Genomic DNA, 57,671 nt, shown 5'->3' with positions numbered 1-57,671 from the left:
GCGAGGCGCTCAGACACTTAGGGGAGACACAGGACGACGAGGACCTGCGGAAGACCCACTCCGTCGCGCTCGAAGAGGTCGAGAACACCGTCTCGACGGTCCTGCGGGAGTACGAGCAAGACGAGTGACCGAGCCGAGGGTCGCCCGTCACCTGACTGCTCGGTGGCCGCCGATCACAGACAAGGCGTTCACGGGCCCGCGCAGAATCCGCTCCCCGTTCGCGAAACAGTTATTTTGTTCACCCAACAATCACAGCGAACAATGGCATTCGAAGACCGTCGCGTCGGTTTACACCGATCCGCAGGCCGGAGGGGGAGACAGCCGTGACGAATCGAGACGACGAGGCCGTCAAAGAGCGCGTCCAGCAGTACTGGAACGACCGCGCGGAATCGTACGACGGAGACAGCCACCACGCCGTACATGGCGACGAGCAGCGCGACGCCTGGCTGTCGATTCTCCGGGACTGGTTCGGTGACGGTGACTCACCCCAGCGGGTTCTCGACGTCGGCTGTGGAACGGGCGTCATCTCGCTGTTGCTGGCCGAACTCGGTCACGACGTCTCCGGCGTCGACCTCTCGACGGACATGCTCGAGCGCGCTCGAGCGAAAGCCCGCGAGCGCGACCGGTCGATCGAGTTCCGAAACGGGGACGCGGAATCGATCTCGGATCCCGAGAACGCGTACGACATGCTGACCGCTCGGCACCTCGTCTGGACGCTGCCGAACCCGTCGGCGGCGCTTCGGGAGTGGCAACGGGTCGTCCGTCCGGGCGGCCGGATCGTCCTGATCGAGGGCCACTGGGACTTCGAGGAACCGTTCGACGGCTATGAAGAGATCCACGACGAGTTGCCGCTGTACGACGGACGCCCGCCCGAAGCGTTGGTCGACGTACTCGAAGAACACGGGCTCGAGCGGGTCGAATACGAGCCGCTGATGGAGTCGGTACTCTGGGGCGAAGAGCCGAACTACGAGCAGTACGTCGTCGCCGGCGACGTTCCGGAGTGAGACGGTAGCGAGATCGAACGGAGACGACGACGGAGAGATCGCCTGCGATACCCGCGACCGATCCGTTCTACCGTTCGGCTACGGAACCGGTTGCCGAACCGCGAGTACGACCAGATCCGAGAACGGCGTGTCGTCCGATCCGGTTCCACCAGCGTGCTCGGACAACTCGGCCAGCGTAAACCGATGAATTTGCTCGTCGTCGTGGGTTAACTTCTCGAGGACCAGCGCCTCGAGATCCGGATCAGCGCCCTCCTCGAGCAGGAACTGCGCGATATCACCGGGCATCCGGTCGTAGGGCCGCGGGAGCGCGAGCAGGTGCCGGTCGTCGTCCGTCACTGCGCTCGCGAGTCGGTCCATGTCGGGCTCGAGGTCGCCGCTCTTGTGGAGGGTGACGAACTCCGTGTCCTCCATCGGCGTCCGGGCGCGGCTCGCGGCCAGTTGGATCGAGGAGATGCCGGGGATCACGCGGACCGGAATTTCGGAATCGTGGCGTTCCACTGTATCCTGCACCTTTCCGACGAACTGGTACCCCGAGTGGTTCGGGTCGCCCATCGCGACGGCGGTTCCCGATTCGCCGGCCGCGACGCGCTCGCCGAACGTCTCGAGCGCTTCGGCCTCGTCCTTGTAGCCGCAGGTCAGCAGGTCCGCGTCGGTCAGGTCCGCGACGAACTCCACGACGGTGGTGAAGCCGACGACGACATCGGCCTCCCGGATCGCCCGCCGACCCCGCGGAGTCAGATACTCTTGGTTGCCCGGTCCGACGCCGACGGCGTAGACGGGGTCGACAGCGCGCTCGTCACTATCGGGCTCCGCCGCTCCCGCGGCGAACGTCGCCGGGTCCGGGCCCGACTCGAGGTCGTACTCGCCGCTCATCGGTTCCGGCCGTCCGCAGCCCGCGTCTCGGCGTCGAGCTCGAGGTCGATCTCGTCGGTTCGCACATCCTTCGCGACGTGGATTAGTTCGTTGGTCAGCGCCGCTGCGAGGCCACTCCCGCCGCGCCGACCGACGTTCGTGATCGCGGGTACGTCGTACTCCTCGCTCACCTCGCGGATCCGCTGGCGGCTCTCCTCGGCCTTGACGAAGCCGACCGGCGTCGCGACGATAGCGGCCGGTCGGGTGCCGTCCTCGATGCAGTCCGCCAGCGCGAAGGCGGCCGTCGGCGCGTTGCCGATCGTCGCGATCGCGCCGTCGTAGACGCCTTGCTTGTCGAGTTCAAGCACGGAGGCCGCGGTCCGGGTCATCCCCGTCTCCTCGGCCAGTTCGGCACCGTTTCCGATTGCCTTGCGCTTCTCGCAGTTGTGGCCGCGGCCGGTGATCCCCGCTTTGGACATCGTGATGTCCGTAACGATGGTCGCCTCGTCGAGGACGGCTCGAACCCCCGCGCGAACGGGTGCGTCCTCGTCGTCGCCGAGGTCGTCGCTGCCGGTAAACTCGATCAGGTGCTGGAACTCGATATCGCCCATCGAGTGGACCGATTTCTGTCGGACGCGGTCGGCCAGCGTCTCGTCGGGCACGAACTGGCGGACGATGTCCATGCTCGTCTCCGCGATGTCCATCGCGTTCTGTGTCGTCGCGCCTAAATCGGCGTACTCCTTCTCGAACTCCTGACTGTCGCTCATTTGGTATCACACTCCGCGCTCCGCATATCGACTGTCGGCCGAACCCGTTCGCTCCCGTCGTCAGTCATCGGTCGATACCTCCGCGCCCACCGCATCGTTAGTCGTCCGCGCTTCGAGGTCGCCCTCGACCTCGAGATTGAGATCGCGCAGTCGGTCGACCGTCTCGTCGTCGGCGTCCCAGAGGTCGCGATCAACGGCCTCGAGCAGGGTATCCGTAATCGACTCGAGCGCCCACGGGTTCACGTTGCGCATCCAGTCCTGGCGCTCCTCGTCGAAGGCGAACTTCTCGGCGACTTCCGCCCAGAGCGTGTCCGAGACGACGCCGGTGGTCGCGTCCCAGCCGAGGGTTACGTCGACCGTTGTCGAGAGATCACCCGCGCCCTTGTAGCCGTGGTCCTCCATGGACTCGAGCCAGTCGGGATTCAACACGCGCGAGCGCATCGCCTTGCGGACCTTCTCCTCGTTCGTGTAGACATCGACGTTGTCCGGGTCCGAGGAGTCGCCGACGTAGGAGGCCGGCTCCGCGCCCGAGATCTCGGACACGGCGGAGATGAAGCCACCGTGGAAGGCGTACCAGTCCGAGGAGTCGAACTCGTCCTGCTCCATCGTGTCCTCGATCTTGACCGTCGCGTCGACGCTCGAGAGGCGGCGCTCGAAGGCGTCGTGGGCGTCCGAGACACGGCCCCGCGATCCCATCGCGTAGCCGCCCCACTGGACGTAGACCTCGGCGAGGTCCGAGCGGTCGTCCCAGTTGCCCTCGTCGACGGCCTTGTTCGTCCCGGCACCGTACCCGCCGGGGCGGGTCGTGAACACGCGGTGTTTCGCGGCCTTGCGGGCGTCGGATTTGTCGAGGCCTGCTTCGGCCTCGAGTTCCGCCTGCTCCTCCTCGACGTGTTTCTTCACGTAGTTCATCTCGTGCGGTTCGTCGAGGTCGACGACCGCGTCGACGGCGTCGTGGATGACCCCTGCCGCGGCCGGGAAGGCGTCCCGGAAGAGGCCGGAGACGCGCGTCGTCACGTCGACCCGCGGCCGATCGAGTTCCTCGAGCGGGATCGGTTCGACGTCGTCGATCCGGCCGGCGTCGGTCCACTGCGGTTCGACGCCCATCATCGCCAGCACCTGTGCGATGGTCTCGCCGCGGGTGCGCACCGTCGGGGTCCCCCACGCGACCACGCCGATCTCTTCTGGGTACTCGTCGTTTTCGGCGTGGTGGCGCTCGAGGACGCCCTCCGCGACCTCGCTGCCGACCTGCCACGCGGCCTTTGCGGGTACCTTCCGCGGGTCCAGCGTGTAGAAGTTCCGCGCGGTCGGCAGCAGGTCGACGCCGCCACGGGTCGGCGCACCCGAGCCGCCCGGCGGTACGTACTCGCCCGAGAGGGCGTCCGCGGTCCGGGGGATCTCGTCTTCGGCCCCCTGCACGCGGGGCTGGGCCTCCTCGCAGATGTAGGCCAGGGCCTTCCGCAGGTCGTTGTGAGCACCCGACTTCGCGCGCCCGTCGCCGATCGTCTCGAGGTCGACCACGAGCAGATTCATGTTCACCTCATCGTCGGGGCCGGCCTCGCGCTCCGAGACCGGGATGTCGAAGTCGTGTTCGGCGAGCGTCTCGATCAGGGCGACGCTGGTCTCGTAGACCTCGTCGGCCGCCTCGGCGTAGGTCATCCCGAGGTCCTCGGCGTACTCGCCGGGCGACTCGAGCATTTTCTCGTAATCCACACCCAGCGCGCCCGCCACGCTCTCGCGCAGGCTCGGCGCGCCGGGATTCTCGAGTCGGGTGAGCGCGACCAGATACTCGGTCAGGCGCTCGCCCTCCGGCGGCTCGGACATGGTGTGCAGCCCGAGCCGGATCTGGGTCGTCTTCACGTCCGTGAGATACTCGTGGATTCGTTCGACCAGTTCATCGATGTCGACCTCGTCGCCAGCTACGTCGCCCTCAGCGAGGGTCGAACCGGCCTCGTCGGGACCGCGAACATCGGCCTTCTCGTCGATTGTGCCGGTGATACCGAGCTCGACGGCGAGATCGAGTTCCGCGACTTTCTCGCGCATAAGGTCCGCGAGGTGCTGCCCATCGTCGGCGCGGGCGTCTTCCATCCCGGCCTCTCGGTACTGGTTCGCGAGTTCCTCGAGTTCGGATAACTCGTCGTAGGTGCCCGCGTTCCGCATGACGGGGGTCAGGTAGTCGACGATCGCCGCATACGAGCGGCGCTTGGCCTGCGTCCCCTCGCCGGGGTTGTTGACGATGTAGGGGTAGACGTTCGGGATGTCGTCGATCAGCTGATCCGGCGCGCTCTCGCCGTTCAGCCCGACGGTCTTCCCGGGGAGCCACTCGAGGCTTCCGTGAGTTCCCAGATGGACGACAGCGTCGGTCTCGAACGCGTTCCGGAGCCAGCCGTAGAAGGCGAAGTAGTCGTGTGGCGGCTGGAGGTTCGAGTCGTGGTAGACCTTCGAAGGGTCCATCCCGAATCCACGCGGAGGCTGGACGGTGACGAGCACGTTGCCGAACTCGACGCCCGGAATCGCGAACGGGCGGTCGGGGACCTCGCCCCACTCCTCGATGATGTTCTCCTGGAACCGCTCGTCGGCGTCGGCGAACCACTCCTCGTAGGTATCCGGTGAGACGACGTCGACCGAGAGATCGCGAACGTCCTCCGGCGCGACCCAGCGGTCCTCGAGGGTGAGTTGAGCAGTGAGTTTCTCGACCAGCGTCTGGCCGTCCTCGGGCATCTCGTCACCCAGATCGTAGCCGCGAGCCTCGAGTTCCTCGAGCAGATTCACGGTCGATTCGGGCGAATCGAGGCCGAACGCAGTGCCGATCCCGTCGTCGCTCGGCGGGTAGTTGTGGAGGACGACGGCGACCTGCTTGTCCTCGTTGGGCGTGTGGCGCAGTTCGGCCCAGTTGACCGCGAGCCGCGTGGCGTGGTCGATCCGGTCCTCGATCGGGAAGTGGTGTTTCGGCGCGGAGCCGATGCCGGCCTTGTCGTCGGTGCGTTCCTTGCCCGAGATCGGGTGGGTGATGACGTTGCCGTCGAACTCCGGCAGCGCGACCGAGAGAGCCAGTTCGAAGCCCATGACGCCCGTGTCGCTGGACTCGTACCGGGATCGGGAACGCATCGTCGTGACCGTCTGCAGGACCGGCACCCCGAGGCGGTCGAGGAAGACGTCTTCGGCGGAACTGCCCTCGTCGTCGGCGCTGCGGCCGCGCTCGTCCATCGAGAGAGAGAACATAAACGAAGAGAGCACGGCGTCGACGATCGGTTCGCCCGCCTCGTCCAAGAGCCAGTTGTCAGTGACCCATTCGGCGTCTTCCTGTTCGTCCGTATCCGTTGCCGGGTTACAGAAGATCGGCAGGGCGTTCGCCCCCTGTTCCTCGAGCGCACGGACCTGCGCGTCGACGTACCGGGTGTTCTCGTGGGTCCAGTGGGACTCGTAGAACCAGACCGCGACCGTCGGCTTGTCCGGGTCGTGGGTCGCGAGTAAGTCCTCGTACTCGATGCCCGGATGGTCGGGATGGTAGACGCCCTCAGTGGGGAGTTCGGTCGGCTCGTCGTAGTCGATATCGCGGCCCTCGTACTCGGCCGCGAGGAAGCGACACAGGTTCGCGACGTTGATCGTCCCGCCCTTCTCCAGATAGTCGTAGGTCAGATCGCGGTGCTCGGTCGAGACCGTCGTATCCTCGAACGCAAATGCGTCGCCGGTCGCCTTGACGACCAGCGGGACGCCGGCCTCCTCGAGTGCGCCCGTCGCGTAGTCGTAGCCCGGCATGCTGTCTTCGGCCCCGTGCAGCCAGAAGATCGCCGCCGCGGCGTCGTGCAATTCCTCGACGAACTCCTCGACGTCGGCCTCGTCCTCGAGGTCGCTCTCCGAGCGGACGACCAGCTCGACGCCCTCGAGGCGCTGTGCGGCCCGGCCGATCGAGCCGAGTTCGTTCTCCGTCGCGGTGTAGATCCCGATCCGTGTCATCGTACTTTTAAACCTCTGTTGTATTAGCTCAAATATGGTTGCAAACGCCGGGGGCAAAAAGCTATCGTCACTCCCCTTTCCGGCGATCGTCGGACAGGACGAGTTAAAGCGCGTGTTGCTCGCCGTCGCGGCCGACGACGGCCTCGACGGGGCCCTGATCGTCGGCGAGAAAGGAACCGCGAAGTCGACCGCCGTTCGGGCGCTCGTCGATCTCCTGCCCGAGCAGCGAGCCGTCGCGGACTGCCCGTACGGCTGTTCGCCCGACGACCCCGACCTGCAGTGTGACGACTGTCGCGACCGCGATTCAGACGATCTACCGGTCGAGACGAGACCGGTTCCCCTCGTCACGCTCCCGCTCGGTGCGACCCGCGATCGGGTCGTCGGCACCCTCTCGGTCGAGGACGCCTTAGCCGGCGAGGCCGACTTCGATCCCGGCCTGCTGGCTCGGGCCAATCGCGGTATCCTCTACGTCGACGAGGTCAACCTGCTTGACGACCACCTTGTCGACATCATCCTCGATTCGGCTGCGAGCGGCGTCAACACCGTCGAACGGGACGGCGTCAGCGTCTCCCACCCCGCCGACTTCACCCTGATCGGGACGATGAACCCTGAAGAGGGCGATCTGCGACCCCAACTGCGGGACCGCTTCGCCCTGCAGGCCAGCGTCGAGGGCTGCCGGGAGATCGACGACCGCGTGGAGATCATCGACCGCGCACTCGAGGCCGATGGCGGCGCTGGCGATGACGGCACAGCCGATCCGCGAACGGAGTACGCCCAGGAGGTCGACACCCTTCGCGACGATCTGGCCGCCGCTCGAGACCGTCGCTCGAGCGTCTCGCTCCCCGCCGAGTTCAAAGAAGAGATCGCCGAACTCTGTCTCGAGGCCGGCGTCGACGGTCATCGCGGTGACGTGGCGACGGCGCGGACCGCCATGACGCTGGCCGCGCTCGAGGGCCGCGAGACGGTCATCGAGTCCGATATCCACGAGGCCGCGACCTACGCCCTTCCCCATCGCCTCCGGAGCACGCCCTTCGAGGACGAACCGGATCTGGACGACCTGCTCGAGGACCGGTTCGACGAGGAGTCGCCCGACGAGGGAAACGGAGACGGTGAGAGCGACGCGGATGACGGTGAGGACGGTACGGACGAGGAAGCCGAACCGGAACCCGGCGACGGGAACGAACACGATGACGGCAGCGAGGATGATGGGAGCGCGGATGGTGACGGCTCAAGTGACGCGGAGAATTCCGAAAGCGACGAGTCCGAACCGGGTGACAACTCGAGTCCCGAACGCCGACCCGACGACGGCGAGCGACCGGCGTCGGCGAACCAGTCGCCCGCCGAGACCGGCGACGGCGGGCCGGACGACGACTCGAGCGAGCGGGAGTCGGAATCGGACGAATCGCCCGAGAACGGCGGAGGCGACGGGGACGACGAAACCGCTCAACCGCTGGTTCCCGGCCAGCAGCGAGCGGGTATCGGCGAGGCGCGGGCACCGGACCTCGAGACGCCGACGGCCGAACACAGCGGGAACGCGACGGCGACCGGGTCCCGGGCGAGCACGGCACCGAGTACGGACAACCGGGGCGCTCGGGTCCGCACCGAACCCGCCTCGGGCGAGGGCTCGATCGATGCCGCGGCGTCGGTTCGATCGGCCGCCTCTCGGGGCGAATCCCGCGTCGAGGAGCAGGATCTCCGGCAATCGGTTCGCACCGGCGAGACATCGGTGACGATCGTCTTCGCCGTCGACGCCAGCGCCTCGATGCGGCCGGCGATGCGGACTGCGAAAGGCGTCGTCCTCGAGTTGCTGCGCGACAGCTACGAACAGCGCGATCAGGTCGCGTTCGTGGCGTTTGCGGGCGAAGACGCCGACGTCTTGCTCCCGCCGACCGACAGCGTCTCGCTGGCCGCCCGCCATCTCAAAAACCTCCCCTCGGGCGACCGCACACCGCTACCGGCCGGCCTCGAGACCTCGAGACGAGTGCTCGAGCGGGCCGAAACCGACGCCTCGGTGGTCGTCCTCGTCACGGACGGCCGGGCGAACGTCGCCGACGGGAGCCCGACCGAGGCGACCCGAACCGCGGCTCGAGCGCTGGCGGCCAGCGATACTCGGGTGGCCGTCGTCGACGCGGGCGACGACTCTCGGGCCGGGCTCTCGGAACTGGTCGCCGGCGAGACCGAGGGCGAACTGGTCGACCTCGCCTCGCTGTCGGTCGACACGGTACGGGCGGCCGCCGAGCGGGCGGCCGACGAGACACAGCGACAGCGGTAGCTTCTCGAGCGATCGGACGGGAGCGGGGACGGACCAACACCCCTTTGAACACCCTCGGTCGTTATCCGACGAGAATCGATGACGGGGGACGAGCCAGTCGCCGACGAGTCCGTCGGTGACGATATCGAATACGGGATCGACGAACAGCCGCCGGTCGGCGAATCGATGGTACTGGGGGTTCAGCACTACCTGACGATGGTGGGCGCGAACATCGCGGTGCCGCTGATATTGGCCGACGCGATGGGAATGCCACCCGGCGTGACCGCGCGATTTATCGGGACGTTCTTCGTCGTCTCCGGGATCGCGACGCTCGCCCAGACGACGTTCGGGAACCGATACCCGATCGTCCAGGGTGCGCCGTTTTCCATGCTCGCGCCGGCGCTGGCGATCGTCGGCGTCGTGACCGCAGGCGGCGTCTCCGGGCAACCGAGTTGGGAGGCGGCGCTGTTGCAGTTACAGGGAGCGATCATCGTCGCCGCGGTCGTCGAAGTCGCGATGGGGTATTTCGGACTGGTCGGGAAACTCCGACGATACCTCTCGCCGGTCGTCATCGCGCCCACGATCGCGCTGATCGGCCTGTCGCTGTTCAACGCATCGCAGATCACGACCCCCGACCAGAGCTGGTGGCTGCTCGGGCTCACGCTCGGACTCATTCTGCTGTTCTCGCAGTATCTCGACGTCAAACACAGGGCCTTTCGCCTGTATCCGGTTATTCTGGCACTCGTCATCGCGTGGGTCGTCGCCGCCACACTGTCGGTACTCGGCGTGATCGGTGGGGGGCATCCGGGATACATCGAGCTCGGACAGGTCACGGACACTCGGGCACTGATGCCGATCTACCCCTTCCAGTGGGGGATCCCGCAGGTGACGACCGCCTTCGTCGTCGGGATGTTCGCCGGGGTGCTGGCGTCGATCGTCGAGAGCATCGGCGACTACTACGCCGTGGCGAACATCACCGGTTCCGGCGCACCGAGCGGGAAGCGAATCAATCACGGCATCGGGATGGAGGGGCTCATGAACGTCTTCTCGGGCGTGATGGGCACCGCCGGCTCGACTTCCTACTCCGAAAACATCGGCGCGATCGGGCTGACCGGGGTCGCCTCGAGATACGTCGTCAAGATCGGGGCCGTGATCATGCTGTTCGTCGGCTTCATCGGCTACTTCGGTCAGCTGATCGCGACGATTCCAGACCCGATCGTCGGCGGCCTCTTCATCGCCATGTTCGGCCAGATCGTCGCCGTCGGGATCTCGAACCTGCGCCACGTCGATCTCGACTCCTCGCGGAACACCTTCGTCATCGGCTTTGCACTCTTCGTCGGGCTGGCGATCCCGGCGTACATGGGCAACTTCGAGAGCACGATCGCGTTCCGGGAGTCAGTCGGCCTCGAAGCCGGAATCGACTCGCTGCTCGCCGCGCTCGGTGTCGCGGGGACGGCCGCTGCGGGGCCGATCGAAGCCGCCGCACAGGCCGTCGTCGACACCGTCTTCATCATCGGCTCGACCGGGATGGCCGTCGGCGGGCTCGCGGCGCTCGTCCTCGACAACACGATTCCGGGCACCCGCGAGGAACGCGGCCTCGCGGAGTGGAACCGGCTCACCGAGGACGAGTCGGAGTTCGAATCGTTCTGGGACCGCTGGGTCGGGACCGAGGCCACCGCCAGCCGCGAGGACTGACTGCGGGTCGGTGGGCGGGAGCAACCTGCCGACTGTCGTGACGCGAAACGAACCGCGTCGATCGGTTCGGGGTCGAATCAACTCGAGTGAGTTTCACGCCGTGTGAGGGCAACCGCTCGTTCTAAGAGCGCCCAGGCCCCAGTGAGCGTATGGCAGCACTCGAACTCGCGGACGGGACCATTCACTACGAGACGAGCGGGACGGGCCCGCCGCTGGTGTTCGTCCACGGCGGCTGGATGAACGGCACCGCGTGGGAGCCACAGGTTGAGCACTTCGCCGACGACTACCAGGTCGTCACGCTCGACGTGCGGGGCCATGGCGACACCGGCGCGACGGAGCCGGATCGGTACTCGATCGGTCTCTTTACGGACGACCTCGAGGCCCTGTTCTCGGAACTCGAGATCGAGCGGCCCATCCTCTGTGGGCTCTCGCTGGGATCGATGGTCGTCCAAGAGTACGTCGATCGCCATCCCGACGGCGCGGCGGGAGTGATTTTGGGCGGCGCAGTGCGATCGATGCCGCCGGTGGAATTGCCGGCAGGGATGAAGGCGTTCTGGTCGCCGCTGCCGGCGATGTCGGCATCGCTGTCGGTGTCCGGGTCGAAAGGGACTTTCCGATCGATGTTGCAGTCGATTCAGGCGACGACCGGCGAGCGGTGGCTGTCGGTCGACCCCGAGACCAGGGCCGCGGCGATCGAAGACGTCGGCGACATCCCGTCGGCGGAGTTCCGCAAGATCTTCGACGCGCTCTACCGGTACGAGCCGCCCGAACTGACCGGTCTCGAGACCCCGACGCTCGTGGTCCACGGCGAACAGGAGGCCCCGCTGGTCAAGCGACAGGGCCGCCAGATCGCCTCGGCGGTCGCCGACGGCGATCGGCTGGAACTCGCTGATTCGGGCCACCTCGTCAATCAGGACCGACCGCGGGCGTTTAACTCGGCGGCGGCCGATTTCCTCGCAGCCCTGCCCGCGACGTAGCCCCGTCCCACCAGTTTCGGCTCGGACTGCCTGCACCGATCGTCGCCGAGATCGACAATCGGTGTCACTGTCCCAACGTGATTTGGCGATACCACAAAGGCGGCGACCGTGGTACTCGGAGCCGGAACCGTTAGAACCCGTCGAATGGTAGCTTTCCACATCCAACGCTATGAGTAGCCAATGTCCGGACACCGATAGCGCAGACGCCACGCCAGCGACCGACCAGTGGACCAACATCTCGAAACACGTCGTCAACAGCTACGTCGAGGCCAACAACGCGCTTCTCGCGGCGATGGGCCTTGGCTCCGCGGCGAGCGAGGCACCCACGGCCGAATCGGAAGGTGAGACGACGACCGCGCCGGCGACAGCCGAAGTCGCGTTCGGCGACGAGACTTGGGTCATGGAGCGCTCGACCGACGACTACGACTCGCTCGGCGTCGGCGACTACGTCCGCTTCAGTAAGCCGATCGCGGACACCGACGTAACCGCGTTCGCACAGGTCTCCGGTGACACCAACCGGCTCCACCTCGAGTCCGATTTCGCCGCGGCGACCCAGTTCGGCGGCCGGATCGCCCACGGCACGCTCGTCGCCGGTACGATCAGCGCCGCACTGGCCCGCTTCCCCGGCGTCACGGTCTACCTCTCACAGGACCTCGAGTTCACGGGACCGGTCCAGATCGGCGAGACAGTCACCGCCGAGTGCGAGATCGTCGAAGACCTCGGCGGCGACCGCTACCGGCTGCACACGACCGTCGTCGGCGAGGACGAAGCAACGGTCATCGACGGCGAAGCCGTCGTCATTATCAACGAACTGCCCGAGACGTAACGGGCGTCCTCAGTTCGGCAGACACGCCGGAGACGCAGCCAGCGACACGCGCGAGGAGCGGCTCCTCAGGACACCTTCTGATCGCAGGATTTGGCGACCGGTGGCCCTCGAGTTCGTCATCGTCATGCTTGGTCCGACTGACGAGCCAGCACCGTGAGTAGAACTGGCTGGAGACGGCGTGCGCTCCCCTGCCGCCGGCGTATACAACCTGCTCGAGTCCTCGTCGAAACCGTCATCCCGGTCGTCGGGCGTTATCGACAGCGTTCCAATAGGTATCGATCCGTTACCGTCGTGGATCCGTGACTACCACCAGACCTATTACTACCACGTGCACAACCAGTGTCCGAACATGACCGATCGACCGCCATCCCCGTCGACGCCGACGGCCGGTCCCGCAATCATCGACACCGCCCTTGAGGACGCCATCGTCGCGACGACCCCGCAACTTGCCGACTCCATCGAGGACGCGCTGGGCTGTCGTCTCAACGAGTCCGTCTTCGAGGACCTCCTGCTCGAGTTGGATCGCCGCGAGTACGTCGACTGGGTCACCGTTACGCAGGGCGGCGACTACGTCTGGGACCTCTCCGACTCGCCCGACCGCATCAGCGAGGCCATCGCCGATATCATCGTTTCCCGCCTCGAGTCGTGGCTCGCGGGCGAGGACTAAACGCTCGGCTCACGCTAGGGACAACGTGCTGGTAGCGACCATCTTTCTCGAAAAGAACGTCCTGCGCTCGAGCCGTGCTCACGGGCCGAGTCCCGACTGCGGCGTCTGGTGGTAGTGGTTTCGAGACGGCACTGAGACGACCGCCGTCGGCGGCCCGACTGTCCGCCGCGACTCGAGCGGCCGCTGAGAGCGGACGGATAACTGCAACCGCTCCGATCAGACACCGTTGCGGTCGAGTCGCTTCTCTCGAGTATACTGCCCGTGATACACGAGCATGTCGACGCCCATAATCACGAGCGAGAGGCCGCCGACGGCGGTTACGACGAGCAACAGCAGTAGGCCGTTATCGGCGAACGTGAGCGGGAACGCAAGCCCGAGCAGGATGTTCCCGAGCCCGCTCCATTGGTACCACGCCCAGCGGTTGGTGAGTCGGGTATCGGTCGCTGCCACGATGTCGGACACGCCGGCCAATCCGAACACGAGCGCCTGCCCGAACTCCACCGGTGCCTCGAGGAAGGGAGCCGAGAGCAACAAGAGGGCGGCGGCGATGAGGACCAGAAACGCCCCGACGACGCCACTGATCTGCCGATTCCGGCGTTCGTTCATGATTCCCCTGGAGTCGAACGAGCGAGTCGGGTCCACGTGTTGGAGGGCATACACGATACGGTTCTGATCTCTGGTATGTAATTCCATCGACAGCGTGCGATCGAGACCCGGGGGGTTGGGAGCACATCAGGGTATTCCACGACAGGATCGGTCTAGTGAGCGCTCGAACTTGTAGTTTTCAACTGCTTCATTCGCTCGCTTAACCAGCGTCCGGTGATTGTGCGTGCTATCGGTAGTGCTCAACAGGCTGTGGGGAACCTTTCCTCGGTTTCCGTTTCCAGAGGGACGCTACACCGACAATTACTGCGCCGATGATGGGAGGGATAAACATCCCGATAAAGAACCCGACAGCCCACATATCGGCAGACTCCATATCCCGCTTTTGACCATCGGAATAGATCCATGCGGCACCGAGGAGAGCAAGCAACACCGCCAACGGCCATGAGAGTGTGATTTGGACCATGTTCTAGTATCAATCTGAACCCCACAGGTTCATGTTGATTAGAAAACTTGAATTGGTCGAGAGTTCGGCCGAATCTAAGCCGCTCTTGACATCCCAGTAGTGGAATCTCCATCTCGTATCGTGTCCGCGGGAGTGGGTTCTACCGATCGGCTTCCGTCGCCCGAGAACTCATAGTGGCCCCTCCCGAGCGTTCCGAACAGCGCGCGTACAGTCGGGACAGAACCGCCGAAGCGCGTCGATTCGGTCACCGCACCGCTCGTACTCGTCGGATTCGACGAGGCGGCTCATCGCGAACCACCGTCTGTTCTATCAGTGCCCGAACTCGATGAACGGTCGGCTATTTCAAGGCCTATCTTATTCGAATTGCGTCGATAAGAGGCCAAGTGCAAGCTGTGCGACGGTGGTGTAGCGTAACACGCGCCCGTTCCACGGGTGTGCCGAAGGTGCAACTCCTTCCCGTCGCATCTCTTCCGAAGAAACGCTCCGCGTTCCGTACTGCTCGAGGGCTGTCCACCGTCGGCGCGAACGTCTCGATCGGCGAGAGCGCGACGAACATCCTCATCGGTCGCTTGATGGGTGGGATAGGCGATGGGCGTCCGACTCCCGACATCGTACAGTCGGTTCGCGGGAACGGACTCGTCACGCATCGGCCTCACCGCCGTGACGGCCGGGCCATGTCTCCGGGTCCGGAACCGAAACGTCGATGCCTGCAGCGGAGCCGCGACTCAATCGCGCGTAGGCATCGTAGTCGTCACAGCGGTGGGCCCAATCACCGTCGTCACCGAAGACGCGACGGAACCGGTCCGTGACATGGGCTCCACAGTGACGACAGGTTGAGTGATCGACCGACGGCCATTCCGGGACCGTCACGCCGACCACCCCGTGTTTGCGATGAGAATCGCATGAGGTGGCGGTCCGCAACCAGTTCCGAACTGGTATCAGATTTCGGTCGCCGTCGCCCGAACGCCGAAAAGGCTGAGAATTCGACTATTGATATATCTACGGAGCGATTAGGATTAGTCGAGAACCGCGTTGTTTTCGAATGGGCGCTACAGGCTTGGGTACGATATTCGTACGAATTCCCTTTTAGCCCATGAGGAAGGTTATTTCGGGCGGTTGAGATCCGGTCGTGAATGGAGCCATCCGAGGCGAGTGGATCAATCTACAGACGAGCTTCATCTGAGGAGATGGTACTCGTATCCAAAGGCGGCGTTGGGTGTCCCGGTGTTCCCCAACAGCGGTTCGAAGCCAACGCCGCCGATAGGATGGAGAAATCAGTTCACAAAAAGTGTAACGAGCTGTAGCTGTACCAGAGCGCTGTTGGGTTCTGGAGCCTTGGAATTGCCGATGGATGCTCTGTTGTTACGATGAACCTCGAGCCGATCGACCCAGAAACAGCGCTCGACCTCTACTTAGCCGACCGTGAAAACGACGTCACTCAAGCAACGCTGTACTCCCACAGCTCACGCATCGGTCACCTCGTGCGCTGGTGCCAGGAGAAAGAGATCACGAATCTCAACGAATTGACCGGGCGACTATTACATGAATATCGGCTCTGGCGACGTGAAGAGGGTGATCTCTCGCCGGCTTCAGAGAAGACGCAGATGGATACGATCCGCGTCTTCGTGAGGTGGCTCGAATCCATCGATGGGGTCGAACCTGATCTCCATACGAAGGTGCGATCGCCAACGCTGAGCGGCGATGATAATGTTCGAGATATCATGATTGAAGAGGACCGAGCTGAAGACGTTCTCGGGTACCTCCGGAAGTACGAGTACGCATCACGGCCGCACGTCGCCCTGTCTCTCCTCTGGCATACGATGATGCGTGTCGGAGCGGTCCGCGCGCTCGATCTCTCCGATTACGATGCGAACGAGCAGTGCCTCGAGGTCGTCCACCGACCTGAAACTGGGACGCCGATCAAAAATGCAGAGGAGGGTCAGCGATTCATCGCACTCTCGACAGACATCTGTGAACTGCTAGATGACTGGATTAGTGATCAGCGCCCCTCAGTAGTTGATGAGCATGGGCGCAAGCTTCTCCTTCCCACTCCGAATGGTCGCGCCCACACTACTACAATTCGAGGGGACTGTTATCGGTATACGCGACCCTGCGTATCTACCAACGAGTGTCCCCATGGGCGAGATATTCAGGAATGTCCTGCTCTTGCGTATGACCAGGCATTTGAATGTCCCTCGAGTTTGAGTCCCCATGCGTTCCGTCGAGGCGGGATCACTTATGCACTGAATCAAGATTGGCCAATGATCGCAGTCAGTGATCGAGCCAACGTCTCTGAAGGAGTATTGGACAAGCATTATGATCGCCGTAACCACCAAGAGAAGATGGAACAGCGTCGACAGTATCTTGATAACCTCTGATCAGTCGACGCACTCTGTTATAGCTAATCGGACACCACTGGTAACTACTGGCTCGGATAGTAGGAGTCGCAGTTAAGCGAGAGGACTACTCGCCAAGCGGTTGTTCGTCTACAAGTTCGAACAACGTTACTACATCAGTCGTCGCATAGTGAGTAGCATCTGATGCAGTTCCTGGAATGTCGTCGTATCAGTCGCGCCAACCTCAAGTAAATCAGGATGACTACTGGCAGTCACTTGCTCGTTTCAGAGCAGTAGATCTTCGACGTAGTCGTCGGCGCCATCGATGTCTTCGAGATCGGCGAGCGTATCGAGTGCGCCGAGCATCGTCTCGAGGTCGTCGTCGGTAAAGTCGTCCTGTTGAGCGACACGGCCGAGCGAGACGAGCAAGTCGTGCTTGTTCGTCTCAATGTCGAGGTTCATCACTTTCGTGACGACGTTCTCTCCGTTCGGCGTCTCGAGGCGGACGAACGACGGTGGGATGGCCTCGTGGAGCAGCGACGAAACCATCTGTTTGTCGCGCGACGTATCCGCCGGAACGTCCTCGAACATTCGATCGATCACGTCGGCTTTTCCTCCGGAGTCGTCGAAGACGACGTTTCGGACGAAGGTGCTGTCATCGAGTCGGCGGAGATCGCCCCGTTCATCGACGCAGACGCGGACGAGGTGGAGATCTTCGTTACGGAACTCTTCGCGGATGTCGTCGCGGTAGACGCAGACGTCGGCGCCGAGCTCGCCGCCGTTCAGTGCGGCGAACGGATCGGACAGTCCGGCAGATCTGTCGTCGGTCGCTTCCCGTTCGACTTCGTCCGTCCCCCAGGAGATGGTCGTCGGCTGGCAGTTCGCTGTGATACCCTTCCCACGGCGTTCGAGTCGTAATAATGAGGATGTTACCGTTTTCGAGTTCCTCGACATTCCACGCCGGAGTCTCGAGGACGTGCTCTCTGCCACCGAGGTGCTCGATCACCGGCTCGGAGTAGACGCCCAACCACGGGATCCGATCGAGATCGAGTGGGAACTCGAATGGGAGAACGGTGTCCGGCGAGGGAGTGGTCGGTTCGACGTGTGTGTTAAACGTCGAGACGTAGATGGGATCTAACTCGACGGCGAGGATGCGTATGAGATCAACTAAGTCGCGCGCGAATCCGGTATATTCATCGTCGGGATCAGCATCCACCGAGACGAGCGTATTAGCGGTCGTCGTGATATTCAGCACCGAATCTATCGGACCGTCCCAGTCGTCAATCCTGAAATTTAGCTGCACCTCTCTATTGCCGTCGTATACGGCCGTTCTATTTCTATCGCTGAGCGTGACCGTGTCGGTATCCTGAGTTGCCGCTGATTCGGTAACGAGCCCCACCTCCGCGCAGGCCGACAGCGTCGGGCTGACCAACTCGTCGTACTGCGGCTGTTCCGTACTGTGGAACGAGACGAAGACGGTCCCGTCCATTCTCAGTCGTTCACTCAATTTTCTCACCCCTATCGTCGTAGCTCTTGAACGGTACTGATACCGGCAACACGATGAAAAATCCTCTGTCCACTAGCAGTCGGTTTCCGTGAGTTAGAGCAGGCGGTCTCGAAGGTATTGATCGAGGTCGACGGTGGCGTCGAACGTCTCGAGTGACTCGAAAACCTGTTCTATCTCTCGGCTATCGGCGACAGAGAAGTCCGCTTCGCGAGCGACTCGGCCGAGAGTGATGAGGAACTCCACCTTGTTGATATCGCTGTCGAGAGCCACGACCCTCGAGACGATGGTTTCGTCGGCCGGATCCTCGAGACGGACGAAGGCCGGTTGGATCGCGTCTTTGAGCAGTGCCGAGACCATCAGATCGTCGGCAGTAGCGCCGGCTGGAATCTCCTCGAGCATCGCCCGCATGAACGCGGCGGGATCACCGGGGTCGTCGTCGACGACGTTTCGGACGAACGATCCGTCGTCGAGCCGTCGGAGGTCGCGTTGCTCGTCGACCCGAACCCGCACCAGTTCGAGGTCCTCGTTGCGGAATTCGGGACCAATTTTCTCTCGAGGCACACAGAGGTCGGTCCCAATCGCGTCCGTCTCGAGGGCGGCGAACGGATCCGCGAAGTCGTGGGCAGCGTACTCGCCGGAATCGGGGAACGTGGCCGTTTCGAGGAACGCCGCGTCCGTCGGCGGTGACCAGTCGCGCTTGTTCCACGGGAAGTCCTCCTGGATAACAACGGTGTGACCGCTCGGAAGCTCTGCGACGTACCACGGCGATCGATCGAACATAGCTTCGAGGCCCCCGAGGTCCTCGAGTGCCGACTGGGAGTAGATCCCGAAGATCGGGAGTTCCTCGATGTGATCGGTAATCGGGTAGTCCGTGGGCCAGCACTGAATCGGGTCCACGAAGCCCAGCATCGGCGCGTACTCGACGTCGGTCGCCATCGCGAGTCGACAGATAAACTCGAAGACAATATCGACGCGCTGCTGGTACTCGTCCTGACCAATGCCGTTTATGCCCGGGTCTGAGAACCAGCGCGCGTCCGAGATGCTGAGTTCTGACGGTGGTACCTCGAAATCTTGCGATCTGGACGTATTTGTGTCAGCTTGGTTGTCTTCGGATTCTACGTTGAATGCAATCGTGAAGTCCCACTCACCCTGTGAGACGATATATTCTGATGTATGTGCATCGGCACTTACCTGTTCGGGGGGAACTCGTTCGGTCTCGAGACCGACAACTGCACAGGTTTCTCTAATTGCCACGTCAATATCTTCGACATCCCCTTTCGTGTAGTATGGCAGACCAAGCATATTACGATCCAATCTCCTCGTAGCTAGTGTACGTTATCTCTACGTCATCTGCAGTAACGTGGTCGTTGGATTCCAGTTTTCGTTGCGTATTTCTGAATGATGCTTCGAGTTTGCTCTCGTGTCTCGTTATCGTTTCTTTTGGGAGCGCGACGATCAAATTCTCTTCGCCGTTGACTGCCTGAGTCACTAGTTTGTTCTCCAAATCGGTCAGCTGGCTGTTCCACTTCGGATCAACGTCCACTGCTTCCGGAGGCCATTTCTCGGGGTTCCAGTGTTTTGACTCGATTGCCGGTGACTGGTACGTTTCTCCACCGATCGAGACCTCTCCCTCAACCTTCACGTCAACCTCAGTTTCTACGTTTGGAGCATTGTCTATATTTCTGGTTGTAACCTGCATCGTAATATCATTGCCCTCAATATTATCGCTCCGGTAGACGCTATTTGCAACGTCGACCTCGCCGGCGATCTGTCTGAACCCACTGTTCGCTCCCGAAACTGAACCCATCGCGTCCGTCACATCTGCGGCGCCGTCATCGTCGAGGTCCCGAATGGTGTTCTGAACATCACTCGCATCCATACGGCTGCCGGGGCCGATATCTGTGTTGTCAGCTTTGGCGTACGCGTTGAGTAAGTCCCTCGTCTCGGAGTTGCTTAATCCGTCCGGTGCTTTGGTGTAGTGCTCATAGACCGATCGGATAACACCCTCACAGGGACTGTTACAGACGTTTTGTTTCAGCAGTTTGACGCCGTCGTCTCCGAATCGGGTAAACGACCACTGTGCGAGCGCTTTCTCGTCCGGATCTAGATTGTCGTAGCGTTTGGCTACTGTAGACAACTCGGCTGAATCGAGGTCACCGCTTTGATGGGCTCTCACGAGGCGACGCTGGACCCCGGGGGTATCGATCTCGAGCAGGGCGTCTGCAGCTTCACCGTCGGCGGCGGCGAGCTCATCGTAGATCTGCTGTCCGTCTCCACCAGTCTGGGACAGGAACCGTCCGAGCTGTTGCTGTCTGGTTTCCGGCAACGCATCCACATCGGCATCCATTCCGCGCTGCAGCCGCCACAGCCGGTAGGCTTGGCCGGCGGTATCAGCTTGACTCAGCAGCGGTTCCGCGGCGTCGTCGGTCGCCAGCAGCAGGCGTGCGGTCACTCGCGCTTTGGCGGCGTCGGTCGCGCCATCGATCCGAGAGAGCGCCCGAAGGGCGCGGCTGTCCGAGAGCCGGTCCGTGATATCGCCGACGCGATCGGTGCTCTTGATCGCGTTTTTCGCTCCGGTGGAGCCACCGCTGACGACGAGTTTCGAGAGGAAGCCGAGCGCGTATCCCTCGTACCAGTTCGCCTCGAAGAGCCCGTACTTCGTCGTACCCCTGTCGTACGGGTTGTTTTGCTCCTGTTTCTGTTCGAACTGCTGGATGTAGCCGTCGATCAGCCTGTCAATGACGGCTGGATCGGCCTCGGCGACGAGCTCGAGCATAGCCCGCATGCCCTCGATGAACGCACCGGGATCGTGCAGGAGCTGTTCGGCATCCCGGAAGGCGACGCCGACGCTCGCGGAGAACCCGGAGACTGTACCGAGTTTTCGTGCGACCTCCCTGTCTGCGAGGTCCCAACCGGTCGGGAGTTCACCGGCCATGTACCCGTAGAAGTTCGCTCGCTGCACGGCGACGGCCTGCTGGCGATTGCCGTTCGCGTCCGTCGCGCGCAGGGACACGCTTGTCCCGAGGGTCGTATCAGCGATGGCTCCCGCGAGATCACCACTAAGGTCGATCGCGCTTCCAGTACCCGAGATGACTGTCGACTTGATGTTACTAGTATCGACGTTCCCGCCGGAGATCCGCTCCGTGTACTCGAACCGACGTGTCAGCTCGTCATCGGAGGTATCGAACCGTTTTTCGACGGAGCCCTCCTTGACGAACGCGACCTCCTCGATACCTGCCTCATCTTCGATCGATGCGCGCGCCCAGTACGTGGCGTCGAGACTCGTCTCCGGGACGCGCCAGCCGCTCGTGTAGACATCTATGTTCGGCGGGTGGACATCGTACAACGTCGGATCGTTCCGACCACTCGTCTCGTCACCGTCCCTGATACCGTCGTCGTCTGTATCACCGTCGTTTGGATTCGTCGCGAGGTTGCGCTCGCGACCGTCGTCGAGATCATCGTAATCCGTGTCACTATTCCACGGATCAGATGTCGCCTGACCGGTGTCGTAGGCCTCTTCGAAAGTCTCTTCCGTCAGCTCACCAGTCTCGAGGGCCGATTTCGTCGACTCGCGACTCGTCGTTCGGGCGTAGGTCACTGGCTCCCGACGCTCCGTGTAGTCGTCAACGCCGTCGCCGTCGGTGTGAACGCGGGTTGGGTCGCTCACCGGGTCGATGTAGATCGATCCGGAGAGTTCGCTGGTATTGTATCCGGCTCTGGAGACCGTTCCAACGATCGCCTGATACTTCGGGTCCGGACCCGGGGGACCAGAGCCGTCGGTGTTTCGGTCTCGTAGTTCCTCTGCAGTAATCGCCTCTCCGAGTTCGGTTCCGTCCTCGAGTCCGTCACCGTCCGTATCGGCGCTGTACGGATCGGTCTCGAGCATGCCAGCATTCGGGGTGACCACCCCGCGGTGTTCGGCGACATCGGGAATTCCGTCACCATCAGTGTCCTGTGCACCGATATCGTCGGCGACCCGCGAGAACACGTTTGGCAGATCAGCCGGATCGTCAACGTGCGTGTAGTTGCCACCGGTGATCTGAGCGATGTCCTGGAGCTTATCTCCATCCGCACCGCCAAATCCGATCGTGTAAATCGTCGTATTCCGCCGGGCTGCCGTGCGCGCCTCTGCGCGACCTCCGTCGCCCTGACCGTCAGTGAGGAGGATCCCAACCTGTGCGCGGGAATTGTTGCTCGTCTCAGCGAAGTGCTGATTTGCTTTTTCGACACCGTCGCCGATATCGGTTCCGCCGTTGGCGTCGAGACTGTCGATCGTGAGGTTGACTGACCCGAAGTCGGTCGTCAACTCTTGAGCCACGTGAGCATTCCCGTCGAAGTCAACGACGCCTGCTCGATCTTCCTCGACTAATGCGCCGACGAACTCTTTGGCGGCCTGCTTACGGAACTCTTGGGGATCATTCGAACTCATCGAGCCCGACGAATCGATGATCATCGTCACGTCGACGGGCTGGACTTCCGACTCGTCAGTCTCGTTTTCGGGGCGTTCCGCGACGAAGTTCGACGCCCAGTTACGCACGTCGAAGACGACGAACCGCGAGAAGTGTTCGGTTTCTCCAGTGACTGTGTTCGACTCCTGATCGACCGTCGTATTCAGGGGTTCGAATACCCTCAGCGACTCGTTGTACCGGAAGACGACCAGATCCGATTCGTTCGTTTCTCCGAGCTGTGAGTCATCGTAGGAGAACGTGACGTTCGCCGACTCGAACGACTCCTCGGACTCGAGGTCGACGAACGACGTGACCTGGGCCGACTCGATCGAACCGCTCTCGAATTGTTCTTGTGAACCGTTCTCGATCGTGACGCCGCTGGCGATGTCACCGCTACCCGCCAGCGAAACGTTGACGCCGAGCGACTCGTTGCTCGTCGCCGTCGTGTACGTGGCGTTGCCATCCAGCGTTCCGTCGCCGTCAGAGTCCGCGACAAGTGGATCTGTTCCAAGGGCAATCTCCTCGCCGTCAAGCAGTCCGTCGTCGTCCGTATCGGGATCACTCGAGTTTGTGCCGATCTCGAGTTCGCGGTCATCATCGAGGTCGTCACGATCCTCGTCGGCTTGTGTCGGCGTCGTGCCGGCCTCGTACTCCTCGAGCGTGGTCAGACTATCGTTGTCGATGTCCCACTCGTCATCGGTGACGCCATCGTCGTTCGTGTCGGCCTTCGTCTGGTCGAGTTTCGAATACCGAATCTCGTAGCGGTCCGGAAGCCCGTCGCCATCGGTGTCCCCGCTGAACGGGTCGGTCCCGAACAGCCCCTCGTGGTAGGTCGTGACCCCGTCGTCGTCGAAGTCTTCAAGGCCGTCGATCGTCCCGTTATCGCTCTCGTCGACGGCTGTCTTCGAGGAATCGCTGTCGGGATCCAGTGGGTCGGTCCCGGCCCTCTCGAGTTCGTATGTATCCGGGAGCGCGTCACCGTCCAGTAGCAGTTCGTCGGTGGTCGGCGACGAGTCCGAGGACGACGACCGTCCGTTCGCGTGTTTTGGCGGCCCACGGTGGTGCTTTCGGTTCGTGCTCTCTTCGAGCGTCGCCCGAATGCGCTGTTCTCGATCCTCGAAGCTGACGTTCGCGACAAACGTGACGTTTGACGCCGGCACGGTACTGGTACCCGGCTCGACTTCGACAGTAGAACCATCCTCGACCGTCACCGTCACATTCCCGAGTTCGTTCGGCCGGACCGTCTCGATCGCACCGCCGATGGTCCGATTCGTGGCTTCCGAGCCGTTTCGAACGGGGTCGTTCCGGGTCGTGATCCGTACCCGCGGCGTCGTCTGGCGCTCGAGTTTGTCCAGTGCCTGCTGGCTCTGGCGCCAGGCAGTCATGAACTGTCGGATAGCTCGTGCACGCTTCCGCGCTGTTTGTTCGACGTTGCTGCCCCCGTCGTCCTCGAGAAGTTTTTCACCGCGATCGTACGCACGTTCGGCGTTTCGAAGGTGGCTCTCGATGGCGTTTTTGTGACCGGGATTATCGATATCGTCTTCGAATCGCTCGAGGGCGCGCCGCGTGTCCGTGACGGAGACGTTGGCCGTCCGCGCGTTCGCCTTCGTGAGCAACCACGTCGACTGGTTGACCTGCGCTGGATCAGCGTCTGCGAGTGGTGCTAAGCGGGAGACGGCCGCGGCATCGCCTTCGAACACCTTATGGCTCTCAACGCGGTCTTTGTCGAGATAGAAATCAAGCGTCTCGTTGATTCGCTTCCCAACCTGCTTTTTCCGTCGTTCGTCGCGTTGATCAGCAGGTTGAATCACTGCGAACTCGGTGACGGCAGCGTACTTCAACTCGAGCGCGGCCGGATCCCGTTCACCCGCAGTGAAGAGTTGATGTGCCCCATTCAGGCTATCATCGTTGACGGCTGCCCCTGCTGTATTTCTTCCCGGAGCAGCCATGGCTGGCCCGATCGCTCCGGTTATCAGTAAAATAGAGAACGTTACCCCCAGTATTTTTTGCACCCTCTGGTCCATACATCCAGTCAATAGTTGTTATATAATAAGTTAACGGGATGTATGATGAGCAATCATTGGGTAGTGGAAGCTCGACTCCATTGAAAGCTTCGGAACTGTATACTGAAGCAGGGATCCTCTGGTATGGTGGTTCAGTCGAGCGGTAAGCCGATAATTCGGACGGATTGATCGATGCGATACCGGACGAAATGCTGGGCCACACGATCAAATTTAGTGGGGATATGGCAGTATGCAGAATCGGGGACAGATTATACTCCGACGGTTCTTCACTCGGAACTCGATATTCACAGCAAAAGTCCAGCAGGACAAACGAATTAACATCCCCCAAGCGGAAACGGAGAAACTTGACTTAGAGAAGGGTGATCCGGTCCAAGTGTTTCTCTCCCCAATTCAACAGGAGAAGGGAGGCGAATTTGAGTATCCAAATGGACATAGCCTGTTTGACAATCGAGAAGGGCTACTAAGCCATATTTGTCCGGAAATCAACCAGGCGTGAGGTGTAGTATAGAAGGCCAGACAGAGGTATTCTCAAGATCCAAGTCAGGATACACAGTACGTCAGTAGAGCGGCGTGGGACTAGTGTAGGAGCTCTTGGTCAGGATTTGAGTCTATGCAATTAATCAGCGCCGAGCAAGCAGAATTCACTTCGGATGGTACAGCGGCTTCGGATGAATATTCTTTACTCGAGACTGATTGTCTGACGTTCTATTCATAGACCGGCGCTGTTTCGTTAAGCATGAAAAGTGAGGCGGGACGATTTTGTGGTGCTCTATGCCAAAAATCGACCGCCTCAGTGGGTGTAGCGACTGGATTGATTTGAGTTTTGTGGAGCGAGAGCGGACACCGCGTCAGCTGATGGCGCTCGGTATTCGACTCCATCTTGCTGTCCTCTCGCTTTCGAATACCGTTCGAGAATTAGAGAAGTTCGGTGTCGAACGATCACGCAAGGCTGTACACGATTGGGTACAGAAAGCCGATCTACAGCCAGCAACTGATACAAATCCGAATCACGTTGCGCTCGACGGAACAGTGATTCAAATCGATGATCACCAGTATTGGCTGTACGCTGCCGTCAATCCTGAAACAAACAGAATCCTCCATACACGGCTATTTTCGACGACTACGACTGCATTGACTGAACGTTTTCTGCGAGAACTAATTGAGAAACACGATATCGAAGATGCGGTGTTTCTCGTCGATGGTGCACAGCATCTACAGACAGCACTCCGCCGGCACGGACTCCGATTTCGATACGAAAAACACGGAAATCGGAACGCTGCCGAACGTGTCTTTCGGGAGATAAAAAGACATACTTCTTCATTCTCAAACTTCTTCAGTCACGTCAAACCGTCAACCGCAGAATCGTGGCTCCAGGCCTTCGCCGTCTGGCAGAATGCTACAAACTAAACGCGACCCCCAGAACTACCCATTAATTTATAAGCAACCCTACGACGTCTGTCGGATTCGAAGCGTTCGGAAAACGGATGGGCGCTACAGGATTTGAACCAAAGCTGACATGTTCTGCTCGCTTCGCTGCGCGGACCATGTCAGCATGACTCGCGCTCGCTCCGCTCGCGCTCACCCGTGACAGCTTCCCAGTTCCGGGCTGCTCGGCTTCGCCTGCGCGGCCGGGCTGCTGACGCGGTGGCCAAGTGGCCACTGACACTCCCGGTGGAGCGCCCGGCCGGGGCTGTGGCTACCGCTGCGGTGTAGCCACGCGGCCTGTTGTGGTCTCCCTCACTCACCCGTGTGTGACCATGACCACAGACGAACTCGACAAAATCGACCCCGAATCGGCCTACGAAATGTACCTCGCCGACCGTGAGCCGAATGTCAGCTCCAGTACGCTCTACGCCCATCGATCACGACTCGGTCACTTCGTCCGTTGGTGTGACGAGAACGAGATCGAGACGATCGCAGAACTCACAGGACGTGATCTGCATCAATACCGATTATGGCGGCGTGACGATGGTGACCTAAACCGTGTTTCCGAGAAGACGCAGATGGACACGTTGCGCGTCTTCATCCGTTGGTGTGAACATATCGGCTTTGCCGCGAACGATCTCCACCTCGCCGTTCAAAGTCCATCTCTCGAGGCCGGCGACAACGTCCGCGATGTAATGCTCGAGGCTGATCGTGCCGACGAGGTTCTCAACTACCTCTCTAAGTACGAGTACGCGTCGCTCGCCCACGTTACCCTGCTCCTACTCTGGCAGTGCGGACTCCGTATTGGTGCCGCACACGCACTCGATGTCGACGACTATGACCCAATGGAACTCTCACTCGAGGTTGTCCACCGACCAGCTACTGACACACCGCTGAAAAACAAGGCTGACGGTGAGCGTCACGTCGCTATCGCTGAGAGTACTCGTGCTGTCCTCGACGACTGGGTCGGAGAACAGCGTCCAGCTGTGACCGACGGAAATGGCCGTGAACCGCTGTTAGCGACGGTTCAAGGCCGATCGCATAAAACACACCTTCGAAAGCTTGTCTACGCGTGGACACGGCCCTGCGCCGTCTCAGGCGACTGTCCACACGGGCGAACTATTGCTGATTGTGACGCTGCCGGGAACACAAAAGAGTATAGCTGCCCATCTTCGGTCCCGCCACACGCTATACGACGAGGCGCAATCACACACTGGCTCAAAGCAGAGTGGCCAATGCGTGCTGTAAGTGGGCGTGCAAATGTCTCACAGGACGTTCTCGAGATGCATTATGATCAACGTTCAGAAGAGGAAAAAATGGAACAACGGAGACAGTTTTTAGATACGATATAAACCCTAACGAACCAGATAATTATAAAACATATTTGCATGCTTTCGGATGAAAGGTTTAATAATCACACAATAGGGGTAGATTTTTCCCAAAACCACCCAGACCTACTCGTGATGCGATCGCGTCAACAGATCGATTTGAAGCAAGCACGGCAGTACAGATCCCCGACTATCAGCGATACCCATAGCTATAGATCCATGATAGATAAGATTCAGACTGACGACAGAATAGGTTTCTGCTCCCCCGTGCCTGCACAGAGAACAGATTGGCCACGGTGCGATCCTCTTTCATCCACCCTGCCACTGACCGCCGTAGTAGTGTTACTCGTGTTAGTACGTATTACTCGTACTACGTACTACCAGTACGTAGGCAGTAGAACAGTTGAGGTAGCGATCGAGATCGTGTTACACTCCTCTCGGTGTGGTTACCACGCGCTGCTGGGGGGTGGTGCGTGATGAGCGAGAAGAAGCGGACGGGGATCTCCATCGACGCCCATGTACTGGACCAGCTCAAGGCGCGGAACGTCAACGTCAGTGGGCTCATCAACGAGTTGCTCTCCGCCCACGTCAATGACGGGATGCCGGTGCCGGAGGATACCGCCCGCAAGCTACGGATCCAGCAACTTGAACGCGAGATTGAAGATCTCGAAAATCGCCTCAAGGCTAAGCGCAACGAACTCGAGCGGGTCGAGCAGGCGAAAGCAGAGCAGGAGCAACAACAAGAGCAGGCCCGGCGCGAGGCTGTAGAGTTCGTCAAATCGATCAGACCGAACTTTCGGACGGTAGACAATTCGGAGATTCAGAAGAAAGCAGAGGAAGCCGACATGACCGTCGAGGAGCTCCTTGATGAAGCGCCAGACGAACACCAGCCGGGTGATTTTTCATGAGTTCGCCAGCAAGCTACACCGATTGCATTGAGACCTTCTACGAGGAAGAGTATGCCAACCAAATCGCCGACTTCGTCGAACAGTGGCCGGATGAGCAACTGTTCTGGGTCGAGTATGCCGACGTGGCCACCTACGAGGGAATTCCTGTAGATGACTTCCTTGAGAACCCACACCAAGTGAAAAGGTACTACGAGCGAGCGTTGATGGAGTACGCAGAGGAGCATGACGAGGGGATTGATCTGAGCGGCGTCACAGTCCGTCTGACGGATTCCGAGGGTGCGATGGAGCGGTTGTCAATTTCTGATCTTGAAGCAGATCACATCGGCACCTACATCGCTGTAGAGGGACAGCTGTCGAAGGTTACTGCAAAGAAACCACTGCTGGTCATCGGTGCCTTCGAGTGTGGTAATTGTGGCTCGTTCGCGTACGAGAACCAACCCCGACACAAGCAGAAGAGGCCGAACGTGTGCAACAACTGCGATCGGGACTCGCCCCCGTTTAACCTCCACATCGGCGAGTCGACGTTCGTCAATCAGCGCAAGCTTAAACTCGAGACGCCACCCGACGAAGCTGCACAGGCTGAGGGAGCCTCAACTCCCGTCTACGTCACCGGCGACCTCTGCGATCTTGGAGGCTCTAATGGACTCCCCGACCGCGCCGGCGAGCAGGTGACCGTCCTCGGCGAGCGTAGAGTTGACGAAACCGGGCTCGAAGGCCGAAACGCTGACCCGGAGTGCGACACATGGATCGACGCCGGGGCGATCGTCTTCCACGGCACCGATGACACCGAGATCGATATCGACGCCCACCGCGAGCAGATCCACGAGTGTGCGGGCGTCGACGACCCCGTAACGCTCTTTCGCAAGAACATCGTGCCGACACTCGAAGCCGATGAGAAATTCGAGACCGTTCTCGACGCCTGCGTCGCGTGGCTGTTCGGCTCCTACCGCGTCGACCAAGAGGAAGGCCAGTACCGGGGCGACATCCACATGGGACTAATCGGCGACCCCGGCACCGGGAAGTCAACCCTGTTGAGCGAACTCGCAAAGATCGCCCCCATGGTCGAGTACCGCTCGGGGACTGGCCTCTCCGAGGTGGGCCTCACTGCCGCCGCGATCCACGAAGAGTTCGCGGGCAAGAGCAAGTGGACGCTCCAACCGGGAATCATGCCGCGGGCGAATGGCGGCCACTGCATCATTGACGAGGTTGATGACGTACTCGACGGCGAGACGAAGGCGATCCATGATGCCCTCGAAGGCGATCAGATGGTGAAAATAGATAAAGCCGGTATCTCGGCCGATCTGGAGACGCGAACGGCGCTGCTGGCGTCGGGCAACCCCATCCATGGCCGGTTCAATCGGCACGAGCCACTGGACGAGCAGTTAGATATGGATCCCGCGCTTATCTCGCGGATGGACGTACTGATCGATCTCGTTGACAAGGTGGACAGGGAGGCCGACGCGGCGAAGGCTGACCGCTACCTCGATGCCTACGACGAGATCGCGACGAAAGAACTCAGCGACAAGCCAACCGACGCAGAGCTGGTGGCCGCTGAGCGCGACGTGCCGATCGCCGTCCTCCGTGCGTGGGTTTCCTATGCACGGGAGGAGGTATTCCCGCAGCTAACCTCCGAGGCGAAAGCGGCACTCAGAGAGTTCTACCTGATGGCACGCAACCTGAACAACGGCCACGACAGCGATGAGGACGCAGCCGTGCCGGTGACGCTGCGTACGCTGGGTGCCGGCATACGGCTGGCGACCGCGTTCGCACGGTGCGAGCTGTCGGACACGGTCGAACCGTGCCACGCCGAACGGGCTAAGCAGGTAACCCAGAAGATGATCGGGTTGAATTGGGATCCGGAAACAGGGCAATTCGACGCGGGGATCACGGATACAGGTGACCTCGATCGCTGGCAGCAGCTGATGCGGGTGATCATCGGTATCGAGACAGAATATGACGACGGCGTGCCGACCGAGGATGTGATCGAGGCAGCGGACGCGCAGTTGGAAATGAGTGTTGAGACGATCAAACACGGGATCGATAAACTACTCGAAAGAGGTGCTGTGTACGAACTGTCGACGGGCCAGATACGAACGACGTGAACTACCAGTAAGTACGAGATCAGTCATCACCGTTCGTCGTGTGTGGCTATTTCGCCGTGTTGATCCTCAACATTCTGTTGGATCACTCACGGCACTCCTTGAGATCGTATACAGCCTCTGAGGCTGCGTGCGATCTCCATTCCCCAACACGAACCGATCCACCGAATCTCGTGCCGTGTCGTCTCACGCTGCCAGCGTCTTTTGTCTTGTCTCGACCATCTCGTCCGGATTACCTCAAGCGAGTTTCAGTGATCAGCCGTATCACTGATTGACGTGAGCATCAACGAACTTGAACAGACGATCGACGTACCATCGAATCTCCCGTATAGTTTCGACTGAGGGATCGCAGTTAGTTCTCGCCGATTTCGTCCGGCTCGCCATCGTTTTCGTCATCACTGGCTTCGATAGCATTGTAGGTACGATACCAGACGCGCGTCCGTTTGCCAAGCGACTTGCTCTCGAGCTGACCGCGTTCGACGAGCGTTTCGAGTTTCTTATGTGCAGTTCGGCGCGCGATCCCGACAGTGTCGGCGACTTCTCGCGAACTCAGTGGCTCAGTCGGATTCTCGAGCTCGTCGAAGGGCTCGAGACAGTCCTCGGGATCGACGCGGTAGGGTCGGCTCATTAGCCTATCGCGCTCTATGCCATCGTCGGCCTTAGTGGTTCCGTCGACGGCTGTGCCGTAGACGGCGTATCAGGAAAATCAACAGTCATAGCCTTGCTGTGTTAGCTTTATAGTCTATACCGTAGTAGGAATAGATAGAGGGAGGAGGTGAGGAGACCCGCTGGAACGGGCCGATGACTCATCGACCGACCTCGGCTCAGGACAATGACCTCGAAATACGCTCTCGACCACGAAATCGCGGCGAGAATCGACCCCCTGAATGACGGTCGGCAGATTCGCGCGCTGTTCGACGGCCACCGCATCTCGGACGACGGTGGTGACGGCCGTTTTGTCGTCGAATCTGGCGCGAGCGGCAACAAATACCGCGTTGACCTTGCGGCGGGCCGGTGCGACTGTCCCGATGCGGACGATGGCTCGACCATCTGCAAACACCAATTCGCTGCCATGTACGCCACTGGCGCTGCACCGATCGCGACGGAAGTGCTGGACGCGGACGAGATTGCGGTCGACGCGATCACCGACGACGAGACAGACATCCATGACATCGACCTCGTCGCAAACTACGAGCAGCTCGACCTCGAAACGGACGCAAACGTGACGCATCGACCTCGCTGGGCAACGAAAGACGGTGAGATAGTCGAGACGGCACAAGCCGACGAGCCGACCGACATTCCGGCTGAGCGTACCTTGGTCGAAGAACAGGCCCAGCACGCGACGAACGGTGGCGACGTCTGCGGCGCGGAGTGCGCGGACGGCTCAGAGTGCGAGAACCCGGTCGTCGATGACGACCACTGCCATCTCCACCGAGACGAGAACGCGCAGGACCTCGCACAGGCCGAACCGGCAGTGCCGAGCAACGTGACCGACGCGTTCGCGAATGCGGCGACTGACGGGGGTGCTGTTGCACTCGAGACGAGCGGCGACGCAACGGGCGACGTGATCGATCGTATCCTCGAGCACGCTAACGGCGACATGACGGTGATCGTCGTCACCCAATAAGCCGGCCGCCGTGGCCGGCGCAGTCTATTCTTTGCGCTCGCATCTATGCTGTGGGCGGTGTGCCGAAAAGGCATATCACCGAATACGAGAGTCTTAGACACTATAATAGGGCTTTATGATCTATGCCGTAGAAGGAATAGATGGGGACAGGCACCATGCTCGGGGGGATTGTTCCTCGAGAAACCGCGTGCTGGAACACGCGGTTGATGCCTGTCTCGGCTCAGGACAATGATCCGGGATACAGGCGGTCAATCGTACGAGCCGAATCGGCAAGAAACTGACCCTCGCGACGGTGGCTGCCCGCGCTGTGGGCGACCAACAGCGGTCGTCAAGTTAAGCGACTTCGGACCCATGGCGGGCCAGCACTGTCCGGTGCACGGCGTGGTCCACGCAACGTCGATCCCAACGGTGAGCGACGATGGTTGAGTGTCGACGCTGCGCGGCCGAGCTGCTGATCGTCCGTAGCGCGGCGTGCGATCACGTCGACGCCATCCGAGAGGATCTTCGCTGTCCGGTTTGTCGGGCTGGTGGGCATCGGATCCGTGACCGACGGACTGACGTAGTGCGACTTGAGATGGGATCGGCGCTGGAGGGAGAGTAATGTGTTCTAGCGAGTCGTGCGCGCACTGTGGGCGCTCGCTCGTACTTGTCGCAGACGATGCGATCCGACGTGAGCGAATTTCGCACGGGTTCGGCGCAGCGAACAACGAACTCCGGTCGTACTGCGGGCTTCGATGCCGGGCACTCGGTAACGACCGTGATGCCGTGCTCGAGACAACGCAACAGTCGACGCTGGCGCTGTTCTACGACGGTGTGGATCGACATGATCCAGCGGCTGTGGTCTGGAACATTTGACCGACGGCAACCTCGTGACCAGATATCTGGTCGCCGTCGGTAGTGCACTTGCCAGCGGCACCAGCGTAGATTGCCACAAGCCAAATTTCACTTCCAATCAGAAGGAGTAGCTAATGTCTAATTAGAAGGTTGTAACTGCCTCAGAATCGGATAGTTGACGATGGATACGCTCTGCTTCGTCAAGCAGAGCAGAAGCCGTCTTCTTAGGATTATCCGTATAGACATCTAATTTGATCGCCATCCCTTCAGTCGAGATTTCCTCGGCCAATTCACGGAGATTTGGATCCCCCAGATCATTTGCGATGTCCGGTTGGTGTTTATCGATAGTCTCAATCTCCGAATCAGGTAAAGCACCGTGTGCAAGGAAAAGCAAATCCCCATCTTGGACTAGGGAGACAGGGGTGACTGGTGCAGAGTTAATAAGTCCCTGTAAATCATCAGTTCCCAACACTTGGTCTATTACTTCTGATGCGGTCTTCCAGCCGTTATCGAACTTTTTCGTATCGATTTCGGAGTAGATGCTTTCAAGATTCTTTCGTGTCGCCAAATAGATCCCAGAGGGGGGCGACTCGTCAGGTTGTTTTTCCACTAACTGACATGCCCATTCCTCGACATCCTCGTCACTGGCGATGGACTCCGGGATTTGGTGAGGAGGTATAATTTTGAGTGCACCAGCGATTGCCTCTGCATCGTACTCATTGTTGAGTTTGTCTTTTAAATAGCTGTTTTCTTCCTCTTCAGCGTCTTTGTCGGCAGCAGCAATTAGGAGAACATATAGTTCAGAATCTTTTTCGTACCGCTTCACGAGCATCTCTCGGTCATACCCCTTCCGATCCATGAGATCTATAACACGTCTCTGCTGCTCCAGTCGTGCCTCGAGATCTTCACGCTCATTTCGCTCAGTTTGAGCCTGTTGACGTTCTTCAGCCTGCTCTCGTTGGGCCCGAGCTAGGGCATGTATTAGCTCCATTCGTTCCTTGCGCTCAGAATCATTGGTACCGATATCAATTCCACACTTGGAAAGTATTCTGTCAACAAATCTTCTGATGACTTGGCCGATAGCTGTCGAAGCGAGAAATTCCCCCAATCCTAGCATTCATAGTGTAGTTAGTCTCAGAGATAATGGAGGTTATGCCTAGTTCACATTGCTTCGTTTGATATTATAAGGAAGTCCGTCCAAAGAGATGTGATGGATATCTCAGCTCTGTCTTATGTACACAGCACAAATTAACAGTATTCTGGGTGGTTCGCTACACTTAGCGTTTCTCGAGTCTCATAATTTACCCCCTTTGGCGAATGGGACTCCTACCTCGATCGTGTGGGGGAGGGCTACTGGTGTATAACTCTCTGTGGCCTCTCACAATATTATTTATATTTCTTATATTTTATAGTTATTATAAATGTTAGTACAACATTGTCAAATCGCCCGAGGACGACCGAATTGGCAAGTTGTATGGGTAGTAGAGTAGCTGCTTAGAGTATTCGAGTTAGACGGTCAACGAATTTCCGTTCAGTCGAAGCCACTCACGACGCTTCTCGTAATCTGGAATCAATGTCCCCACCGTATTCCAGAACGCGTCGGAGTGATTGTCATGAGCAGCATGCGCCAGCTCATGGACGAGAACGTAGTCCTGAATTCGGACAGGAGCGAGGATGAGTCGCCAGTTCAGCCGAACTGTCCCATCGTCGAATTCACCCCATCGCCCAGAGAACTCACCAACGTCAATCGAGACATCGGATAGTCCCAACTTCGATTCGTACTGTGGACTTCGGTCGGGCAACTCCTTTTCGGCACGATGGAGGTACCAGTCGATCACGGCTTGGCGCTTCCGCCGGACACTAACCCCGTCGGCGGGTGAATCAAACCGATGCACGCGTAGGGTAAACTCAGTCCCGTCGAAGGAGAGCCGGGGCTCCGGGACATCTGCCTCGACAACATCGAGATGGTACTGGCGTCCGCGGTAGGGTAGCTTCTCGCCGCTCATGAACTCTTTCGGATACGGCGGCTCTGACTGTTCCTTGAGCCCATAGAGCTTCTCGAGCAGCCACTCTTGGCGGCTCTCGAGTACGTCTTCGACATCATCGATTGTCGCCGTCATCGGTGCACGGACTGTGAGTTCAAGCGACTGATCCAGCGAGAGCCCGATCGTCTCTCGGTCTTCGCTCCAGTCGATCTCGTAGGGGACCACTGTCTGCCCGATATGATGCTCTCTCATTCGTAGTGTGCTCGAGCGAGTTCGATCACGCGGGTCGTGAGTTCGTCGCGCTCGACATCACTCAGGTCAAGATCGGACTTGTAAAGCTCGATCTTCACCTGCTTCCGTATCTGTTGTTGGATATTCACTTTCTGCTTCCATTCGACGATGGTGGTGAACTCCTCGACAGCGCCAACAAGCGAGCCTGTGAGTTCGATCAATGACTCTTCATTGATCCCCCGCTCTTCGGCCTCGAGAACATCCTCCAGCGCGTGATAAAACGACAGTTCCGTGGTGCCATCAAATCCTTTCTTCTGTGCGGTCTGTTGGCGAGACCGCATCTCAGTCATAATATCGCGTAGCTCTTCGATGACTTCGCGGTCAGAGAGGCGCTGCTGTCTGTACTCCTCGATGAGTTCCTCGACACGTTTCTGTAGCGAGCCGTAATGAACGGGATCTTCGTCGTAACGGATGTTGAGTTCGTGTTTGACAGCGTGTTGCATTTCGCTCGCCCGTGCTTCGTCGCTCTCTAACGTATCAAGTCTCGCATCGAACTCGTTTTTGTCCATCACGGACACCGGTTCGTCGTTTAGGACTTCGATCCCGGACGACCGGATGTGCTTGTGGATTAACTCACGCACCTTTTCCCCAGTGCCTTCGAGGTTCATCTCGTCGTCGCGGTAGCGTTCCTTCGCCCGACCATAGATCGTGCTCAGTTGCTCGAGATCGTCCTTGTACGGGTTTGCTATCGGGTTCGGAAGGACAATGTCCATCAGCCCCGAGAAGCGCTTGAACGCGTTGTTGAACTCGATACGGCGATCCTCGGGTTCGAGCGTTTGGAGACACGCTTCGACATCCTCGAGGTTGTCGAAGAACATCACCGCATTTCGATGGGCTGCCTCAAGTTCGGCCTCTTTGTCCTCTAGGGGTACCATCGCACGTTCGACCTCGTCGGCACTGAACATCGCCAACGCTTCGCGGAGTTCATTCGAGACGCCGTAGTAGTCGACGATCAGCCCGTGATTTTTGTCGGGGAACGGGCGGTTCACACGTGCGATCGCCTGCAAGAGGTTGTGTTCCTTCAACGGCTTGTCGAGATACATCACCTGTGCAACCGGCGCGTCGAACCCAGTAAGGAGCATATCGCAAACAACGAGCAGTTCTACCTCGCCATCGGGATCGACGAACGAATCCTTGTACTGGCTTAGTTCCGGATCAGTCGGAGCCCACTTTTTGACGGCCTCGGGGTCGTTATGGTCGTGCGAGATGACGACTCGAGATTCCGGACCGTTGAGTTCGTCCAGTTTCTCCTTGTAGTTGATCGCCGCACGCTTACTCGTGGTGACGACCATCCCTTTGAATGTGTCCGCGATCTCAGTCTCGTAGTGCTCGATGATGTCGAGCGTGACGCGTTCGATACGGGTTTCCGCTTCGGCGAGATCCTGTGTTCGGGCGTATCGTTTTTTGATCTCCGCCTTCTCCTCGTCGGTGTATTCGTCGAAAATCCGATCGAACATCTTGTCGAGCGTCTCGCCCTCGAGATGCATGTCGGCGAGCCGGCCCTGATAGAGGATCTCAACGGTCGTGTCGTCCTCGAGCGACTGATCGATCGTGTATGTGTCAATGTAGTTGCCGAACGTTCGACGGGTATCCCGGTCGTCCTTCTCGATCGGCGTCCCGGTGAAGCCCACGTAGAAGGCGTTTGGGAGTGCTGTCCGCATGTTGTTCGCGAGGTGCTTGTACTGAGTCCGGTGAGCCTCGTCGACCATCACATAGATGTCTTCGTCACGGGAGAGTACGGGGAAGTCACCGTCTTCATGCTCCTGTAGCTGGAACTTCTGGATCAACGTCGTGATCGTCTCGCCGGCACTGGTGCTGAGCTTCTCGCGAAGGTCCTCGATGCCGTCGGTTTTCTTCGGGTTCGGAAATCCACAGCGCTCGAACGTCGCATGGATCTGGTCGTCGAGCGCCTGCCGATCGGTGACGAGGACCAGCTTTGGATTAGCTTTCTCGCGGCGGAGCTTGAGGGCGAGAAACAGCATTGTGAGCGACTTTCCGGAGCCTTGGGTATGCCAGACGACGCCACCGGGTGCTTCGCGTTGATGGCGTTTCTCGATCCGCTCAAGGGCCTTGTGTACGGCGCGGTACTGCTGGTAGCGCGCGACCATCTTGATTTGGCCGCTCTGTTTGGTCTCGAAGACCGTGAAGTGCCGGAGCTGATCGAGCAGTCGCTCGGGTTCGAACAGCGCGTACAGCATCCGGTACTGGTCGGGAACGAAGCTCTCGAGATCGAAGACATTGGCGAGATATTCGTCGTCGATAGGATATGGGTCACGCCATGGCTTGTACTGTCCCTTTGGCGTCCCATAGGTGCCCATCACTGCCCCTTCGTACCATGTCGCCACTGAGTACTGGTTGTAGCGAAACAGCGCTTCAGCGCCTTCTTTACCGGTTTTCGTGCGTTCGTTCTGGTAGCGCTGGAGTTGCTCGAGTGCCTCGCTTCTCGGTTCCGCGATGCCCGGGGCCTTACACTCGATGACACCGAGAGGGATTCCGTTGACGAACAAGACGATATCGGGTTTGATCGTCTCCATTGGTCCCTCGACGCGGAACTGGTTGAGCGCGAAGAAGTCGTTATTCTCGAGGTTTTCGTAGTCGATGTACTCGACCGTTTGGTGTTTCAGCCCGCGGCCAAGATCCTGTTTGACTGACGTGTGCTGGACGAGCTTCTCGTGGATCTGCTCGTTCTCGTGCATCGTACTCGTCCCTGCGACCTGCTGGATCTCACGGGCGGCCTTGTTCAAGTTGTTCTCGTCGATCCACGGGTTCAGCCGTTCGACGGCATTGTGAAGGCGTGGCTCGAGTATGACCGAGGACTCCGTCTCTCGAGGGTCGTGCCACCTTTCGCGTTGTTGGTCGACAATCTCCCATCCGAGTTGCTTTAGGGTTTCAAGGGCAGGACGTTCGGACTCCGCGTACTCACTGACCATAGGTTAGTCAGTGTTGACGCGGACCTTACCGGTAAGGAGGTCCTGCATCAGGCCGCGTTTTAGTCTTTGATATTTCTTTTTACTGGACTTATATGAGTCCAGTACTTTATCAACAGACCTCAGATATTCGCCAATTTGTTTCTGCTCTTCAAGTTGTGGAACAGGTATTAGGAAATTTTCCACAGTATCTTTACCTACTTCTGGAAATGTGCTACCTTTCGACAAGCTTGCCAAGTAATCCCTTTCGTATTTAAGTCTATAGTATACATACCATGTGTCAGTATTGTTTGCCGGAATTAGGTTCTTGAAACCCTGATTTGTAGTCATCTTAACTTTGTTCACTGCACACTTTCCAATTGTCGCCCTAGTCGTTAACAGAATGGAACCCGGCGGAAGGAGGTTAGAAGAGACTTTTTCAAGAGCTAATTCAGTCAGATGCTCTTCTGTATCTTCAATAGTCGGCCCTTCAAGAGATGTTATTTCACTAGGTGTAGCCCAAGGTATGTCTCCTCCCCAACATTCTGGTTGATCCTTCTCAGGTGCTGTTCTCCCAGCAATCTCCCCAATGTCTTTTAGTTTCCGCAACTTCCAATTTTCTGGTATTTTCCCATATCGAGAATCTGTTTCTTTCTTATCTATTTTATGTAAACCTTCTGTAAATAGGTCTTGCATGAGTCCTTTCTTCAACTCAGATATCTTGTCAATAATTGCGCTTATGTAATGAATTTGATCTCCAACCGTCGAGAGGATATCGGCGATGTAGCGTTGTTCGTGAAGAGGAGGGGTCGGCACTTTCACCGCCTGTTGAAACGTCCGATTCAATCCTGCTTGGGCAGTCCCTGTTGTAAGACGGAGTAGTTGATCTAGACCGATTCGAGCTTTAATAAAATTATATAGGAAGCGTGGATCATGAGTCTCTCCTTCCACACGGAGAATATATACGTGTGAATTGACAGCGGCACGATCCTCTGGTATGCTGTTTACATATGTCGACTTTCCAATAGTCGCGCCGTCCTTGACTAGCAGTATATCTCCCTCTTCGATTTTTCCAGAGTTCAAATCTTCATAATATTCTTCCGAAATACGAACCGGCTCATCAAGATCAAACGCCCCGTCTGAAATGTGCGCACCGCCAATACTTAAGACTGAATCAGAATCTGATCTCTCTGAGGTTCTCGGTCTGCTGCCAGTCTCTAGACTGAATAGCCAGTCTGAAATTGATTCAACCTCCCATTCGTTGGGAATAACATCTGATTTTGGCCCTAGTTGGATTCTCTTGTATCCGTCTGGTATACCACTGGGTTCTTGAAAAATCTCGCTCATCGGTATTCTAACTCCTCCATATACTGCTGAAATTTCTCGTCAGTCTTCCGACGCTCCTCTTTCAATTCATCCAACTCCTTGAGTTTCTCGCTCACATCGATCGGTTCCTCCGGCTCCGTGGTATCGACGTATCGGGAAATGTTTAGGTTCCAGTCGTTCTCCTCAATTTCCTCAAGGTCGACCAGCCGACTGTGATGATCTTCCTCCCGACCAGTGAGGTGCGTCTCTGCGAGATACTTAACGCCCTCGGCCGTGAGCTGGTTCTGGTTTGAGAGTTCCTTGAACACATGTACGCCGGACTCTCGAAGTGTCTGGTCTTCGGCGTAGATGAACTGGACCTTACCCTCGCGCTCTTTGGGCTTATCCTTGTTGAGGATGAGAAGGCACCCCGGGGAACCAGTGTTATAGAACAGGTTCTCCGGAAGCGCGATCACCGCCTCGACGAGATCGTCCTTGAGGATCGGCTTGCGGATCTTCTTCTCTGAGCGCGAGCGGAACAGTATCCCGTTGTCCATGACGATGCCTGCCTTGCCGGTCTCCGAGAGTGATGCCAGCATGAGCTGAATCCATGACCAGTCTCCCCGGTTCTTCGGCGGCAGCCCGTATGGGAAGCGGTTGTACGGCTCGTTTTCCTGCACCCACTCCTTGTTCCACTTCTTCTGGTTCCATGGGGGGTTGGCGACAACGCGGTCGAACACTTCGAGCTCGTCATGCTCGGTAACGAACTTTGGTTCGGTGATGGTATCGCCTTTCGCGATCGTGGCGTCCTGTAGCTCGTGCAGGAGCATGTTCATCTGGCCGATCGCCCATGTATTCAGGTTCTTTTCCTGCCCATAGAGGGAGATGTCGTCGCGATCGTCGCCCTCTTCTTCGACGTGGTGGGCAGAGTAGATGAGCATCCCGCCGGAGCCACACGCCGGGTCATAGACGCGATCGCCGGCATCGGGGTCGACACACTCGACGAGGAGTTGCACGACCTCGCGGGGCGTGTAGAACTCGCCGCCCTTCTTGCCGGCGTCGTCGGCGAACTGCCGGATGAGGTACTCGTAGGCTCGCCCGAAGATGTCTGGGTCCTCGAGGTCGGCGTTGCGGTACCGGTGCTTCGAGAAGTGCGTGACGAGTTCGTCGAGTGTGGCGTCGCTGAGTCGGTCCTTGTCGTTGTAGTCGACAGAGGTAAGCACTCGGTCAGCGATCTCGTCGTTTTCGTCTTCGATCGCCTCGAGTGCCTTGTTCAACGCGGCACCGATGTCAGTGTCCTGTGCGGCAATGTGGTCCCAGCGAGCGCGTTCAGGCACCCAGAACTCTTCGTGGAGATCGCGATCGTCCTCAACGACTTCCTTGGGAATACCGTGTTCGTCGGCAATCTCTTCGGTTTCTTCTTCGAAGCGATCATTGACCCGTTTCAGAAACAGCAGTCCGAAAATGTAGTTCTTGTAGTCAGCGGCGTCAATACTGCCGCGGAGAATATCTGCTGCTTCCCAGAGATGTGCCTCGAGCGTATCGAGGTCGAGAGTGTCGGGTCCGCCCTCGGTGCCCGGGTGCGTATTCTGCTCAGGATCCATACCAGCATCCAGCAATTGGATCTATGTGTAACTTTCCGTTGGACGGAGATGTTTCGTTCTTGGGATAGATTGACCCAGCGGTGAGCATGATCTATACGGTGATGGACTGAGATCATACTACAACTATATTCAATTATGGATGAGGATATGATCTCGTTACCAGCAGCAGACCCATGTTCTCCGGGATATCGAATATGTTTCTACGTTGGAAACCAATCCAGATGCAAAAATCACATCGATGTCTGTAACTTTTCTCAAGATACTCACAGACGATCTTGATACCGAGACGGGTCATAGTTCAATGCTTGCTCATACCAACCACAACACGTTAGGTCTGGCAAGGAACTTCCAATTGGTTCCGTCATGTAGATCTTGTCCCTGTGACTAACGATCCGTAGCTGATTGTTGTTCTATGAGCACTACCGACCGTCTCGAGAAGACGAGTTCCAACTGAAGTATTATAGTTCTCGCTCCAGTAGTTGACTCTCGAGGGATTCGCATGACGGGCCAGACCCGCGTGTAGAAATTGGTTGAACTCTTGCGCGCTCCATGGCGCGATGGTAAAAACACCCCGCTGCAGGGTGTTGGATTCCCGCCGCGTAAATTTCGGATGGGCGCTACAGGATTTGAACCCGTGACAGCTTGGTCCGAAGCCAAGTACTCTGTCCAGACTGAGCTAAGCGCCCGCATCGCTTCGTTCCTGCCGGTTCCGTATAAGTCACTCGATTTTCACCGCTTTCGACAGGGAACGTCACACTCACTCGATCACTCACCGTGGCGGTACAATTCTCATCCGATGACAATCGCCGTCAGGGGTCTTTGTTATGTAGCCCCAGCGCCTAGGTACGCTATGACGGAAACTGAATCTCCTCTTTCCGACGAGGCCCAGACCGGCGCGGCACCGCTCGAGTTGCTCTCGAACGACGAGCACGTCTGGACCGCCGTCCCTGCGGACGCAAGCGGCGACGAGCGGGTGAGCGAGTGGCTCGAGGTCGAGAATGAGGTGCTCTGCGATCTCGAGGAGTGGCGCTGAGACTCCGGTCGTGGTGCCGGCGGTTCGAACGTGAGTCTCGTCTCCGTTTTCCACAGCTTCGACGAACCTACTGACTCCGATGGCGGACCGTACCGTTTAACCAGCCCGCCTGACCACTGCCGCGTATGACAGTCGGGGAGACGGGTCGTGGGTTGCTCGAGTTGACGCGGCCGGTGAACGTGATCGCGGCGAGCGTGCTGACGTTCATTGGCGCGTTCGTCGCGGGCGGGGTGGCGGAAGAGCCGGTTGCAGTCGCCGCGGCGGTGGGAGCCACGGCGCTGGCGGTCGGTGCGGGCAACGCGATCAACGACTACTTCGATCGGGAAATCGACCGGATCAATCAGCCCGGGCGGGCGATCCCTCGGGGTGCGGTGAGCCCGCGCGGGGCGCTCGCCTTTAGCGTCGTACTCTTCGCGAGTGCGGTCGCGGTCGCGCTCACGCTCCCACGATTGGCGATCGGTATCGCGGGAGTTAATCTCCTCGCACTGATCGCGTACACCGAATTCTTCAAGGGACTGCCCGGGCTCGGCAACGCGCTCGTCGCCTATCTCGTCGGGAGCACGTTCCTCTTCGGGGCCGCGGCGGTCGGCGAGGTCGCCCCGGCGATCGTGCTCTTCGTGCTCTCGGCGATCGCAACGCTGACTCGAGAGATCATCAAAGACGTCGAGGATATCGACGGGGATCGCGAAGAGGGGCTACACACGCTTCCGATTGCGATCGGGGAACGCCGCGCTCTGATCCTCGCCGCCGTCCTCCTCGTCGCGGCCGTCGTCGCGAGTCCAGTTCCGTACCTTTGTGGGGATTTCGGGATCGCCTACCTGCTCGTCGTGGCCCCCGCCGACGCCGTCATGCTCGCCGCAGCCTACGAGAGTTTCGAGGAGCCGACCGTCGGCCAATCGCGGCTCAAGTACGGCATGTTCCTCGCTGCGCTGGCGTTTATCGTCGGGCGTGCCGCCCTCGAGCTACCGGGTTCGATATAGTTGACGGGCCCGACCCTCGGCCGATCGACGGACTGCTGGGGGACAGACGTGATCGGTGGGATTTATAATCAAAAGTACTATAAGCCGCTTTGCGTATTTTCATACAACACGCCGGACTGGAGTGGGATGCGGTATCGGCAACGGGTGTTGCCACGGCGATGGATGTGAGTATCCGTATGTATGACCTCGCAGATGTCCTTCCGGACACCGAACTCGATCCGGGGACGAACGTACTCGTTGCGGGTCCGCCACTGACGGGGAAACGACGAATCGCCTTCGAGATCCTCGGGAGCGGCGCGAATCGCGGTGACGGCTCGATCGTCGTCACGACGAAAGACAGCGCCGATAAGGTCCTCGAGAACTTCGGCGATCACGTCAGCGACGACGTCGACCCGAACATCGGCGTCGTCGACTGCGTCACGAAACAGCGGGGGATCGGGACGATCGACGACGATCCACGGATCAAGTACGCCTCCTCGCCCGTCGACATGACCGGAATCGGAATTAAGATCTCGGAGTTCTTACAGGATTTCTACGAGTCCCGCGGGCTCACGGAGAACCGCGTGCTCTTGCACTCCGTCTCGACGCTCCTGATGTACTCCGATCTCCAGACCGTCTTCCGATTCCTCCACGTCTTTACGGGTCGGATCCAGAGCGCCGACGCGCTGGGCGTCTACGTCATCGACTCGACGGCACACGACGACCAGACCATGAACACGCTCAAACAACTCTTCGACGCCGTCATCGAACTCGAGGAGGCAGCCGACGGCGAGGAACCCGAAATTCGGACTGCCGGCCTCTCGACGTAGGCGCTCCGTTCGCCTTTCATCCTTCCGAACCGTACGGTTTGCTTCTCTGTCCGACGCCACCGTCTAACCCCGAGACGTTTACTCTTCGAGCCCCTATACCCGCGTATGCCAGTCGACTCCGCGGACGAACTCGAGACGGTACTGGAGTACGAGACGATCGCCGTTGTCGGCTGCTCGAGCACGCCCGGCAAGGCCGCCCACGACGTGCCGAAGTACCTGCTCGAGCACGGCTACGACGTGATTCCGGTCAACCCCTACGCGGACGAGATCTTCGGTCGCGAGGTCTATGACTCCCTCGCGGACGTGGCGGAGGAAATCGATGTCGTCTGTATCTTCCGACCGAGCGACGAAGTCGGCGACATCGTCGACGCGGCCATCGAGCGCGACGACGTAAAGGTCGTCTGGACCCAGCAGGGAATCCGCGACGACGAGGCAGCGGCCCGTGCGGAAAGCGCCGGTCGAACCGTCGTGCAGGATCGGTGTATGAAGGTCCAACACCGACGGCTCGCGGCGTAACGCGGCCGGCGATATGACGGCCGTTCTCGCCCGCAATTACGGAGCCGGAGCGGTCGCGGTCCGAAGCTCCGCCAACGCGTCCTCGAGGGTCGTGTGCATCAGGTCGTCGACGATCGACTCGAGGTGTCGCAGCCGGATCGCCGTCCGAACGACCGGTTCGTCGGGGAGGTCGGCCACGGTCGCGGCCACCTCAGCCGCATCGACGGGAGGCTGTCGCTCATACTCCGCGATACGTTCATCGACGTAGCGGCGCGTCGAGCGCTCGTCGCCGGTCAGGCGCTCGCGGATCTCCCGTTGCTCGGCCGCTGAGACGGTCTCGGCGACAGGTACAGAACAGAGCGACTCGCAGTACCACGTCAGTGCGCGAGCGGCGGCCGCGAGCAGCGCCTCGTTCGACCGCTCGAGCGAAGCGGCGAGTTCGGTCGCAGCGGCATCGATCTCGCCCCGTCGTCGGGCCACGAGATCCTCGATCCGATCGGGAACGTCGGACGCGAGGACGGCCTCGATCACGGCTTCGGTCGAGGCGTAGTCGTCGGGGTCGCCATCGAAGCAGACGAGCGGGAGCGTCGCGACGCCGTTATCGATGTCTTCGGGCAGATCCGCGAGGTCGTCGATGACGGTCAGGACGAACAGGCCGTTCGTCGCGATCGTGCGGAGGTGCTCGAGTTGAGCGTCGGAATAGCGACCGGTGGCGGCGACGACTCTCACTGCGAGGTCGCCCCAGACGCTCCCGCGTTCCTCGATGCGGCCGATCGCGTCGTCGACGGAGGCCGTCGCGGCGTCGAACTCCTCCTCTGCGAGTTGGCCCGCGCCGATTTCGCGGACGGTCTCGAGGACGGGGCTCAGATCGATGTCGTCCGGGACCTCGCTGACGGCCTCGACGACGTTCGCGTAGACGAGATCGCCGAGCGAGACGTGCTCGTTCAGGCGTCGCTTTCGGTCCGTGTCCCATGCGTCGGCCTCGTCGATCGCGTCGTCGTGGAGCGCGCTCGTCACGAAGAGATCGGTCGGGATCGAGCCGAGCGTTTCAGCGAGGGCCTCGTCGTCGGTCTCGAGGACAGTAAAGAAGTACGTGAACGCACCGAGTAGTCCGCCCTGATCGGCGTACGCGTCGGCTTTCGTCCGAAGCGCGGGCGGCAGTTCGTCTTCGGAGAAGCAGGTGTCCGACAACCGGCTCATATCCACCTCTTTCGAGGAAATTTAATGAGTCTACTGGTTACGCCCCCGCTCGGCCTACGACGTCCACTCCTCGAACGAGCGGTAGATCCCCTTCGAGAGGTAGCGCTCGCTCGAGTCGGGGAAAATCGTCACGACCGTCTCGTGGGGGACTTCGAGGTCGCCGTCGGCAATTTGGCGGGCCACCCGTTTCGCGGCCACGCTCGCGGCACCGGCGCTCGAGGCGACCAGATGCCCCTCCTCGCGGGCGAGGCGTTTGAGTTCGTCGTGGGCGTCGCGGTCCGAAATCGCGTCGACCGCGTCGACCAGTTCGGGTTCGAACAGTTGGTTGGTCGCGGTGTCGTGGGTACCGATCCCCTCGGTCTTGTACTCGGCTTCCGCGCGGTCGTCGCCGAGGAGTTCGCCGTAGACCGATCCCTCGGGCTCGACCGCGACGATGTGGGTGTCGGGGTCCTGCTCGAGGGCGTAGCGGGCGAGTCCCATGAGCGTTCCCGCCGTTCCACAGCCGGCGACGACCGCGCCGACCCGTCCATCGAGCGCACCGAAGATTTCGGGGGCGGTGGTCTCGTAGTGGGCTTCCGTGTTCAACGGGTTCGAGAACTGTTGGGGAACGGCCGCGTTGTCGAGTTCCGCGGCGAGTTCGTGAGCGCGGTCGATAGCGCGGTCCATGCCGTCCTCCGTGGGCGTGTTAATGACCTCCGCGCCCAGTGCCGCCATCAACTGCTGTTTCTCCACGCTGAACCGCTCCGGAACGACGAAGACGGCGTCCAAGCCCAGTTGCTCGGCCGAGATCGCCAGCCCGATCCCCGTGTTCCCCGCTGTCGGCTCGATGATCGTCCCACCCTCGGAGACGTCCCCGCGCTCGAGCATCGCCTCGAGCATGTACTGGCCAATCCGGTCTTTGATGCTCGCGCCGGGGTTGAACGTCTCGAGTTTCGCGTAGATCGGCACCGTCTCGGGGCCGTCGTGGAGCCGAACGAGCGGCGTTCGACCGATCGTCTCGAGAACGGAATCCACCGGCTCCTCGTGGGTCGTCATTGGTTCGGCAAAAGTTTCCCCCGCTGTTAGCTCTTGTCCCGACGAGGAATCGGTCGCGAGCCCGAACGGAAGACCATACGGACGCGATCGCCCCGCACAGCGGCGTTATTCGGCCGTTGTCTCGCTTGCAGTCGCATCGGACGCTCCGTCCTCGCCGGCCGCCGATTCGCCGACGTTTTCGGCGTCGGCCTCGCCCTCGAGTTCGGCCTCGTCGATCGCCGCCTCCGCGAGGATCTCCTCGCCGTCGATCCCCTGTTCCTCGGCGATCGCGAGCAGCAACGCGCGCTGCTCGGTGAGTTGGTGGTCCATCCGCGTGACCGTCTCGTGTGTTTCGTCCATCTCCTCTTCCAGCCCGGTGATCCGCTGCTGGAGCTTCTGTACCTGCTTATACATCGCTTCGGCCCGATCCGAGAGGCTCTGAATCTTCTTTGCAGTGCTGCCGAGTCCCATACGAAACCGTTGTGTTGGGGAACTAATGGGCCTTTTCCTCCCCTCGCTCGAGCCACCGCTCGATCCACGTCGAGAATCGACGGGATCGTTCCGTCCACCATGTCGGCGACCCGCCCGTGCTCGAACGATCGTTCGTTTCCCCCGTGCCGCCGGGCGATTCCGGAGGCGAAAGGCCCTTAAGTACCAGTCGCTTACGATGAGATGGACTAGGTCGGGCAGTTTGGCCCTGCTCGTTACCCGCGCTATGGTCATTAGCGGGGACCGAACACCGCAGGCGTCCGGTCAGACCGGCCGGGGCCTCGGGAGCCAACAGAGAAGCCTCGTCCGTCGGGGACAGCGGTCCGTGATGGCCGTCCGCAGGGACGACCCATCACGGTTAGTCGGCGACAGCCCATCAGGCGCGGAAGCGAGCAGTGGACCGCCGGACACCTGTCGCTCGACGGGTCGCGGGGTGGAGAAGGCAACCGAGATTCCCCCGGTCGGAACGCCGGGCAATCGCGGTCGTCCGCATTCATACAGGACGAAATTTTACTCTGTAGGCGCGGCTTTGCCGCGCCTTCGGTAAAATTTCGATCAAAAGCGCTCCTCCTTCCGTTCCGTGACGCTTCGCGTCACTCCACATCAGTCGTCGGCCCGCTCGCTCACCCTTCGGGTTCGCTCGCGGTCTACTGGATAGCCGCCTGCCCTCCCCCGGATCGGACGGCTCTCACTGTTGTTCGAGACGTCCTCTCGGCCGAGGGGAACGACGAGTCTCTATCTGGAGCAAGAGAGCAGACGAGACGAAAGTCGAAAGCTGGACTCGCGTTATTCGGCCGGCTGCACGACGCTCTGCCCGTCGCCGCTCTCGAGGTTGAGCCCGCCCTCGAGCGTGCGGACCGGGTAGGGGATGTCGATCCCCTCGTCGTCGAAGCGGCCCTTGACCGCGGTGACGTACTCGCCGCGCGTTCGGACGAAGTCGGCTCGGGACGGGTTCGCGATCCAGAACCGGGACTGCAGACCGACATCGGAGTTGCCCAGTTCGGTCAGTCGGACCGACGGTGCGGGATCGTCCATGATGTCGGGATGGCGCTCGGCTTCGTCGACGATGATCTCGGTCGCGCGCTCGATATCGTCGTCGTAGCCGATCCCGAAGACGAACTTCAGTCGGAGCTTGTCGGCGTCGACGGGGTTCTTGAGTACGCCGTCGGTCAGCGCCGAGTTCGGCACCGTCAGCAGTTCGTTATCGAACGTTCGCACGCGCGTCACGCGAAGGCTGATGTCCTCGACGACGCCGGCGTAATCGCCGTTGTCCCACTCGATCCAGTCGCCGATACGGAACGGTTTGTCGGTGTAGATGAAGACGCCGGCCACGAAGTTCGAGATCACGTCCTGCATCGCGAACCCGATCGCGAGCGCGCCGGCCGCCGCGATACCGGCCATCGAGACGAGGAAGTTGCCGAAGCCGGCAAACCCGAACGCGACCGCGACCGCGAAGAACGCGACCCCGAATTTCGTGAGCATCAGGAGCGGGTTCTGGGCGTGTTCGTCGAGGCCGCGCCTGTCGAACGCGCGCTCGACGAGCGGCAGGATGACGAAGCGGCCGACGAACCAGATCGCGACGAAGGCGAGAACGAACCGGATCGCACCCTCCGCGCTCGCGGCGAGTGACGACCCGAAAAGGTTCGTGCTCTCGAGCGCCTCTCCGATCGGTCCCAGGTCCCCGCTCTGTAGCGGCGTCGAACGAGGAGTGGCCCTCATCGATGCAGCACCGCCGTGTGCCCGCGCGTATCGATCAGATCCGCGCTGACGCGATCAGCGAGAGCGGCCGCTTTTTCCTCGGTCGAACTGCCCGCGCGGGCGGCGCGCAGGAACTTTACCTTCACGAGGTCCCGGTCGGAGAGTTGATCGTCGAGTTCGTCGACGACCGCGTCGACACCGCTCTTGCCGACCCAGACGGTGACGTCGAGATCGTGTGCTCGCTGCTTGAGGTCCTGTTTATCCATGGCCTGATTAGCGAATCGAGGCGCTTCAATCTTCTCGATTCGGTAGCGGTCGGTCGCAGCTGAATCACGCCGCCGCTGAGAGGAATCGGTGTCAGTCGTCGTAGGGATATCTGGCGTGTGCGCCGCAATCGCAGGTGATCACGACGTGGCCGTCCCGTAATCTGACGCGCGCGTTCGTTCCCGGCCGGAGATACGCATCGCACCGATCGCACGTAAACCGTCGAAACTCCCGGGGAAGCGTCAGTCGGTTTCGCTCCGCGACCCGTCGCGCGAGACGGACGTAGTAGCGAGCACGGTCGTCGTTACCGTCCGCTGCCGCCGCTCGAGCGAGGTCTTGGAGGCGGTCGATCCGCTCGGCGGCGATGTCCATACCCCGCTTTTCGTCGGTCGGCCTATTGATGTTGCGCTCCGGCGAGGCGAGTTCGGCATCGACTCCTGCGGAGGTTGTCAGCTAATATCACACCAGTCGACAGTTGAGGCGAATGTGCTACCGAGTGAAAAGATTCTTTATCGTACCCCGTATTGGGTCGTAGTACGCAATATTGTTATATATTAAATAAGATGAGGTGTTACACAACGACATGAATTGGACCCCCACGCCGCCCGACGACGGCGTTAGCAGACGTTCCTTCCTCGCCGCCGGAGCGACCGGTGCCGCGATTACGACGAGCGGCTGTATCGATCGCGTCCGCAGCGTCGTCGATCAGAACACAGACGAGCAACTCTCGCTGTCCATCGCCACGGTTCCCGCCGACTCGGACAGACAAAACATCCGGATCGCCCGTCGACTCGAAGCCAACCTCAAGAAGGTCGGCATCGACGTCTCGCTGGATATGCGGTCGCAGTCGGAGCTGTTGAAGTCAGTGTTGCTCGACCACGACTTCGACATCTACGTCGGCCTCCACCCCGCCAGTTACGATCCGGACTTCCTCTACGAGGCGTTATACTCGCGATACGCCGACGAATCCGGCTGGCAGAACCCCTTCGGATACAGCGCTATCTACTTCGACACCCTCCTCGAAAACCAGCGCCACGCCGACGGCGACGAACGAAAGCGACACGTCCAGTCGCTGCTGACCGGATTGGCACAGGAAAAGCCCTTCGAGCCGATTTGTTTCCCCGATGAGGTCCGCGTCGCCAGCACCGACCGATTCGACGGCTGGGCCGATCGGCAGGACCTGTTCGCGTCCCGGCACGGCTATCTGGGGCTCGAACCGGCCGACGACACCGACCAGTTGCACGCGCTCGTGACCGACGGCCGCCTGACGCGGAATCTCAACCCGCTCTCGGCGACGTTCCGAGAACGCGATACGATCATCGACCTGCTCTACGACTCGCTGCTGACCGAACACGACGGCAGCCTCCATCCGTGGCTCGCCGAATCGGTGGATCTTGTCGACGCATCAGCCGATACGGACGAGAATGATGCGGAAGACGACCCGTCGGTGACTGCGACGGTGACGCTCCGGGAGGACTGTCAGTTCCACGACGGCGAGCCGGTAACTGCCGAGGACGTCGCGTTTACCTACCGGTTCATCACGGACACGTCGTGGAATCTGGCCCAGATGCCGTCGCCGGCACCGCGGTACCGGAGCCAGGCCGAAATGATCGACGGGATCACGGTCGGCGACGACGGGTATCGGCTGACGATGACTATCGCGGGCGGTCGCGCAGCCGCCAAACGGGCACTTACCGTTCCGATCCTGCCGAAACACGTCTGGAGCGACCGGGTCAATCAATATGCTGGCAGCCAGACGTTCACGCCGACGCAGGGACAGTGGAGCGCCGTAACGGCGTCTAACATCCCACCAGTCGGCAGCGGTCCGTTCGAGTTCGACAGTCGGAGCGAAGACGAATACCTCACGCTGCAGCGATTCGACGAGCACTTTACGCTCCGAGAGGACGTCACCCTCGCTGACCCGATCGCTGAGCTATCCGAGCCGACCGTTGCCGAGCTCCGATTCGAGGTTGATCCCAGCAGTCCGTCCGCTATCGGCCGGATCGCCGACGGCAACGCCGACCTGACGGCGTCGATGCTCGACGCCTATTCGCTCGGCGCAATCCCCGACTCCTCGAGCGTCGAACGGTTGGAAACGCAATCGCAGATGTTCTACCACATCGGCTTTAACGTCCGAAACGAGCCCTTTAGCAATCCCCACTTCCGCAGAGCGATCACCCAGTTGCTCGATAAGAAGCGGATCACGGAGGACGTGTTCAACGGGAACGCGACGCCCGTCGCGACGCCGCTGACCGGCGAGTGGGTTCCGGACGCCCTCGAGTGGGACGGCGAAGATCCAGTAACACCGTTTGCCGGGTCTAACGGCGTTCTCAACACCGAAGTCGCGAAACTGGCGTTCGAGCGAGCCGGGTTCCGACACGATGATAACGGACGGCTGCTTGGGGGCGACTAGGAGCGATGCTCGCCGAGGTGCTGACACAGCTCGTCATCGTCATCAGTATTCTACTGCCGATCGCGATAGCCGTCTTTATCGGCCGTAAGCGGCTCGCACGGACGCGTGCGGAGTGGCGAACGCGACTCAGAGACGTCGCACCGGCCATTGCCGTCTTGCTCATCGTATTGCTGATCAATCGGCTCGCCAGACAGCGAGCGCCGCGACTCTCCCGGGAGATCGGGCTTCACCTCACCTCCGAACTGTATAACATCGAGGGGGAGTTCATCCTGCTCTTCCAGTCGATCGCGACTCCGGAGACGACGGCGTATTTCTCGCTGATTTACATCTACGGGTATACGTTCCTGCTGCTCTTCCCCCCGATAGCGTACTTTACCCTGTCGGAGACGCGGACGTTCCGCCGGCTACTGACAGCGTACGCGCTCAATTACGTGATCGGGCTGGTCCTGTACATCTTCGTCATCGCGTACGGCCCCCGGAACCTGATGCCGGCCGAAGTCGCGGAAACGATGCTGTTCGATACGAACCCACAGTATCGGTATCTCACTCGGGAAGTCAACAGCAACACCAACGTGTTCCCGTCGCTTCACACCTCGCTCTCGGCAACCGTCGCGACGTTTGCGGCGATGACCCGTTCGACGTTTCCGAAGTGGTTCCCCGTCGCGGTCGTATTGGCGGCCAGCGTCGCGATATCGACGATGTTCCTCGGGATCCATTGGGGGATCGACGTGGTCGGCGGGCTGTTGCTCGCGGCCCTCTGTGTAACCCTCTCGGATCGATTCGTGGGCCGCTGGTCGATCTCCGAGGAACTCAGTGAGCGATATCCGCAGTTCGAAGATCGGTTCCCGTGGGTAGACCGAGACGAGTAATCCCCTGTCAGCGACCGTAAGCGATCGCCGATAGGACCGTTCGACGGCGTTATACCCCGGGTTAGTACAGCGATCTCCCGACCACCGGGGAGAGCACAATACTGTTATATCGTGGCTCTTCAACTATGAGAAACGAACGAAATGAACGGGAGATCGGCCGCCCCGACCCGAGACAGCCACGGCGAGGACAATGGGGCCCGCAGTCGCCGAGCGATGCTGGCAGCGACGGCTGGGCTAACCGTTTCGGCCGCCGGCTGTCTCCGACTCCGCGATATCGTGGTGCCGGACAACATCGATCAGCTCTCCCTGACGATTACCACGATTCCGGCTGACGCGAACAGGCAGAACATCCAGATCGCCCGTCAGCTCGAGAAGACCCTCAAGGCCGTCGGCATCGACGTCTCCCTCGATGTTCGATCTAAGATCGACTTTCGTCGAACGGTGCTGTACGACCATGACTTCGATATCTGCATCGGCCGGCATCCGGGCGGGACCGATCCCGACTTCCTCTACGAGGCGTTGTACTCGCGGTACGCTGACGAATCGGGGTGGCAAAACCCGTTCGGCTTTACCAACTTGGATATCGACGAACTCCTCAAGGAGCAACGCAACAGCGAGGGCAAAGCACGCCGCGAGGCCGTCACGGCTGTACTCGAGGAAATCGCGACCCAGCAGCCGTTCGTTCCGATCTGTCTCCCCGAGGAACACCGGGTCGCCAGAGCCGATCGGTTCGACGGCTGGAACGAGGGGCACCCTGCGACGCGTCACGGATACCTCGCCCTCGAGCCGTCCGCAGGTGTCGATACCCTTCGAGTCGGGCATACCGACGCCAGACCGACGGAGAACCTCAATCCGATCGCGCCCGACTACCGTCACAGCGGGCTGATCACGGACCTGCTGTACGACTCGATAGCGACTCAAAACGGGACCGGCGAGATCCAGCCGTGGCTCGCGGAGTCCTACGACTGGGACGACGGTGCGTTCGATATTCGGCTCCGGGAGGGATGTGAGTTCCACGACGGCGAACCGGTGACCGCCGAAGACGTCGCCTTCACGTATCGGTTCCTGCAGGATACCTCGATGGGCAGTCACGACACGCCATCGCCGACGCCCCGGTATCGCGGACACGTCGACGCCGTCGATGTCGACTCGATTTCGATCCGTAACGACGATCATCGCGTCGAACTTCCGATCGAAACGACGCAGACAGTCGGCGAACGCGCGCTTCTCGTCCCGATACTCCCCGCCCACATCTGGCGCGAGTACGCGACCGAGATCGCGGGACCGGGCGGCCCCAGCGTCGCGCAGGGAACCACGGAGGGGATTGTGACGAACAATATCCCGCCGATCGGTAGCGGCCCGCTCCAGTTCGAAAGCCGAACCGAAGGCGACCAACTGCTCCTCGAGCGCTTCGAGAGCCATTTCACGCGCCGACCCGGCGTCGAGCTTCCGTCACTGACGGTCGACGAGTGTCCGATCGTTGTCCACCCGAGCAGCACGACGGTCGCGGGGGTCGTACAGAACGATGGGGCAGACATAACCAGTCTCCCCCTCGACGCTCACGCGATCGACGGCGTCGAGGAATCCGGCGACGTGGAGGTATTCGAGTCGCCGTCGTGGTCGTTTTGCTTCCTCGGCTTTAACACGCGCAAGGCACCGTTTAGCAACCCGCTGTTCCGGCAGATAATCGCCCGACTCGTCGACAAAGAGACGCTGTGCGACGAGGTCTTCGACGGTCACGCCCGCCCCATCGCGACCCCGGTGACCGACAAGTGGGTCCCCGAGAGCCTTGAGTGGGACGGCCGCGATCCGAAAATGCCGTTTCTCGGTACGGACGGGGAGGTCGATGTCGAAGCGGCCAAGATCGCGTTCGAAGACGCCGGATTCCGGTACGACGACCAAGGGCGGCTCCGAACCAGACAGTGAGCCGTCGGTCGGCAACGGCCGATCAGCGCAGGTGAGTCACCGCCGTCGCTGTGCCGTCACCGAGACGCCGATAGCTACTCGAGCGGAGTAACCGCAAAAGGAACGGAGAGCGTTACTGGTCTTCGAGCGCGTCGGCGATGCGTTTCAGCGCGCGGGTCTGGTCGCGCATCTCGTCGCGCATCTGTCGGACTTCGCGGACGAGTTCCTCGTTGCTCTCGTCCTGGCCGCCAGCGCCGGGACCGGCACCCGGGCCGCCCGGACCGGGGCCGCCGGGGCCGCCGCCCATCATACCGCCCATCATCTGTGCGAACGGGTTGCCGCCACCGCCCATGCCGCCGGGGCCGCCACCGCCGCCGCCGAACGGGCTCTCGGGGGCCTCACCCTCGCCCTCGCCTTCCTCAGCTCGCTTCTCGCGGATCTCCTCGACCCGCTCGCGGAAGGATTTCTCCTCGCTGTCGTCGCCTGCGTCTCCGTCGGGTGATTCGTTTTCGTCCGTCATACCATCGGATTCCGTTGCGTGAGGGAAAAGGGTTGCCATGTTTTTGATGTCACGGCTGACTGGCGCTCCAGTGGCCACGCGGCGATCAATGCTTGCACAAAATCGACCCGTTTCGGGCCAGTAGCCACCGTATGACCCATCGCTCCGACCGAGAGCCGATCGTCAGCGAGGGACCGTACGCGATCGTCGACGCGACCGATAGCGACCCGGCGGACTACTGGCTCGTCTCGAGTCGAGACGACGGGCCGACCGACGCGGACGAGCGCCGGCACGAGGTGCCGATCGACGAAACCGCGATCGACGATCTCACGACCATCGTCTCGCGGCTTCGAGGGCTGAAAACGGACACCGAGGAGTCATCGGAGTCGGTCGAACTGACGTGCCACGACTGTGGCAAGACGTGGACGTACACCGGCTCGGACGAGCACGCCGCGTGTCCGAACTGCGAGGGTGAGGTCCCCGTCGAGGGGATCGGGCCGTGATCCGCGCGAGCGCGCTCGAGGGAGATGACCGGTGCCCGCGATCGACCCCACCACGAGTGCGAAGGCCGAACGGTTGTGGGAGGCGTCGTCGAATCGGCACTGACTGAGCCATGGGACGACGAACGCACCGACGACCCGCCCGAACGCTATCCGACCAGCGGTCCCACGAACGATGACACGAATAACGAGACGCGGCGCGATCGCGGGCATCGGAACCGCGCTGGCGGCCGCCGGCGGAGCGAGCGCCGTCACCGAAGCGGTGGGTTCGGAATCGGTCCTCGAGGCGGATCGTGAGAGCGACTATCCGCGGTGTGTCTACCAGCCCGACGGCGACGGGTGGTCGGTCACGATGCCGATCAATATGCACGTCACCGTCCCCGGCGAGCGCCGCGCGGTCGCCGCGATCGAAGCCGCATTCGTCGGCCTCGAGAACCCGCGCTGGACGCGTTTCTTTCCGGACGCGGAGACCGCAGCGTGGGACGGGGACGAGGAGGAACTCGTCGGGCCGGATGTCTCGGTTCGTCGCCCCCGGCTGGGCGAGGGATGGAATCACGTCCACGTCTGGGCGGTCGACGCGGACCGGGCCGCGGTCCACGCCCACTTAGATATCGTCGACCTCGAGTACGAGTATCTCCACCGCGGCGCTCACTTCGACGCTGCCACGCGGCAGGTCCGAGCGCACCTCGCCGCGGACGACTGGCGGCGGGAGACGCCCTACAGCATCGAGTACGGCGTCGGAGAGGGGAAACTGGAGGGGTGGGGCAAAACGGGCGATACGAAACTCGAGTACGTGTCCGGCTGACCGCAGCGCAGGAGAGAAACCGCGGTCGCGCTCACCCGAACGAGCCCAGCGACGACTGGAGGTCGCGATCCGTCCGGCCCGCCTCGAGGTCGTAGCCGACGAGGTCGCGCATGTCGACGGCGTAGGTCGTAGCGCCGTTCTCGAGGACCAGCAGCCGACCTTTGACGCCGACGACAGTGCCGGAAGCGATCGTCTCGCGCACCGGGCGGGCCTCGAGGCCGAGTCCGTAGTCGAACTCGAGGGTGTCGATCACGTCGAATTCATCGAGGGTGGCCGCCCAGCCTGCTTCGTCGACCGTGGCCCCCAGCGCGGCGACTTTCGTGCCGGTTCGAACACGGTCGGGGAGTCGGGTCGCGATCTCGGCCTCGAGTTCGCGGGCGATTTTTCCGTTCGAGACCGTATGAACGTGGGCTCCGCGATCGGCCCCCTGCTCGCGCAGCCGGGTCTCGAGCCGCCAGCGTTTCGTGACGCCGACTTTGAACGTGTCGGGGGCGAACGCGGCGATATAGACCGCGTGCTCCTCGTGGCAGTCCATCTCGTCTTTCAGGCAGGTCCCCGTACAGCGCGCACAGACCCACGTGCTCGTGTGGTAGTCGCAGTAGGGCGTCGACGGTCGGTCGCAGGAAACGTGCTCGCCGTCGTCGTCGATGGTGCCGGCACAGTGGCGTTCGCCGAGCGAGTAGGCGAGGTCGTCGCCGGCTTCCAGCGGGCGGTGGCCGATGTCGCCGCTGCCATCGCTGACCAGCAGCGCCGACCCCCGCCCGCTCGGTTGGTAGCCGACCAGTTGCACGCAGTCGGCTTGGTACCGGGCGCAAATAGACGTAGCGCTCTCCGGTCGTGAGACTCCATCGGACCGGCCGCCCGCTGGCGAGCGCGGAAAAGACCTATCGGCGACCGCCACGAAGCCCGGGCCATGAGCCTCGAGGGGGCGCTCGAGACGGCGGCGGACGGCACCAGAGACGCCGTGATGTTCGTGTTCACCGTCACCAATTCGGGCGACGAGCCGGTCGATATCCGGTTTTCGGACGCGTGCAAGGCGGAGTTCGTGCTCGAGGACGACGGGGACGAGGTCTGGCGGTTCAGCGAGGGGCGCATGTTCGCGCAGGTGCTGAGTTCGGAGACCCTCGAAGCGGGTGAGGAAACGACCTACGAGGCGGAGTGGTCCGACCCCGAGCCGGGCGACTACACCGCGGCCGCGGAACTGCGAGCTCAGGACGAACGCTGTACGGCGCGGGCCGACGTTTCGGTGCCGTCGTAACGCCCGTCTCGAGCCACCCGTCTTTTGCGGGATAGAACGGACGAGGACGCCGTCGAGAGACCCGGCGACGAGGGCCGACAGCGAAGTCCATATACCGTCGCCATCCTAAGCCGCGGGCATGCAAGCGCTGGTTATCGCGGCACACGGATCGCACCTGAATCCGGACGCCTCGGACCCCACCTACGCCCACGCGGACGCGATCCGCGAGACGGGCGCGTTCGACGAGGTCCGCGAGGCGTTCTGGAAGGAGGAACCCCACTTCCGCGAGGTCATCCGAACGCTCGAGTCGGACGAGGTGTTCGTCGTCCCCCTGTTCATCAGCGAGGGCTACTTCACCGAGCAGGTCATCCCGCGGGAACTGCGCCTCGACGACTGGGACCCCGAGCAGTGGGAGTCCGACGGCACCAGCGCCTCGCAGGCCACCCTCGAGGCCGAGGACGTCGGGAAGACGATCCACTACTGCGGGCCGGTCGGCACCCACGACGCCATGACGGACGTGATCGTCCAGCGGGCCGAGACCGCGACGGGCGATCCGGACGTCGGCGAGGGCTTTGGCCTCTCGGTCGTCGGCCACGGCACCGACCGGAACGAGAACTCCGCGAAGGCCATCGAGTACCACAGCGACCGCATCGCCGAGCGCGACCGCTTCGACGAGGTGAAGGCGCTGTTCATGGACGAAGAGCCCGAGGTCGACGACGTCACCGATTACTTCGAAAGCGAGGACATCGTCGTCGTCCCGCTCTTCATC

At 60.7% G+C, this 57,671-nt stretch carries 47 protein-coding genes, 1 tRNA gene and 1 other RNA gene (1 of these 49 running past the window's edge); 25 read left to right on the top strand and 24 right to left on the bottom strand.

Features of this window, described 5'->3' with window-relative positions; genetic code table 11:
- A protein-coding gene (locus C489_RS22065) for a hypothetical protein (RefSeq protein WP_006429740.1) crosses the window boundary here: on the top strand, positions 1–128 show its 3' portion. Its footprint begins 40 nt before the window's first position; the window shows 128 of its 168 coding nt (coding positions 41–168); the start codon falls outside the window, past its left edge; the stop codon is at positions 126–128.
- Positions 129–323: 195 nt separating this feature from the next.
- A complete protein-coding gene (locus C489_RS03400; protein WP_006429739.1) occupies positions 324–1,004 on the top strand; it encodes a class I SAM-dependent methyltransferase in 681 nt (226 codons plus the stop codon).
- Positions 1,005–1,082: 78 nt separating this feature from the next.
- Here the strand turns inward: C489_RS03400 and C489_RS03395 are convergent, their stop codons facing one another.
- The 3 genes from C489_RS03395 to cobN are packed head-to-tail and all read right to left on the bottom strand — an operon-like array spanning position 1,083 to position 6,580.
- On the bottom strand, positions 1,083–1,877 hold the full coding sequence (locus C489_RS03395; protein WP_006429738.1) for a cobalt-precorrin-7 (C(5))-methyltransferase: 795 nt from the start codon (positions 1,875–1,877) through the stop codon (positions 1,083–1,085).
- Positions 1,874–2,623, bottom strand: coding sequence for a precorrin-8X methylmutase (locus C489_RS03390; protein ID WP_006429737.1), 750 nt, complete (start codon positions 2,621–2,623; stop codon positions 1,874–1,876). The genes C489_RS03395 and C489_RS03390 overlap by 4 nt, the downstream gene beginning before the upstream one ends.
- A 60-nt stretch (positions 2,624–2,683) precedes the next feature.
- Entirely contained in the window at positions 2,684–6,580 is a 3,897-nt protein-coding gene (gene cobN, locus C489_RS03385) for a cobaltochelatase subunit CobN (protein WP_006429736.1), read from the bottom strand.
- A gap of 34 nt (positions 6,581–6,614) precedes the next feature.
- Between cobN and C489_RS03380 the strand changes: the two genes are divergently transcribed.
- The 5 genes from C489_RS03380 to C489_RS03360 all read left to right on the top strand — a co-directional run bounded on the left by C489_RS03380 (position 6,615) and on the right by C489_RS03360 (position 12,996).
- Positions 6,615–8,852: a VWA domain-containing protein gene (locus C489_RS03380; protein WP_006429735.1), complete on the top strand. Its 2,238-nt coding sequence runs from the start codon at positions 6,615–6,617 to the stop codon at positions 8,850–8,852.
- A gap of 78 nt (positions 8,853–8,930) precedes the next feature.
- Positions 8,931–10,526, top strand: a complete 1,596-nt coding sequence (locus C489_RS03375; protein ID WP_006429734.1) for a uracil-xanthine permease family protein — start codon at positions 8,931–8,933, stop codon at positions 10,524–10,526.
- Positions 10,527–10,675: 149 nt separating this feature from the next.
- Positions 10,676–11,503: an alpha/beta fold hydrolase gene (locus tag C489_RS03370; protein WP_006429733.1), complete on the top strand. Its 828-nt coding sequence runs from the start codon at positions 10,676–10,678 to the stop codon at positions 11,501–11,503.
- Between the two features lie 169 nt (positions 11,504–11,672).
- Positions 11,673–12,329: a MaoC family dehydratase gene (locus C489_RS03365; protein ID WP_006429732.1), complete on the top strand. Its 657-nt coding sequence runs from the start codon at positions 11,673–11,675 to the stop codon at positions 12,327–12,329.
- 349 nt (positions 12,330–12,678) lie between these two features.
- Complete coding sequence (locus C489_RS03360; RefSeq protein WP_006429731.1) at positions 12,679–12,996, top strand: hypothetical protein; 318 nt, start codon at positions 12,679–12,681, stop codon at positions 12,994–12,996.
- 216 nt (positions 12,997–13,212) lie between these two features.
- On the opposite strand, the gene C489_RS03355 is transcribed toward C489_RS03360, so the two are convergent.
- Positions 13,213–13,602 carry a hypothetical protein gene (locus C489_RS03355; RefSeq protein WP_006429730.1) on the bottom strand — a complete coding sequence of 130 codons (390 nt, stop codon included), beginning with the start codon at positions 13,600–13,602 and terminating at the stop codon, positions 13,213–13,215.
- Between the two features lie 1,102 nt (positions 13,603–14,704).
- Positions 14,705–14,944, bottom strand: a complete 240-nt coding sequence (locus tag C489_RS22515) for a DUF7563 family protein (RefSeq protein WP_083902754.1) — start codon at positions 14,942–14,944, stop codon at positions 14,705–14,707.
- 488 nt (positions 14,945–15,432) lie between these two features.
- On the opposite strand from C489_RS22515, the gene C489_RS03340 reads away from it, so the two are divergent.
- A complete protein-coding gene (locus C489_RS03340) occupies positions 15,433–16,443 on the top strand; it encodes a tyrosine-type recombinase/integrase (protein WP_006429728.1) in 1,011 nt (336 codons plus the stop codon).
- Between the two features lie 243 nt (positions 16,444–16,686).
- On the opposite strand, the gene C489_RS22510 is transcribed toward C489_RS03340, so the two are convergent.
- From C489_RS22510 to C489_RS03325, 4 genes are all read right to left on the bottom strand, one after another.
- Positions 16,687–17,004: a hypothetical protein gene (locus tag C489_RS22510; RefSeq protein WP_239642028.1), complete on the bottom strand. Its 318-nt coding sequence runs from the start codon at positions 17,002–17,004 to the stop codon at positions 16,687–16,689.
- Positions 17,005–17,119: 115 nt separating this feature from the next.
- Positions 17,120–17,890 (bottom strand): hypothetical protein, encoded by a 771-nt coding sequence (locus tag C489_RS22505; protein ID WP_239642027.1) that lies wholly within the window; start codon positions 17,888–17,890, stop codon positions 17,120–17,122.
- A 111-nt stretch (positions 17,891–18,001) separates the two neighbouring features.
- Positions 18,002–18,844, bottom strand: coding sequence for a hypothetical protein (locus tag C489_RS22450; protein WP_006429726.1), 843 nt, complete (start codon positions 18,842–18,844; stop codon positions 18,002–18,004).
- Positions 18,845–19,211: 367 nt separating this feature from the next.
- Positions 19,212–24,305: a vWA domain-containing protein gene (locus C489_RS03325; RefSeq protein WP_160163630.1), complete on the bottom strand. Its 5,094-nt coding sequence runs from the start codon at positions 24,303–24,305 to the stop codon at positions 19,212–19,214.
- Between the two features lie 846 nt (positions 24,306–25,151).
- Here C489_RS03325 and C489_RS20635 point away from each other — a divergent pair.
- From C489_RS20635 to C489_RS03305, 4 genes are all read left to right on the top strand, one after another.
- On the top strand, positions 25,152–25,787 hold the full coding sequence (locus C489_RS20635) for an IS6 family transposase (protein ID WP_006429723.1): 636 nt from the start codon (positions 25,152–25,154) through the stop codon (positions 25,785–25,787).
- A 350-nt stretch (positions 25,788–26,137) separates the two neighbouring features.
- Positions 26,138–27,157: a tyrosine-type recombinase/integrase gene (locus C489_RS20630; protein ID WP_006429722.1), complete on the top strand. Its 1,020-nt coding sequence runs from the start codon at positions 26,138–26,140 to the stop codon at positions 27,155–27,157.
- A 452-nt stretch (positions 27,158–27,609) separates the two neighbouring features.
- The gene (locus C489_RS03310) at positions 27,610–28,041 is read left to right on the top strand and encodes a type II toxin-antitoxin system CcdA family antitoxin (protein WP_006429721.1); all 432 of its coding nucleotides are present in this window, start codon (positions 27,610–27,612) and stop codon (positions 28,039–28,041) included.
- Positions 28,038–30,143, top strand: a complete 2,106-nt coding sequence (locus C489_RS03305; RefSeq protein ID WP_006429720.1) for an AAA family ATPase — start codon at positions 28,038–28,040, stop codon at positions 30,141–30,143. Before C489_RS03310 ends, C489_RS03305 begins: the two co-directional genes overlap by 4 nt.
- Positions 30,144–30,492: 349 nt before the next feature.
- Here the strand turns inward: C489_RS03305 and C489_RS03300 are convergent, their stop codons facing one another.
- Positions 30,493–30,768 (bottom strand): helix-turn-helix domain-containing protein, encoded by a 276-nt coding sequence (locus C489_RS03300; protein ID WP_006429719.1) that lies wholly within the window; start codon positions 30,766–30,768, stop codon positions 30,493–30,495.
- A 204-nt stretch (positions 30,769–30,972) separates the two neighbouring features.
- On the opposite strand from C489_RS03300, the gene C489_RS03295 reads away from it, so the two are divergent.
- The gene (locus C489_RS03295; protein WP_006429718.1) at positions 30,973–31,767 is read left to right on the top strand and encodes a hypothetical protein; all 795 of its coding nucleotides are present in this window, start codon (positions 30,973–30,975) and stop codon (positions 31,765–31,767) included.
- A 976-nt stretch (positions 31,768–32,743) separates the two neighbouring features.
- On the opposite strand, the gene C489_RS03285 is transcribed toward C489_RS03295, so the two are convergent.
- The 6 genes from C489_RS03285 to C489_RS03265 all read right to left on the bottom strand — a co-directional run bounded on the left by C489_RS03285 (position 32,744) and on the right by C489_RS03265 (position 41,378).
- Positions 32,744–33,718, bottom strand: a complete 975-nt coding sequence (locus C489_RS03285) for a hypothetical protein (protein WP_204366742.1) — start codon at positions 33,716–33,718, stop codon at positions 32,744–32,746.
- A 391-nt stretch (positions 33,719–34,109) separates the two neighbouring features.
- Complete coding sequence (locus tag C489_RS03280; protein ID WP_239642026.1) at positions 34,110–34,811, bottom strand: M48 family metallopeptidase; 702 nt, start codon at positions 34,809–34,811, stop codon at positions 34,110–34,112.
- A 23-nt stretch (positions 34,812–34,834) separates the two neighbouring features.
- On the bottom strand, positions 34,835–37,807 hold the full coding sequence (locus C489_RS03275) for a type I restriction endonuclease subunit R (protein WP_006429714.1): 2,973 nt from the start codon (positions 37,805–37,807) through the stop codon (positions 34,835–34,837).
- A gap of 3 nt (positions 37,808–37,810) precedes the next feature.
- On the bottom strand, positions 37,811–39,130 hold the full coding sequence (locus C489_RS20625; RefSeq protein ID WP_006429713.1) for a restriction endonuclease subunit S: 1,320 nt from the start codon (positions 39,128–39,130) through the stop codon (positions 37,811–37,813).
- Positions 39,127–40,692 carry a type I restriction-modification system subunit M gene (locus C489_RS03270; protein ID WP_006429712.1) on the bottom strand — a complete coding sequence of 522 codons (1,566 nt, stop codon included), beginning with the start codon at positions 40,690–40,692 and terminating at the stop codon, positions 39,127–39,129. Before C489_RS03270 ends, C489_RS20625 begins: the two co-directional genes overlap by 4 nt.
- Before the next feature lie 611 nt (positions 40,693–41,303).
- Positions 41,304–41,378, bottom strand: a tRNA-Arg gene (locus C489_RS03265).
- A gap of 164 nt (positions 41,379–41,542) precedes the next feature.
- Here C489_RS03265 and C489_RS03260 point away from each other — a divergent pair.
- From C489_RS03260 to C489_RS03245, 4 genes are all read left to right on the top strand, one after another.
- Positions 41,543–41,725: a DUF7511 domain-containing protein gene (locus C489_RS03260; RefSeq protein WP_006429711.1), complete on the top strand. Its 183-nt coding sequence runs from the start codon at positions 41,543–41,545 to the stop codon at positions 41,723–41,725.
- Between the two features lie 125 nt (positions 41,726–41,850).
- Positions 41,851–42,705: a geranylgeranylglycerol-phosphate geranylgeranyltransferase gene (locus tag C489_RS03255; RefSeq protein ID WP_049890538.1), complete on the top strand. Its 855-nt coding sequence runs from the start codon at positions 41,851–41,853 to the stop codon at positions 42,703–42,705.
- A gap of 176 nt (positions 42,706–42,881) precedes the next feature.
- Positions 42,882–43,514 carry an RAD55 family ATPase gene (locus tag C489_RS03250; RefSeq protein ID WP_006429709.1) on the top strand — a complete coding sequence of 211 codons (633 nt, stop codon included), beginning with the start codon at positions 42,882–42,884 and terminating at the stop codon, positions 43,512–43,514.
- Between the two features lie 105 nt (positions 43,515–43,619).
- On the top strand, positions 43,620–44,030 hold the full coding sequence (locus tag C489_RS03245) for a CoA-binding protein (RefSeq protein WP_006429708.1): 411 nt from the start codon (positions 43,620–43,622) through the stop codon (positions 44,028–44,030).
- A 36-nt stretch (positions 44,031–44,066) separates the two neighbouring features.
- On the opposite strand, the gene C489_RS03240 is transcribed toward C489_RS03245, so the two are convergent.
- The 3 genes from C489_RS03240 to C489_RS03230 all read right to left on the bottom strand — a co-directional run bounded on the left by C489_RS03240 (position 44,067) and on the right by C489_RS03230 (position 46,694).
- Entirely contained in the window at positions 44,067–45,209 is a 1,143-nt protein-coding gene (locus C489_RS03240) for a polyprenyl synthetase family protein (RefSeq protein WP_006429707.1), read from the bottom strand.
- 54 nt (positions 45,210–45,263) lie between these two features.
- Positions 45,264–46,244, bottom strand: coding sequence for a PLP-dependent cysteine synthase family protein (locus C489_RS03235; RefSeq protein ID WP_006429706.1), 981 nt, complete (start codon positions 46,242–46,244; stop codon positions 45,264–45,266).
- Between the two features lie 105 nt (positions 46,245–46,349).
- The gene (locus tag C489_RS03230) at positions 46,350–46,694 is read right to left on the bottom strand and encodes a DUF5798 family protein (RefSeq protein ID WP_006429705.1); all 345 of its coding nucleotides are present in this window, start codon (positions 46,692–46,694) and stop codon (positions 46,350–46,352) included.
- A 199-nt stretch (positions 46,695–46,893) separates the two neighbouring features.
- Here C489_RS03230 and ffs point away from each other — a divergent pair.
- Positions 46,894–47,205: signal recognition particle sRNA (gene ffs, locus C489_RS20620), an RNA gene on the top strand.
- 293 nt (positions 47,206–47,498) lie between these two features.
- Here ffs and C489_RS03225 read toward each other — a convergent pair.
- The 3 genes from C489_RS03225 to C489_RS03215 form a co-directional block, all read right to left on the bottom strand.
- Positions 47,499–48,431, bottom strand: coding sequence for a mechanosensitive ion channel family protein (locus C489_RS03225; RefSeq protein ID WP_006429704.1), 933 nt, complete (start codon positions 48,429–48,431; stop codon positions 47,499–47,501).
- Positions 48,428–48,676 carry a YhbY family RNA-binding protein gene (locus tag C489_RS03220; protein ID WP_006429703.1) on the bottom strand — a complete coding sequence of 83 codons (249 nt, stop codon included), beginning with the start codon at positions 48,674–48,676 and terminating at the stop codon, positions 48,428–48,430. The genes C489_RS03225 and C489_RS03220 overlap by 4 nt, the downstream gene beginning before the upstream one ends.
- A gap of 91 nt (positions 48,677–48,767) precedes the next feature.
- The gene (locus tag C489_RS03215; RefSeq protein ID WP_006429702.1) at positions 48,768–49,046 is read right to left on the bottom strand and encodes a ribonuclease P protein component 4; all 279 of its coding nucleotides are present in this window, start codon (positions 49,044–49,046) and stop codon (positions 48,768–48,770) included.
- A 211-nt stretch (positions 49,047–49,257) separates the two neighbouring features.
- Between C489_RS03215 and C489_RS03210 the strand changes: the two genes are divergently transcribed.
- The 3 genes from C489_RS03210 to C489_RS03200 all read left to right on the top strand — a co-directional run bounded on the left by C489_RS03210 (position 49,258) and on the right by C489_RS03200 (position 53,882).
- Positions 49,258–51,087, top strand: coding sequence for an ABC transporter substrate-binding protein (locus tag C489_RS03210; RefSeq protein ID WP_006429701.1), 1,830 nt, complete (start codon positions 49,258–49,260; stop codon positions 51,085–51,087).
- A 5-nt stretch (positions 51,088–51,092) separates the two neighbouring features.
- Positions 51,093–51,956 (top strand): phosphatase PAP2 family protein, encoded by an 864-nt coding sequence (locus C489_RS03205; RefSeq protein ID WP_006429700.1) that lies wholly within the window; start codon positions 51,093–51,095, stop codon positions 51,954–51,956.
- A gap of 141 nt (positions 51,957–52,097) precedes the next feature.
- Positions 52,098–53,882 (top strand): ABC transporter substrate-binding protein, encoded by a 1,785-nt coding sequence (locus tag C489_RS03200; RefSeq protein WP_006429699.1) that lies wholly within the window; start codon positions 52,098–52,100, stop codon positions 53,880–53,882.
- Between the two features lie 112 nt (positions 53,883–53,994).
- Here C489_RS03200 and C489_RS03195 read toward each other — a convergent pair whose 3' ends face one another.
- Positions 53,995–54,381, bottom strand: a complete 387-nt coding sequence (locus C489_RS03195) for a hypothetical protein (RefSeq protein WP_006429698.1) — start codon at positions 54,379–54,381, stop codon at positions 53,995–53,997.
- 131 nt (positions 54,382–54,512) lie between these two features.
- On the opposite strand from C489_RS03195, the gene C489_RS03190 reads away from it, so the two are divergent.
- Positions 54,513–54,863 (top strand): hypothetical protein, encoded by a 351-nt coding sequence (locus C489_RS03190; protein ID WP_006429697.1) that lies wholly within the window; start codon positions 54,513–54,515, stop codon positions 54,861–54,863.
- 172 nt (positions 54,864–55,035) lie between these two features.
- Positions 55,036–55,665: a hypothetical protein gene (locus tag C489_RS03185; protein WP_006429696.1), complete on the top strand. Its 630-nt coding sequence runs from the start codon at positions 55,036–55,038 to the stop codon at positions 55,663–55,665.
- A 31-nt stretch (positions 55,666–55,696) separates the two neighbouring features.
- Here the strand turns inward: C489_RS03185 and C489_RS03180 are convergent, their stop codons facing one another.
- Positions 55,697–56,455 (bottom strand): DUF2797 domain-containing protein, encoded by a 759-nt coding sequence (locus C489_RS03180; protein ID WP_006429695.1) that lies wholly within the window; start codon positions 56,453–56,455, stop codon positions 55,697–55,699.
- 123 nt (positions 56,456–56,578) lie between these two features.
- On the opposite strand from C489_RS03180, the gene C489_RS03175 reads away from it, so the two are divergent.
- A complete protein-coding gene (locus C489_RS03175) occupies positions 56,579–56,923 on the top strand; it encodes a BsuPI-related putative proteinase inhibitor (protein WP_006429694.1) in 345 nt (114 codons plus the stop codon).
- Between the two features lie 118 nt (positions 56,924–57,041).
- A partial coding sequence (locus C489_RS03170; RefSeq protein WP_006429693.1) for a CbiX/SirB N-terminal domain-containing protein occupies positions 57,042–57,671 on the top strand: 630 nt, incomplete at its 3' end.

Origin of the sequence: Natrinema versiforme JCM 10478 (genome assembly GCF_000337195.1) — an archaeon.
Taxonomy (GTDB): domain Archaea; phylum Halobacteriota; class Halobacteria; order Halobacteriales; family Natrialbaceae; genus Natrinema; species Natrinema versiforme.
The sequence above is the reverse complement of the archived record's forward strand: the minus strand, read 5'-3'. Positions and strand labels throughout refer to the sequence as shown.

What these genes read in the sequence shown, in the direction of transcription:
- C489_RS03235 (WP_006429706.1), bottom strand. Translation starts at nt 46,244, where the DNA reads ATGACGACCCACGAGGAGCCGGTGGATTCCGTTCTCGAGACGATCGGT.
- C489_RS03220 (WP_006429703.1), bottom strand. Translation starts at nt 48,676, where the DNA reads ATGGATAAACAGGACCTCAAGCAGCGAGCACACGATCTCGACGTCACC.
- C489_RS03305 (WP_006429720.1), top strand. Translation starts at nt 28,038, where the DNA reads ATGAGTTCGCCAGCAAGCTACACCGATTGCATTGAGACCTTCTACGAG.
- C489_RS03270 (WP_006429712.1), bottom strand. Translation starts at nt 40,692, where the DNA reads ATGGATCCTGAGCAGAATACGCACCCGGGCACCGAGGGCGGACCCGAC.
- C489_RS03300 (WP_006429719.1), bottom strand. Translation starts at nt 30,768, where the DNA reads ATGAGCCGACCCTACCGCGTCGATCCCGAGGACTGTCTCGAGCCCTTC.
- C489_RS03380 (WP_006429735.1), top strand. Translation starts at nt 6,615, where the DNA reads ATGGTTGCAAACGCCGGGGGCAAAAAGCTATCGTCACTCCCCTTTCCG.
- C489_RS03375 (WP_006429734.1), top strand. Translation starts at nt 8,931, where the DNA reads ATGACGGGGGACGAGCCAGTCGCCGACGAGTCCGTCGGTGACGATATC.
- C489_RS22505 (WP_239642027.1), bottom strand. Translation starts at nt 17,890, where the DNA reads ATGGACGGGACCGTCTTCGTCTCGTTCCACAGTACGGAACAGCCGCAG.
- C489_RS03195 (WP_006429698.1), bottom strand. Translation starts at nt 54,381, where the DNA reads ATGACGGACGAAAACGAATCACCCGACGGAGACGCAGGCGACGACAGC.
- C489_RS03390 (WP_006429737.1), bottom strand. Translation starts at nt 2,623, where the DNA reads ATGAGCGACAGTCAGGAGTTCGAGAAGGAGTACGCCGATTTAGGCGCG.
- C489_RS03200 (WP_006429699.1), top strand. Translation starts at nt 52,098, where the DNA reads ATGAACGGGAGATCGGCCGCCCCGACCCGAGACAGCCACGGCGAGGAC.
- C489_RS22450 (WP_006429726.1), bottom strand. Translation starts at nt 18,844, where the DNA reads ATGGCGACCGACGTCGAGTACGCGCCGATGCTGGGCTTCGTGGACCCG.
- C489_RS03260 (WP_006429711.1), top strand. Translation starts at nt 41,543, where the DNA reads ATGACGGAAACTGAATCTCCTCTTTCCGACGAGGCCCAGACCGGCGCG.
- C489_RS03360 (WP_006429731.1), top strand. Translation starts at nt 12,679, where the DNA reads ATGACCGATCGACCGCCATCCCCGTCGACGCCGACGGCCGGTCCCGCA.
- C489_RS20630 (WP_006429722.1), top strand. Translation starts at nt 26,138, where the DNA reads ATGACCACAGACGAACTCGACAAAATCGACCCCGAATCGGCCTACGAA.
- C489_RS03250 (WP_006429709.1), top strand. Translation starts at nt 42,882, where the DNA reads ATGTATGACCTCGCAGATGTCCTTCCGGACACCGAACTCGATCCGGGG.
- C489_RS03295 (WP_006429718.1), top strand. Translation starts at nt 30,973, where the DNA reads ATGACCTCGAAATACGCTCTCGACCACGAAATCGCGGCGAGAATCGAC.
- C489_RS03395 (WP_006429738.1), bottom strand. Translation starts at nt 1,877, where the DNA reads ATGAGCGGCGAGTACGACCTCGAGTCGGGCCCGGACCCGGCGACGTTC.
- C489_RS03190 (WP_006429697.1), top strand. Translation starts at nt 54,513, where the DNA reads ATGACCCATCGCTCCGACCGAGAGCCGATCGTCAGCGAGGGACCGTAC.
- C489_RS20635 (WP_006429723.1), top strand. Translation starts at nt 25,152, where the DNA reads ATGCCAAAAATCGACCGCCTCAGTGGGTGTAGCGACTGGATTGATTTG.
- C489_RS20625 (WP_006429713.1), bottom strand. Translation starts at nt 39,130, where the DNA reads ATGAGCGAGATTTTTCAAGAACCCAGTGGTATACCAGACGGATACAAG.
- C489_RS03175 (WP_006429694.1), top strand. Translation starts at nt 56,579, where the DNA reads ATGAGCCTCGAGGGGGCGCTCGAGACGGCGGCGGACGGCACCAGAGAC.
- C489_RS03225 (WP_006429704.1), bottom strand. Translation starts at nt 48,431, where the DNA reads ATGAGGGCCACTCCTCGTTCGACGCCGCTACAGAGCGGGGACCTGGGA.
- C489_RS03205 (WP_006429700.1), top strand. Translation starts at nt 51,093, where the DNA reads ATGCTCGCCGAGGTGCTGACACAGCTCGTCATCGTCATCAGTATTCTA.
- C489_RS03215 (WP_006429702.1), bottom strand. Translation starts at nt 49,046, where the DNA reads ATGGACATCGCCGCCGAGCGGATCGACCGCCTCCAAGACCTCGCTCGA.
- C489_RS03185 (WP_006429696.1), top strand. Translation starts at nt 55,036, where the DNA reads ATGACACGAATAACGAGACGCGGCGCGATCGCGGGCATCGGAACCGCG.
- C489_RS03230 (WP_006429705.1), bottom strand. Translation starts at nt 46,694, where the DNA reads ATGGGACTCGGCAGCACTGCAAAGAAGATTCAGAGCCTCTCGGATCGG.
- C489_RS03275 (WP_006429714.1), bottom strand. Translation starts at nt 37,807, where the DNA reads ATGGTCAGTGAGTACGCGGAGTCCGAACGTCCTGCCCTTGAAACCCTA.
- C489_RS03240 (WP_006429707.1), bottom strand. Translation starts at nt 45,209, where the DNA reads ATGAGCCGGTTGTCGGACACCTGCTTCTCCGAAGACGAACTGCCGCCC.
- C489_RS03245 (WP_006429708.1), top strand. Translation starts at nt 43,620, where the DNA reads ATGCCAGTCGACTCCGCGGACGAACTCGAGACGGTACTGGAGTACGAG.
- C489_RS03310 (WP_006429721.1), top strand. Translation starts at nt 27,610, where the DNA reads ATGAGCGAGAAGAAGCGGACGGGGATCTCCATCGACGCCCATGTACTG.
- C489_RS03370 (WP_006429733.1), top strand. Translation starts at nt 10,676, where the DNA reads ATGGCAGCACTCGAACTCGCGGACGGGACCATTCACTACGAGACGAGC.
- C489_RS03210 (WP_006429701.1), top strand. Translation starts at nt 49,258, where the DNA reads ATGAATTGGACCCCCACGCCGCCCGACGACGGCGTTAGCAGACGTTCC.
- C489_RS03285 (WP_204366742.1), bottom strand. Translation starts at nt 33,718, where the DNA reads ATGCTAGGATTGGGGGAATTTCTCGCTTCGACAGCTATCGGCCAAGTC.
- C489_RS03325 (WP_160163630.1), bottom strand. Translation starts at nt 24,305, where the DNA reads ATGGCTGCTCCGGGAAGAAATACAGCAGGGGCAGCCGTCAACGATGAT.
- C489_RS03340 (WP_006429728.1), top strand. Translation starts at nt 15,433, where the DNA reads ATGAACCTCGAGCCGATCGACCCAGAAACAGCGCTCGACCTCTACTTA.
- C489_RS03365 (WP_006429732.1), top strand. Translation starts at nt 11,673, where the DNA reads ATGAGTAGCCAATGTCCGGACACCGATAGCGCAGACGCCACGCCAGCG.
- cobN (WP_006429736.1), bottom strand. Translation starts at nt 6,580, where the DNA reads ATGACACGGATCGGGATCTACACCGCGACGGAGAACGAACTCGGCTCG.
- C489_RS03255 (WP_049890538.1), top strand. Translation starts at nt 41,851, where the DNA reads ATGACAGTCGGGGAGACGGGTCGTGGGTTGCTCGAGTTGACGCGGCCG.
- C489_RS03355 (WP_006429730.1), bottom strand. Translation starts at nt 13,602, where the DNA reads ATGAACGAACGCCGGAATCGGCAGATCAGTGGCGTCGTCGGGGCGTTT.